The 55,236-nt window shown below is 45.8% G+C and carries 68 protein-coding genes (1 of these 68 only partly in view); 25 read left to right on the top strand and 43 right to left on the bottom strand.

Annotated features, from left to right (window positions below; genetic code table 11):
* Nucleotides 1-277: 277 nt before the first annotated feature.
* Together fbp and ppa are read left to right on the top strand one after the other, a co-directional pair.
* Nucleotides 278-1,294 carry a class 1 fructose-bisphosphatase gene (gene fbp, locus LIX84_RS13525; RefSeq protein WP_005392321.1) on the top strand — a complete coding sequence of 339 codons (1,017 nt, stop codon included), beginning with the start codon at nt 278-280 and terminating at the stop codon, nt 1,292-1,294.
* Nucleotides 1,295-1,421: 127 nt separating this feature from the next.
* A complete protein-coding gene (gene ppa, locus LIX84_RS13520) occupies nt 1,422-1,952 on the top strand; it encodes an inorganic diphosphatase (protein WP_012841160.1) in 531 nt (176 codons plus the stop codon).
* A 77-nt stretch (nt 1,953-2,029) separates the two neighbouring features.
* Here the strand turns inward: ppa and LIX84_RS13515 are convergent, their stop codons facing one another.
* The 4 genes from LIX84_RS13515 to tamA are packed head-to-tail and all read right to left on the bottom strand — an operon-like array spanning nt 2,030 to nt 8,308.
* The gene (locus LIX84_RS13515) at nt 2,030-2,392 is read right to left on the bottom strand and encodes a DUF2799 domain-containing protein (protein WP_048626593.1); all 363 of its coding nucleotides are present in this window, start codon (nt 2,390-2,392) and stop codon (nt 2,030-2,032) included.
* 49 nt (nt 2,393-2,441) lie between these two features.
* Nucleotides 2,442-2,789, bottom strand: coding sequence for a gamma-glutamylcyclotransferase family protein (locus LIX84_RS13510; RefSeq protein ID WP_012841162.1), 348 nt, complete (start codon nt 2,787-2,789; stop codon nt 2,442-2,444).
* Nucleotides 2,790-2,834: 45 nt separating this feature from the next.
* The gene (tamB, locus tag LIX84_RS13505) at nt 2,835-6,599 is read right to left on the bottom strand and encodes an autotransporter assembly complex protein TamB (RefSeq protein WP_226421516.1); all 3,765 of its coding nucleotides are present in this window, start codon (nt 6,597-6,599) and stop codon (nt 2,835-2,837) included.
* On the bottom strand, nt 6,596-8,308 hold the full coding sequence (gene tamA / locus LIX84_RS13500) for an autotransporter assembly complex protein TamA (protein WP_226421515.1): 1,713 nt from the start codon (nt 8,306-8,308) through the stop codon (nt 6,596-6,598). Before tamA ends, tamB begins: the two co-directional genes overlap by 4 nt.
* A gap of 167 nt (nt 8,309-8,475) precedes the next feature.
* Here tamA and msrA point away from each other — a divergent pair, with 167 nt between their 5' ends.
* Nucleotides 8,476-9,114 carry a peptide-methionine (S)-S-oxide reductase MsrA gene (gene msrA, locus LIX84_RS13495; RefSeq protein WP_005392333.1) on the top strand — a complete coding sequence of 213 codons (639 nt, stop codon included), beginning with the start codon at nt 8,476-8,478 and terminating at the stop codon, nt 9,112-9,114.
* Between the two features lie 86 nt (nt 9,115-9,200).
* Here the strand turns inward: msrA and LIX84_RS13490 are convergent, their stop codons facing one another.
* Nucleotides 9,201-9,401 carry a DUF1107 domain-containing protein gene (locus LIX84_RS13490; protein ID WP_012841164.1) on the bottom strand — a complete coding sequence of 67 codons (201 nt, stop codon included), beginning with the start codon at nt 9,399-9,401 and terminating at the stop codon, nt 9,201-9,203.
* Between the two features lie 214 nt (nt 9,402-9,615).
* On the opposite strand from LIX84_RS13490, the gene LIX84_RS13485 reads away from it, so the two are divergent.
* The 7 genes from LIX84_RS13485 to LIX84_RS13455 all read left to right on the top strand — a co-directional run bounded on the left by LIX84_RS13485 (nt 9,616) and on the right by LIX84_RS13455 (nt 15,267).
* On the top strand, nt 9,616-10,167 hold the full coding sequence (locus LIX84_RS13485; RefSeq protein WP_005392336.1) for a YtfJ family protein: 552 nt from the start codon (nt 9,616-9,618) through the stop codon (nt 10,165-10,167).
* 236 nt (nt 10,168-10,403) lie between these two features.
* On the top strand, nt 10,404-10,703 hold the full coding sequence (locus tag LIX84_RS13480; protein WP_226421514.1) for a DUF2607 family protein: 300 nt from the start codon (nt 10,404-10,406) through the stop codon (nt 10,701-10,703).
* A 134-nt stretch (nt 10,704-10,837) separates the two neighbouring features.
* Nucleotides 10,838-11,503 (top strand): zinc uptake protein ZrgA, encoded by a 666-nt coding sequence (gene zrgA / locus LIX84_RS13475; protein ID WP_226421513.1) that lies wholly within the window; start codon nt 10,838-10,840, stop codon nt 11,501-11,503.
* Nucleotides 11,504-11,555: 52 nt separating this feature from the next.
* Nucleotides 11,556-12,284: an ABC transporter ATP-binding protein gene (locus tag LIX84_RS13470; protein ID WP_226421512.1), complete on the top strand. Its 729-nt coding sequence runs from the start codon at nt 11,556-11,558 to the stop codon at nt 12,282-12,284.
* A complete protein-coding gene (locus tag LIX84_RS13465) occupies nt 12,281-13,540 on the top strand; it encodes an ABC transporter permease (RefSeq protein ID WP_046874051.1) in 1,260 nt (419 codons plus the stop codon). Before LIX84_RS13470 ends, LIX84_RS13465 begins: the two co-directional genes overlap by 4 nt.
* Before the next feature lie 4 nt (nt 13,541-13,544).
* Nucleotides 13,545-14,039 (top strand): DUF3299 domain-containing protein, encoded by a 495-nt coding sequence (locus LIX84_RS13460; RefSeq protein WP_012841166.1) that lies wholly within the window; start codon nt 13,545-13,547, stop codon nt 14,037-14,039.
* A gap of 322 nt (nt 14,040-14,361) precedes the next feature.
* Nucleotides 14,362-15,267, top strand: coding sequence for a TIGR03899 family protein (locus tag LIX84_RS13455; RefSeq protein WP_114323091.1), 906 nt, complete (start codon nt 14,362-14,364; stop codon nt 15,265-15,267).
* An 89-nt stretch (nt 15,268-15,356) separates the two neighbouring features.
* On the opposite strand, the gene cysC is transcribed toward LIX84_RS13455, so the two are convergent.
* From cysC to cobA, 5 genes are all read right to left on the bottom strand, one after another.
* Nucleotides 15,357-15,974: an adenylyl-sulfate kinase gene (gene cysC / locus LIX84_RS13450; RefSeq protein WP_226421511.1), complete on the bottom strand. Its 618-nt coding sequence runs from the start codon at nt 15,972-15,974 to the stop codon at nt 15,357-15,359.
* 24 nt (nt 15,975-15,998) lie between these two features.
* On the bottom strand, nt 15,999-17,723 hold the full coding sequence (locus tag LIX84_RS13445) for an SLC13 family permease (RefSeq protein WP_005392351.1): 1,725 nt from the start codon (nt 17,721-17,723) through the stop codon (nt 15,999-16,001).
* Between the two features lie 252 nt (nt 17,724-17,975).
* Nucleotides 17,976-19,406 carry a sulfate adenylyltransferase subunit CysN gene (gene cysN, locus LIX84_RS13440; protein WP_226421510.1) on the bottom strand — a complete coding sequence of 477 codons (1,431 nt, stop codon included), beginning with the start codon at nt 19,404-19,406 and terminating at the stop codon, nt 17,976-17,978.
* Between the two features lie 18 nt (nt 19,407-19,424).
* On the bottom strand, nt 19,425-20,333 hold the full coding sequence (cysD, locus tag LIX84_RS13435; RefSeq protein ID WP_005379592.1) for a sulfate adenylyltransferase subunit CysD: 909 nt from the start codon (nt 20,331-20,333) through the stop codon (nt 19,425-19,427).
* 59 nt (nt 20,334-20,392) lie between these two features.
* Nucleotides 20,393-21,268, bottom strand: a complete 876-nt coding sequence (gene cobA / locus LIX84_RS13430; protein WP_226421509.1) for a uroporphyrinogen-III C-methyltransferase — start codon at nt 21,266-21,268, stop codon at nt 20,393-20,395.
* 275 nt (nt 21,269-21,543) lie between these two features.
* On the opposite strand from cobA, the gene cpdB reads away from it, so the two are divergent.
* Both cpdB and LIX84_RS13420 read left to right on the top strand, forming a co-directional pair.
* Complete coding sequence (cpdB, locus tag LIX84_RS13425) at nt 21,544-23,505, top strand: 2',3'-cyclic-nucleotide 2'-phosphodiesterase (protein WP_226421508.1); 1,962 nt, start codon at nt 21,544-21,546, stop codon at nt 23,503-23,505.
* A 97-nt stretch (nt 23,506-23,602) separates the two neighbouring features.
* Nucleotides 23,603-24,181: a Crp/Fnr family transcriptional regulator gene (locus LIX84_RS13420; protein ID WP_213883848.1), complete on the top strand. Its 579-nt coding sequence runs from the start codon at nt 23,603-23,605 to the stop codon at nt 24,179-24,181.
* A 54-nt stretch (nt 24,182-24,235) separates the two neighbouring features.
* Here the strand turns inward: LIX84_RS13420 and dbpA are convergent, their stop codons facing one another.
* Complete coding sequence (dbpA, locus tag LIX84_RS13415; protein ID WP_226421507.1) at nt 24,236-25,615, bottom strand: ATP-dependent RNA helicase DbpA; 1,380 nt, start codon at nt 25,613-25,615, stop codon at nt 24,236-24,238.
* A 142-nt stretch (nt 25,616-25,757) separates the two neighbouring features.
* On the opposite strand from dbpA, the gene LIX84_RS13410 reads away from it, so the two are divergent.
* Nucleotides 25,758-26,219 carry a GNAT family N-acetyltransferase gene (locus tag LIX84_RS13410; protein WP_031780248.1) on the top strand — a complete coding sequence of 154 codons (462 nt, stop codon included), beginning with the start codon at nt 25,758-25,760 and terminating at the stop codon, nt 26,217-26,219.
* Nucleotides 26,220-26,299: 80 nt separating this feature from the next.
* Here LIX84_RS13410 and LIX84_RS13405 read toward each other — a convergent pair whose 3' ends face one another.
* On the bottom strand, nt 26,300-26,896 hold the full coding sequence (locus LIX84_RS13405) for a LysM-like peptidoglycan-binding domain-containing protein (protein ID WP_046874056.1): 597 nt from the start codon (nt 26,894-26,896) through the stop codon (nt 26,300-26,302).
* 232 nt (nt 26,897-27,128) lie between these two features.
* Between LIX84_RS13405 and LIX84_RS13400 the strand changes: the two genes are divergently transcribed.
* Together LIX84_RS13400 and LIX84_RS13395 are read left to right on the top strand one after the other, a co-directional pair.
* Nucleotides 27,129-27,749: an FKBP-type peptidyl-prolyl cis-trans isomerase gene (locus tag LIX84_RS13400; protein WP_005392370.1), complete on the top strand. Its 621-nt coding sequence runs from the start codon at nt 27,129-27,131 to the stop codon at nt 27,747-27,749.
* A 153-nt stretch (nt 27,750-27,902) separates the two neighbouring features.
* On the top strand, nt 27,903-28,382 hold the full coding sequence (locus LIX84_RS13395) for a DUF2780 domain-containing protein (protein ID WP_226421506.1): 480 nt from the start codon (nt 27,903-27,905) through the stop codon (nt 28,380-28,382).
* 135 nt (nt 28,383-28,517) lie between these two features.
* On the opposite strand, the gene rplQ is transcribed toward LIX84_RS13395, so the two are convergent.
* The 29 genes from rplQ to rpmE all read right to left on the bottom strand — a co-directional run bounded on the left by rplQ (nt 28,518) and on the right by rpmE (nt 42,854).
* Entirely contained in the window at nt 28,518-28,898 is a 381-nt protein-coding gene (gene rplQ, locus LIX84_RS13390) for a 50S ribosomal protein L17 (protein WP_005383141.1), read from the bottom strand.
* Nucleotides 28,899-28,924: 26 nt separating this feature from the next.
* Complete coding sequence (locus LIX84_RS13385; protein ID WP_005383143.1) at nt 28,925-29,917, bottom strand: DNA-directed RNA polymerase subunit alpha; 993 nt, start codon at nt 29,915-29,917, stop codon at nt 28,925-28,927.
* Between the two features lie 24 nt (nt 29,918-29,941).
* A complete protein-coding gene (gene rpsD, locus LIX84_RS13380; protein ID WP_005383146.1) occupies nt 29,942-30,562 on the bottom strand; it encodes a 30S ribosomal protein S4 in 621 nt (206 codons plus the stop codon).
* Nucleotides 30,563-30,589: 27 nt separating this feature from the next.
* Nucleotides 30,590-30,979 (bottom strand): 30S ribosomal protein S11, encoded by a 390-nt coding sequence (rpsK, locus tag LIX84_RS13375; RefSeq protein WP_001118870.1) that lies wholly within the window; start codon nt 30,977-30,979, stop codon nt 30,590-30,592.
* An 18-nt stretch (nt 30,980-30,997) separates the two neighbouring features.
* Nucleotides 30,998-31,354 (bottom strand): 30S ribosomal protein S13, encoded by a 357-nt coding sequence (rpsM, locus tag LIX84_RS13370; RefSeq protein WP_005383154.1) that lies wholly within the window; start codon nt 31,352-31,354, stop codon nt 30,998-31,000.
* 149 nt (nt 31,355-31,503) lie between these two features.
* Nucleotides 31,504-31,617, bottom strand: coding sequence for a 50S ribosomal protein L36 (gene rpmJ, locus LIX84_RS13365; protein ID WP_000868186.1), 114 nt, complete (start codon nt 31,615-31,617; stop codon nt 31,504-31,506).
* Nucleotides 31,618-31,655: 38 nt separating this feature from the next.
* Nucleotides 31,656-32,990 (bottom strand): preprotein translocase subunit SecY, encoded by a 1,335-nt coding sequence (gene secY / locus LIX84_RS13360; protein WP_005379562.1) that lies wholly within the window; start codon nt 32,988-32,990, stop codon nt 31,656-31,658.
* A gap of 20 nt (nt 32,991-33,010) precedes the next feature.
* The gene (gene rplO, locus LIX84_RS13355) at nt 33,011-33,445 is read right to left on the bottom strand and encodes a 50S ribosomal protein L15 (protein ID WP_005383155.1); all 435 of its coding nucleotides are present in this window, start codon (nt 33,443-33,445) and stop codon (nt 33,011-33,013) included.
* A gap of 5 nt (nt 33,446-33,450) precedes the next feature.
* Nucleotides 33,451-33,627: a 50S ribosomal protein L30 gene (rpmD, locus tag LIX84_RS13350; RefSeq protein WP_005379565.1), complete on the bottom strand. Its 177-nt coding sequence runs from the start codon at nt 33,625-33,627 to the stop codon at nt 33,451-33,453.
* A 7-nt stretch (nt 33,628-33,634) separates the two neighbouring features.
* Nucleotides 33,635-34,138 (bottom strand): 30S ribosomal protein S5, encoded by a 504-nt coding sequence (gene rpsE / locus LIX84_RS13345; RefSeq protein ID WP_004745894.1) that lies wholly within the window; start codon nt 34,136-34,138, stop codon nt 33,635-33,637.
* Between the two features lie 14 nt (nt 34,139-34,152).
* Nucleotides 34,153-34,506: a 50S ribosomal protein L18 gene (gene rplR, locus LIX84_RS13340; protein ID WP_005379568.1), complete on the bottom strand. Its 354-nt coding sequence runs from the start codon at nt 34,504-34,506 to the stop codon at nt 34,153-34,155.
* 9 nt (nt 34,507-34,515) lie between these two features.
* Nucleotides 34,516-35,049 carry a 50S ribosomal protein L6 gene (gene rplF / locus LIX84_RS13335; protein WP_005392377.1) on the bottom strand — a complete coding sequence of 178 codons (534 nt, stop codon included), beginning with the start codon at nt 35,047-35,049 and terminating at the stop codon, nt 34,516-34,518.
* 13 nt (nt 35,050-35,062) lie between these two features.
* Entirely contained in the window at nt 35,063-35,455 is a 393-nt protein-coding gene (rpsH, locus tag LIX84_RS13330) for a 30S ribosomal protein S8 (RefSeq protein WP_005379572.1), read from the bottom strand.
* A gap of 29 nt (nt 35,456-35,484) precedes the next feature.
* Nucleotides 35,485-35,790, bottom strand: a complete 306-nt coding sequence (gene rpsN / locus LIX84_RS13325; RefSeq protein ID WP_012841173.1) for a 30S ribosomal protein S14 — start codon at nt 35,788-35,790, stop codon at nt 35,485-35,487.
* 17 nt (nt 35,791-35,807) lie between these two features.
* The gene (gene rplE / locus LIX84_RS13320; RefSeq protein ID WP_005379573.1) at nt 35,808-36,347 is read right to left on the bottom strand and encodes a 50S ribosomal protein L5; all 540 of its coding nucleotides are present in this window, start codon (nt 36,345-36,347) and stop codon (nt 35,808-35,810) included.
* 23 nt (nt 36,348-36,370) lie between these two features.
* Nucleotides 36,371-36,688: a 50S ribosomal protein L24 gene (rplX, locus tag LIX84_RS13315; protein ID WP_005379574.1), complete on the bottom strand. Its 318-nt coding sequence runs from the start codon at nt 36,686-36,688 to the stop codon at nt 36,371-36,373.
* Between the two features lie 13 nt (nt 36,689-36,701).
* A complete protein-coding gene (rplN, locus tag LIX84_RS13310; protein ID WP_004410450.1) occupies nt 36,702-37,073 on the bottom strand; it encodes a 50S ribosomal protein L14 in 372 nt (123 codons plus the stop codon).
* A gap of 162 nt (nt 37,074-37,235) precedes the next feature.
* A complete protein-coding gene (gene rpsQ / locus LIX84_RS13305; protein WP_005379575.1) occupies nt 37,236-37,490 on the bottom strand; it encodes a 30S ribosomal protein S17 in 255 nt (84 codons plus the stop codon).
* Complete coding sequence (rpmC, locus tag LIX84_RS13300; protein WP_005379576.1) at nt 37,490-37,681, bottom strand: 50S ribosomal protein L29; 192 nt, start codon at nt 37,679-37,681, stop codon at nt 37,490-37,492. Before rpmC ends, rpsQ begins: the two co-directional genes overlap by 1 nt.
* A complete protein-coding gene (gene rplP, locus LIX84_RS13295) occupies nt 37,681-38,091 on the bottom strand; it encodes a 50S ribosomal protein L16 (RefSeq protein ID WP_005379577.1) in 411 nt (136 codons plus the stop codon). Before rplP ends, rpmC begins: the two co-directional genes overlap by 1 nt.
* Before the next feature lie 11 nt (nt 38,092-38,102).
* Nucleotides 38,103-38,801: a 30S ribosomal protein S3 gene (gene rpsC, locus LIX84_RS13290; protein ID WP_005383161.1), complete on the bottom strand. Its 699-nt coding sequence runs from the start codon at nt 38,799-38,801 to the stop codon at nt 38,103-38,105.
* Between the two features lie 18 nt (nt 38,802-38,819).
* The gene (rplV, locus tag LIX84_RS13285; RefSeq protein ID WP_005383164.1) at nt 38,820-39,152 is read right to left on the bottom strand and encodes a 50S ribosomal protein L22; all 333 of its coding nucleotides are present in this window, start codon (nt 39,150-39,152) and stop codon (nt 38,820-38,822) included.
* 10 nt (nt 39,153-39,162) lie between these two features.
* A complete protein-coding gene (gene rpsS / locus LIX84_RS13280; protein ID WP_004394525.1) occupies nt 39,163-39,441 on the bottom strand; it encodes a 30S ribosomal protein S19 in 279 nt (92 codons plus the stop codon).
* 21 nt (nt 39,442-39,462) lie between these two features.
* Complete coding sequence (gene rplB, locus LIX84_RS13275) at nt 39,463-40,287, bottom strand: 50S ribosomal protein L2 (protein WP_005383168.1); 825 nt, start codon at nt 40,285-40,287, stop codon at nt 39,463-39,465.
* A gap of 15 nt (nt 40,288-40,302) precedes the next feature.
* Nucleotides 40,303-40,605, bottom strand: a complete 303-nt coding sequence (gene rplW / locus LIX84_RS13270; protein ID WP_004398471.1) for a 50S ribosomal protein L23 — start codon at nt 40,603-40,605, stop codon at nt 40,303-40,305.
* On the bottom strand, nt 40,602-41,204 hold the full coding sequence (gene rplD, locus LIX84_RS13265) for a 50S ribosomal protein L4 (RefSeq protein WP_005379556.1): 603 nt from the start codon (nt 41,202-41,204) through the stop codon (nt 40,602-40,604). The genes rplW and rplD overlap by 4 nt, the downstream gene beginning before the upstream one ends.
* Nucleotides 41,205-41,221: 17 nt before the next feature.
* Complete coding sequence (gene rplC / locus LIX84_RS13260) at nt 41,222-41,851, bottom strand: 50S ribosomal protein L3 (RefSeq protein WP_005379555.1); 630 nt, start codon at nt 41,849-41,851, stop codon at nt 41,222-41,224.
* 14 nt (nt 41,852-41,865) lie between these two features.
* A complete protein-coding gene (gene rpsJ / locus LIX84_RS13255; protein ID WP_004410492.1) occupies nt 41,866-42,177 on the bottom strand; it encodes a 30S ribosomal protein S10 in 312 nt (103 codons plus the stop codon).
* A 455-nt stretch (nt 42,178-42,632) separates the two neighbouring features.
* Complete coding sequence (gene rpmE, locus LIX84_RS13250) at nt 42,633-42,854, bottom strand: 50S ribosomal protein L31 (protein WP_005379546.1); 222 nt, start codon at nt 42,852-42,854, stop codon at nt 42,633-42,635.
* A 295-nt stretch (nt 42,855-43,149) separates the two neighbouring features.
* Here rpmE and priA point away from each other — a divergent pair, with 295 nt between their 5' ends.
* The 7 genes from priA to rraA all read left to right on the top strand — a co-directional run bounded on the left by priA (nt 43,150) and on the right by rraA (nt 51,629).
* Nucleotides 43,150-45,351 carry a primosomal protein N' gene (priA, locus tag LIX84_RS13245; protein ID WP_226421505.1) on the top strand — a complete coding sequence of 734 codons (2,202 nt, stop codon included), beginning with the start codon at nt 43,150-43,152 and terminating at the stop codon, nt 45,349-45,351.
* Nucleotides 45,352-45,654: 303 nt separating this feature from the next.
* Nucleotides 45,655-46,683 carry a DNA-binding transcriptional regulator CytR gene (gene cytR, locus LIX84_RS13240; protein WP_254901949.1) on the top strand — a complete coding sequence of 343 codons (1,029 nt, stop codon included), beginning with the start codon at nt 45,655-45,657 and terminating at the stop codon, nt 46,681-46,683.
* 224 nt (nt 46,684-46,907) lie between these two features.
* Entirely contained in the window at nt 46,908-47,456 is a 549-nt protein-coding gene (ftsN, locus tag LIX84_RS13235; protein WP_053809480.1) for a cell division protein FtsN, read from the top strand.
* A gap of 115 nt (nt 47,457-47,571) precedes the next feature.
* Nucleotides 47,572-48,123 carry an ATP-dependent protease subunit HslV gene (hslV, locus tag LIX84_RS13230; protein ID WP_226421504.1) on the top strand — a complete coding sequence of 184 codons (552 nt, stop codon included), beginning with the start codon at nt 47,572-47,574 and terminating at the stop codon, nt 48,121-48,123.
* A 23-nt stretch (nt 48,124-48,146) separates the two neighbouring features.
* Entirely contained in the window at nt 48,147-49,478 is a 1,332-nt protein-coding gene (gene hslU / locus LIX84_RS13225) for an HslU--HslV peptidase ATPase subunit (protein ID WP_006742475.1), read from the top strand.
* Nucleotides 49,479-50,125: 647 nt separating this feature from the next.
* The gene (locus tag LIX84_RS13220) at nt 50,126-51,043 is read left to right on the top strand and encodes a 1,4-dihydroxy-2-naphthoate polyprenyltransferase (protein ID WP_005397953.1); all 918 of its coding nucleotides are present in this window, start codon (nt 50,126-50,128) and stop codon (nt 51,041-51,043) included.
* Between the two features lie 76 nt (nt 51,044-51,119).
* Nucleotides 51,120-51,629, top strand: a complete 510-nt coding sequence (gene rraA / locus LIX84_RS13215; protein WP_170902420.1) for a ribonuclease E activity regulator RraA — start codon at nt 51,120-51,122, stop codon at nt 51,627-51,629.
* Nucleotides 51,630-51,764: 135 nt separating this feature from the next.
* Here rraA and zapB read toward each other — a convergent pair whose 3' ends face one another.
* On the bottom strand, nt 51,765-52,007 hold the full coding sequence (gene zapB / locus LIX84_RS13210) for a cell division protein ZapB (RefSeq protein ID WP_005379536.1): 243 nt from the start codon (nt 52,005-52,007) through the stop codon (nt 51,765-51,767).
* Nucleotides 52,008-52,354: 347 nt separating this feature from the next.
* On the opposite strand from zapB, the gene glpX reads away from it, so the two are divergent.
* The 3 genes from glpX to LIX84_RS13195 all read left to right on the top strand — a co-directional run bounded on the left by glpX (nt 52,355) and on the right by LIX84_RS13195 (nt 55,037).
* On the top strand, nt 52,355-53,362 hold the full coding sequence (gene glpX / locus LIX84_RS13205) for a class II fructose-bisphosphatase (RefSeq protein ID WP_005383180.1): 1,008 nt from the start codon (nt 52,355-52,357) through the stop codon (nt 53,360-53,362).
* Between the two features lie 543 nt (nt 53,363-53,905).
* On the top strand, nt 53,906-54,526 hold the full coding sequence (locus LIX84_RS13200) for a helix-turn-helix transcriptional regulator (RefSeq protein ID WP_048626579.1): 621 nt from the start codon (nt 53,906-53,908) through the stop codon (nt 54,524-54,526).
* A 160-nt stretch (nt 54,527-54,686) separates the two neighbouring features.
* On the top strand, nt 54,687-55,037 hold the full coding sequence (locus LIX84_RS13195; protein WP_226421503.1) for a DUF3135 domain-containing protein: 351 nt from the start codon (nt 54,687-54,689) through the stop codon (nt 55,035-55,037).
* On the opposite strand, the gene LIX84_RS13190 is transcribed toward LIX84_RS13195, so the two are convergent.
* A protein-coding gene (locus LIX84_RS13190) for a GIY-YIG nuclease family protein (RefSeq protein WP_371131107.1) crosses the window boundary here: on the bottom strand, nt 55,031-55,236 show its 3' portion. 61 nt of this gene lie beyond the right edge of the window; only the last 206 of its 267 coding nucleotides appear in the window; the start codon falls outside the window, past its right edge; it ends in the stop codon at nt 55,031-55,033. The genes LIX84_RS13195 and LIX84_RS13190 overlap by 7 nt on opposite strands.

Here is a 55,236-nt window from a genome sequence, read left to right as displayed (position 1 = left end):
ATTATCGCGATCACAACCAGAAAAGCGAGAGACTTTAGCCTTCTTCTTGCAGTCCCTTTCACAAATATGACAAGGTTGAACACAGACTGTACAACCTCTTGCTTACTGATGAATCCCTCAAACAAGTCTACAAATAAATTGAGATCTCAAACAGTTACTTCATTACCATTAAAAAGATCTGCGACTTAAACTTACATCCAGCGCAATCGTTTAACATCCATAAAGAGATGCTCACTTGCGCACTACCCCCAATGAAATGAAAATGTAAGGATTAACCATGTCAGGACTGCGCACCCTAGGCGAGTTCATTGTCGAAAAACAAGCGGATTTCCCCCACGCTAGCGGTGATCTATCATCCCTTTTAGCCTCCATTCGTTTAGCTGCAAAAATCGTTAACCGCGAAATCAACGCAGCGGGTCTCGGTGATATCACTGGTGCTGTAGGCACGGAAAATGTCCAAGGTGAAGACCAGCAAAAGCTCGATGTTTACGCAAACGATAAGTTCAAAGCCGCGCTTGAAGCTCGTGACCAAGTGTGTGGCGTTGCCAGTGAGGAAGAAGACGAAGCGGTTGCTTTCAACAAAGAGCTCAACCAAAACGCCAAATATGTGGTACTGATGGACCCACTTGATGGTTCTTCTAACATCGATGTGAACGTCTCTGTCGGTACTATCTTCTCTATTTATCGCCGTGTTTCACCTATTGGCACACCAGCGACAGAAGAAGATTTCCTTCAGCCTGGTCATAAGCAAGTTGCCGCTGGTTACGTGATTTACGGTTCATCAACCATGTTGGTTTACACCACGGGTAACGGCGTAAACGGCTTTACTTACGACCCATCTATCGGCAGCTTCTGCCTTTCTCATGAAAACATGATGATTCCAGAAGAAGGCAAGATTTATTCGATCAACGAAGGTAACTACATTCGCTTCCCTCAAGGGGTGAAGAAGTACATCAAGTACTGCCAAGAGAATGTGCCAGAAGACGGTCGTCCATACACTTCTCGCTACATTGGCTCATTGGTTGCTGATTTCCACCGCAACTTACTGAAAGGTGGTATCTACCTTTACCCTAGTACGCAAAGCCATCCACAGGGCAAACTGCGTCTGCTTTATGAATGTAACCCAATGGCGTTCTTAATTGAGCAAGCGGGCGGTATTGCATCAGACGGCGTCAATCGCATCATGGATATCAAACCAACCGAATTGCACCAACGTGTGCCTTTCTTTGTTGGTTCTAAGAACATGGTTCGCAAAGTTGAAGAGTTCCTTGAACTGCACCGCGACGAAGAATAATTTCAGACCTTTGTCCAACGCGGCAGGTGTTTACCTGCCGCGTTTTTGTCGCTAAAGTGAAACGCGAATTTATCATCAGATGAAGCCGCTTCTGTGTGACTCATCGTTAATGAAAAGGAATATTCTAATGAGCTTAAACCATGTGCCAGCAGGCAAGTCGCTGCCTGAAGATATCTATGTCGTGATCGAAATTCCTGCAAATGCAGATCCAATCAAGTACGAAGTAGATAAAGACTCTGGTGCGGTATTTGTCGACCGTTTCATGTCTGCACCGATGTTCTACCCATGTAACTATGGCTACGTGAACAATACGCTGTCTCTTGATGGCGACCCAGTCGACGTACTGGTACCAACACCATACCCACTTATGCCAGGTTCAGTGATTCGCTGCCGTCCTGTTGGCGTTTTGAAGATGACGGATGAGTCAGGTGAAGACGCAAAAGTGTTTGCGGTTCCACACACCAAAATCTCGAAAGAGTACGATCACATCCAAGATGTGGACGATATCCCAGAACTACTGAAAGCGCAGATCACGCAATTCTTTGAGCGTTACAAAGAGCTTGAAGCAGGTAAATGGGTGAAAGTGGATGGTTGGGCAGATGTTGCTGCCGCTAAAGCTGAAATCCTAGAATCTTACGAGCGCGCTCAGAAAAAATAAGCATCACTGCTGCTGATACAAAATTAAAAAGAGCAGCTTTAGGGCTGCTCTTTTGCTTTTCATCTTGTGTAAGTCAACTAGATAGGTGCGCCTGCAGATGACATTCGGCCGGCGTCATAGTCATGCTGAAAGAAAGGGTCTAGGTCATCACAAATACCAAAATACGGACGCCCGATAACACCAAGCATATACGCGCTTTGTTCACAATACTCTTGCTTCCCTTGCTGATAACCCGTTTGATAGGCCATGATCAGTTCAGGCGTAGCATGATTAGTACCATCCAGTGCAGCGATGCGATCTTCAGATAAAACTCTTAATCCATCTAAGGCAGACTGCTTACCAAACGCTTGCCAGTCGGTAGCATTACTCGAGGTCGGCAGGGTTGTTTGCGCGCATGCAGCAAGAATCAACGCCATTGCTCCAATTACGAATACCTTCATCATGACTCCTTAGTGACCAGCTCGTCGCTGTTGATAATGTCAGTATAGCTCACACCTTTTGACACCAATCTCCGGAAGCGATTTCTTCGGTCAGTTGTTCAGTATCTTGATACAAGTAGATCCAAGCTTGGCCAAACGGCGTGACGATGCTCTCTCGACGATACTCTACTGGCACATCTTCCAACTTATCTAGCTCGGATAAGGTTTCATCATCAATCAGATACACTTCACCTTGTATCGAACGCTGCCCAACAGACAACGCGGGATAAGGACCTAAGTCATACAGTGCGAACTGAGCATCCGTTTCATGCTGACCAAGAAACTGGGCCGAGCTCAGAAAGTGATGATTACACTCTCCTTTACGCAAGGTCCCATATACAAAAACTAAATGCTGCATAACCACTCCTTAGTCATGAACTTTATGTACGCAGGCGAACAAGCTCTAATCGAACTCAAATTGATAGAGTAGGTCAACCGCACTATCTACACCAGAAACCGCCTCTAAATACAGATCTTGCATCAATCGATAACGCACTGTGAACTCGCCTAGTGAGTTAAAGATGCCGACGCCGTATTTCACCTGTAATCCCGGCAGAATGTAACCACTGACGGTCACTTGAGAATCATCGCCCGAACCCGCCGTATCCAATTGTAAATCTTGAACCCCAAAGGCTTCGCCGATTTCACCAACCACGCGTCCACTCTTTGCCAAACTTAGGCCGATCAACGTGGTGGTCATAGCATTGCCTCCCGCTTCGCCATCAATGTCTTGACCGCGAAGTAGGTAAGAGAGCGCATTCGCTTGAGGCATCGCTGGCTCAGAGAATATCTCCACATTTGGATCCGATGCTGGTCCTGTTACACGCACACCAGCAATCACGTCATCTTGGGTATTATCTGGATTTCGAATCGCCTTAATAGAAACGTACGGCTGATCTGCCGGGCCATTCATTAAGATCTTACCTTCTTCAATCACCAAATCCTGACCAAAAGAACGGTAAGAACCGTCGACGATATTAACCTCACCAACGATGAACGGACCTTTATCTTTCTGTGTAACATTGAGGTTACCTTTCAGACCACCTTTCAAGCCAAAGGCGGCCAGTTGGAAGTCATCACCGATCTTAATGTTGATATCCGTTTCAACATCAAATGGCATTGGCTCGATATCACTCACAGGCTGTAAGTTCTGGTCCAAAATCACGGTGTCGCTTGAAACACCAACCGCACTTGGTGGCAGCTCTTCAACCACAACTCGTCCCCAAGGCAGATTAATATTACCTTCGACCTTAGCAAGCTGTGGTGTGACATCAATGGTCATGTCCGGCTCAACTTTGATTTTTACCATTGGTGGAAGATCCACCTGAAGCTCTTTCGCAAATACGCGCGCTTTGATATGCCAATTTTGTAGATCCTGCCAATCGGCCTCACCGGTCACTTCCAACTCACCATCTGGCGTAATGATACCCGCATCAAGATCCGCTTGGTGACCTTTAAAGTTGATCGCGACCTGACCGGAGTTAATGTCTATCGGCGTGACTTCACCTTGTAGCTTCATTTGATCAATCAAGAACTGACCGTTGACTTTAGGGTGCATAACATCACCAGATATCGCCAAATCAGTATTCATGTTCGCTTTGAATAGGCTGTACTCACCTATCAACGGCGCTAAGAAATCCAGATGGAATGTCGATAGCGAGACCTTACCGTCAATCTCAGGCTGCTCAGACGTTACATCGACCAAAGAAACCTGACCAGATAAGTCACCGTTGTCTCTCACATCAAATAACCACTCAGCATCTAACTTGTCTTTTGCCAGCGCCGCTTTAAAGCTAAAGCTTTCCCAACCAAGAGTTATCGGCTGCTCTAATGCTTGCTCTACTTGACCTTTAGGCATATCAACGTTCACCGTGACTTCCGGTTTCATCTCTGGTGCCCATTTTGCTGTCGCTTGCGCGTTGACCGACCCTTGTAATTTCGTCTCTGGCGGCAGGAACTGCTTGATTTGTTCAAAGTCAAAGTCGTTCACAGCTAACTTGGCTTCGCCACTTTGACCAACACTAATATCTTCGGTCAAACAAACACTCGAATTGGCTTGCAGCCAACAATGTGCTTGAACATCAGCGATTTGTTTATCAATGTTGACTTTAACCGCCGTCGATTTCTGCAACGTCCAAGGTCCCTGCGGCGTGCTCAAAGTAAGACGACGCAATGCACCATCCCAGATCATTTGCGGCTTCTGTATGAATGAGCCTTCAATTTCTAAGCTGGTTGATACAATGTCAGACACCACATCTAGCGTCAGTTGGTGCAGTTTTTCATCCCCAGAAACTTCAAGGTCTGCACTATCAACTTTAATGTCGTCGTAGGTAATGTTGTTAGCAATGAGGCTTAAGTTCGCTTTCGGTGCTGGCAGAGGCGTCACATCCCCCTTCAAAGTTATGTTTTCGACGTTCGCTTGCTGCTGCCAGTTCACTTGATTTAGCGCTAGGTCTAATTTGATGTCAGGCTCTTTCAAGCTACCACGCAGCGCCACGTTGCCTTGCATCTTACCCGCTAGATCCGGAACACTTTTAGCAAAATCGGGGAAGTTAACCTCAACATCCATTAATATCTGCTTATCAATCTTACCCTTGGCACTCAATTGGTTAGGGCCATGAGAAAGCGCTAAACCTTGCGTGGTAAGCTGAATGTCTTCACCTTTGCCATTCTTATCAGACGCTTCCAGTTGGCCTTCAACATTCAGCGGATAACCGCGCAAAATGCCATCGATATCTAACTTAGGTAAACTGACTTGCCAACCGCCTTGTTCTGTTAAAGAACCTGAAGTCGAGAGGCTGCCACTTATATCGCCTTCCGCTTCTTCCCATTGAAGCCCTGGTTGAATATGTTGCAAATTAAGGTCAGCTTGCCAGTTGATTGGCGCAGCCCAATTCGCCATCACCTGACCGGATAGCTCACCGCCCAATGTTTTGACTACCAGGCTTTCAAGATCGATTTGCTCTAATGTGCCTTTGCCGTTTAGTGCAACATCTACAGCAGGAATATCTTTACCCGAAGCTTGTGTTTCTAGTGCCACGGAGTATCCGTCCAGGGAACCTTTTGCAGATAAACTTGGTACCGATACTTGATAATCACTTTGACCGATTAACGGCCATTGCGCTTGCACATTTTTGATTGCAACATCAAAGGGTAACTGCGCTTTCAGGGGCTGAAGTTCACCTTTGATCTCCGCTTCGACTAGTTCAGATAAGATCGCAGTGAGAGAAAGATCTCCCACCGAACCAACAACTGACAGCGACAGCTTTTGCCCTTTCGCATCCGCTTGCTTCACCAGCGCATCGAGCTTAACTTTGAGAGGATAGTCAGCAGAAAGCGTTACTTGCGTGCTTAACTTACCTTCCACTTCAGGCATATCGAGTTCTAATGTTTTCACATCCACACGGTCGCCCCCCGCTTTCGCTACAACACCAAGGTGGTGAACGATCACCGGCTTCTCACCTGCAAGCTTGAAGTTATGAATATCGAGGCGTCTTGCTTCCACAGTGAGTGGAATCCACACCTCGGGTAACACAATATCTTGCGGCGGAGCGTCAGCGTCTTTCGGCTCGTCTGTGGCCGCTTCAGGATCATCTTCACTTGGAGCCAGTGCAACATTGATGTCTTTTAATGCCGTCGGCGCAATCACTAAACGGTCGCCTTGCATAGAAAGCCCGGTAGAGAAATCTTGCCAGTCAATTTGGTTGCCTAAAATGTTTAAGTTAATGTCATCAAAACTGACCTTATTAACAAAAATAGGGACTGGTGTACTGACTGTACGTAATGGTGGTGTCTCCTCTGGCTCTTCGCCTGCCGGAGGGAGCTCTGGCATCTGAAAGTTAACACCTTGCAGGGTTAGCTCATCGACACAGACTTTAGGATCAAAGAAACAACGGAAGTTAACCGCTAACGCTAAACGATCGACTTTTGCGTCGATGTTCAAAGATTCGTCGACAAAACTGACGTTCTGTAGCTCAAAACGAGGAAATAATGAACCCTGAACTTTCTCTATCTGTAGTTGCGGTAAAGCCTTTTCTGCTCCCCACAACGCGAGCTTAAGACCAGGGTGAGTAAATAGCACTGTCGCAACAAAAATGATGAGCAACAGCAATAGACCAATCAAACTTAGCGACAGCCATTTGGTCCACTTAAACATCATTTTGATCATAACTCAGGCCCCAATGAGAAGTGGATGCGGAACTCTCTTTCTGGTTTTTCATCCAGTCCCCACGCAAAATCAAAGCTAACCGGTCCAACCGGAGACGCCCAACGGATACCCACACCAGCACCCGATTTCCATTCAGGTGTTTCGTTAAATGCATCACCAATATCGTAGAAGGTGGCTGCCCACCAGTTTCCATACACGCGATATTGATATTCTAATGTGCTGCTAACGATGTATTTACCACCCGTCAAGGCGCCACTTTCATCCACAGGTGAAATAGACTCATATCCATAACCACGAATGTTGTTATCACCACCAGCGAAGAAACGCAGAGAAGGCGAAAGCTTTTCAAATTCGTCAGTGATGTTCGCACCACCTTCTAAACGGAACAAACCACGATGATTATCACCGATCCCGCGGATCCAAGATGATCGCCCTAATAGGCGCAATACTCGCGTTTCTGACAGCAAAGCAGGATCACCATATTCGATCGTTACACTTTGCTTATCCCCCCACATTGGCATGTTGCCACCACGGACACGAGTTCGTGAAAAAGTAACTCCGGGTAAAACAAATTGCACCCCATCATCTTGCAGACCTTGAGAGAAGTTTTCGTACAAGTGACGAACATAAATGGTTTTATGCCAGCCGCCATCGGTTAGCCAATGTCGCTCAACTGCCAGGTTGGATTCCAAACTCTCCGTATCTCGGTTATCAAGGTGCTTTAAACCAAATTGCAGTTGGTAGTATTCACGCAATACATCATCAAGCGGGATTTTGTAGCCTGCCGTGATCGTCTGTTCTGGCTTTGATAGTGATAACGCCGTATTAAAGCTGTGGCCACGTGAACTAACCCATGGTTTTTTCCATTTTAACGTGCCACGCACACCAGTATCGGTCGAGTAACCAAGACCGGTTTCTATTTGGTTTTTTGACGCTGGCGCGAGCGAGACCTTAATTGGCAATTCGCGTCCCTCATCCAATTTACTTAAATCAGGCTCCACAAAAACCGATGAAAACCAATCGGTATTAGACAGATTTTGGTTGTACTCCCCCACTTGCGAAACCAAGTAAGGTTCACCAATTTCAAAAGGTTGCATTGATTCAACACGGTTTTCCCAAATCTGACTGCCAGTAATGTTAATCGGACCAAAGTGATAACGAATACCACTGTCATAATGCAAACGCACATTCGCTTCATTGAAGTCAGGAATCACTTCAAGTTTGCTGAGCTTGTAATCACCATTGAAATAACCACGCTGCAACGCCAAGTTACGAATACCCGATTTCAGGCTATCGTATTCACCTTGATTCAATACTTTGCCGACTTTAAGCGGTGAACGTTCAATAAGTTTGGCGAACTCTTCATCGTCTTTTGCTTCACCTGTGATCACCACATCCATGACTTTCACTTTCACAGGTAAACCCGGCTTGATGCTGACGATCAACTCATCATTCCCTTCCGGAATAGAGTATGAAATTTTTGCATGATAATACCCAAGCGCATTAAGAGCTTCAGTGATACTTTGATCTAATCTCGCTTGAAAACGCAGAGAAGTGGAGTAGTCCTTCGCTGGAATGGACGACAGGTACGCACTGACATTCTCTTCTAAAGCGCCATCGATGCCTTTTAAAGTCAAAGAAACATCGGCGTAGGCACCATGAGAAAAGGCAAACAGGCCAACAATGGTGAGGAGAGCTTTTTTTATCATGCGTTTTTGGCTGAATGAGGTTAAGTAAACGTAAATAATGATAACGCCAATTAAAGTCTAAGTCTGTAATATTAATAGGTTTAACGCGGTCTATGTCATCACAGCATCAGATACAGACGAAATGAAAAAGTTCGCAAATTTAAGACACGTATTGAAGGACAAATACCATGCTCAACAAACAAACATTGATCAGTATAGAAGATGCCTTGCCAGGTAGAGATCAACCGATGCAGGTTGAAGATCATCATTTTGTAAATAAATCTAACTTAAAGGCACCATTGGAGCCGCATCAACAACAAATTCTGCTGGGAATGGGCTGCTTTTGGGGCGCTGAGCGCGTATTTTGGCAACTGGATGGGGTTATCTCCACTTCGGTTGGCTACGCCGGTGGATATACACCCAATCCTACTTATGAAGAGGTGTGTACGGGTAAAACAGGCCATACAGAGGTAGTACGAGTCGTCTTCGATGAACGCGTGATTTCCTTAGAAAAACTACTGGCCGTTTTTTGGGAGAAACATGACCCAACCCAGGGGATGCGTCAAGGTAACGATTTGGGCACACAATACCGTTCGGCTATTTACACTTATTCCGCGAAGCAGCAAGAGAGCGCAGAAAAATCGAAGCTCTTGTATCAACAAGCACTGCAAGAGGAACTACGCGCGAACATCACCACTGAGATACAGCCAGCGGGCCCGTATTATTTTGCCGAAACTTACCACCAGCAATACCTGGCTAAAAACCCTGACGGTTACTGCGGTATCGGTGGCACAGGTGTTTGCTTTCCACCCAGCTTACAAAGTTAGTTCCTAGGACTAACTCAAACCAAAAAGAGCGACCGAATAGGTCGCTCTTTTTTGAAATCGAAAACTAAATTCAAGCCAACGGGCTCTTAAACAGACAGCGAAGCAATCACTTGGTTGACTTCTTTAAAGATGGTGAGTCTTTTCTGATCGTTGACGTCAGGGAGCAAAACTTTGCCATTGTCGAACTGAAAACATCCAACCCCAGCAATAAAGAATTGACCTTTGAACAACGTTTTAACGAAACGTGCCACTTGTAATGGTCGGTATACAGCAAACTCACGTAGCATAACTCACCTCAATTCCTTTGAGAAAACACGGATTGCTTATTTATCCTCTGCAATCTTGATGCGCAATCTGCGACGAAGTTCATTTTAGCAAATTCTAAATATAACGCAATATTACACCACCCCATACGTTAAATAAATGTTATCAACAGTTCTACAAATTTCCTAGATCTGGATATATACTGGAAAACTTCCAACTCGTACGGAATATAACAATATGAAAACTAAGACTCTCCTACCTCTACTATTGGCTATAACGCCAAGCTTTGCGTTTGCACACAACCTATCTGTCGGTGAGACCGTTCCTTCTGCCAAGGTCGCGGCTTATGGCGAGATTGTTTTGCAAGGTGAGGGCGTGGCATACCAACCATGGGCAACCCAGCATATGCAGGGTAAGGTTCGTGTTATTCAAGCAATCGCAGGTCGTAGCAGTTCAAAAGAAATGAACGCCCCTTTGATGTCAGCAATAACCGCCGCGCAATTCCCGCAAGAAAGCTACCAAACAACTACGATCATTAACCAAGATGATGCAATCTGGGGGACAGGTTCGTTCGTGAAATCTTCAGCCCAAGACAGCAAAAAAGAGTTTCCTTGGTCATCTATGGTTCTGGATGAAAATGGCGTAGTCGCCAACACTTGGGATCTTAAAGAAGAAAGCTCTGCCATTATTGTTCAAGACAAAACAGGTAAAGTGCTGTTTGTAAAAGAAGGCGCACTTGAGCAAGATGAAATTGCAAAGGTGATCGAGCTAATTAAACAGAACATCTAGTCTCGTTGCTTGGCTCCTTAATATCCGTAGTACGCAGTATAAGGAGCCATGCGACCAAACTTAAAGCTTGAGGTTTCTGTTGCCCCTAGTTGAACGCTCAGTGATTCCACCAAGGAGACTGTCTCAGATTCGGCGACATCGCATGTGTTGACGTAAATTTTCCCACTAGCCAACAAAAGAGTGAACTTTTACTCATTATGGGTGTTATATTATAACAGTCGGTAAGAGGAGCTCAGATGTACCACCACCAGCAAAAGATACGGAAGCATTGGCATCGCTCTGTTTTATTTTTCAGTGTCGCGTTGCTGATCGCTTGGAACTTTGCGGTAATCCTTCATCAAGTTGATCTGACTCCCGAACACCACACACACCATCATTGCCAGCTATTTTCTGGGGTTCAGCACGGCATAGCCAAAGCTCAACCGACCCTATCGACGCCAACATTTACGCGCATCCAATACCATGATGTCTTTCAGCGCCTTGTTAATAGTGAAGACATTCGTGGTGCAGCTCGTGCCCCGCCTTATTTTGCTTAATTTCCAAACTATTCCACACTCAACATAATTTGTGCGTATTCCTGCACCTAACGTGTCAGCGAATCGCACCTTAGTAAATACAAATCTGATCCGGTATTGCTCGGGTTAGTGCCAGCAAAATTAGGAAACACAAAATGTCATCGAAACATGTTTTAGCGCTTGTCATTGGTCTCTCTTTATCGACAGCAGCAAATGCGGACGAATACCGCCAGCACGGTGCTCATGTGCATGGTCACGTCGAATTTAATATCGCCCAAGATGGAAAGGATCTGTTAGTGGAGATTACTGCTCCCGGAGCCGATGTGGTCGGTTTCGAGCATGCTCCAGAAAATGAACAACAAGAGCAAGCACTTAAACAAGCCACTGCCACCCTAGAAGACAGCAACACACTGTTTGCGATTAACGCGCAAGCCAATTGTGATATTGAAGAAGCTTACGTAAACCATAACCTCAGCACCCCTCATGAAGACCATGATCATAGCGAGCACGACCATGATGACCATGCAAATCACGATCATGAAGGGCACGAACACCATAATCACCACAATGAACATCATGATGAACATGAGCACCATGACGGTCACGATGCTCACCATGAGGAGCATGAAAATGGCGGACATGGTGAGTTTTCAGTGCAATATCGCTTCAGCTGCGCCCAAGTTAACCAACTCAGTCACATTCAAACCGACTGGTTTAATCAATTTCCAACGACTGAGTCAATCAACGTCAATATATTCACTGACACCATGCAATCAGCCATCAAACTGAGCAAAGATAACTCCCAAATCGTAATCAAATAACACGAGTGGCGTGTAAGTACACACTTACACGCCAATGCTTTGGTGATTTAGTATGACTGAAATCATGTCAAACGTTGTTGAGCTAAATAATGCCCAGTTTGTCTGGCCCGGTTCAACAAACGCAACCATTCATATTCCACAGTTACATATTGCCCAAGGTGAGCACGTATTTATCAAAGGTCCCAGTGGCTGCGGTAAATCTACGCTGCTTGCCCTACTAACTGGCATCAACACGTTAACATCAGGCTCTCTATCCGTACTGAACACTGACCTTGTTAGTTTAAGTGCAAGTCAAAGAGACAAATTTCGCGCCGATCACATTGGCTATATCTTTCAGCAGTTCAATTTATTGCCTTATTTAAACGTACTTGAAAACGTACTACTGCCTTGCCAATTCAGTCAAACACGACGTGGCCGCGCTCATTCAAGAGCGCCATCTCAAACGTTAGGAGAGCAAGCTCAAGCTCTGCTTGAAAGACTCCACCTACCCAGCGAGCTTCATGCACGTCCTGTATCGGAACTGAGCATTGGCCAACAACAACGTGTTGCGGCTGCACGAGCACTCATTGGGTATCCGGGGTTAGTGATTGCTGACGAGCCAACCTCCGCTTTAGACCATGATAACCGTAAAGCGTTTATTGAACTCCTGATGGAGCAAACGAATCAAGCCAACGCTACGCTGATCTTCGTCAGTCACGATCCAACGCTTGAGCCCTTATTTGACCGCACACTTAACCTACCAGATATTAACCAAGCATCTGACCTAGGAGCCGCATCATGAGCGCTGTTGCAAAGCTCGCGTGGAAGAGCTTAATCAATCGTAAGGCGACGGCAATATTAACCATCATGACTGTCGCGATTTCTGTCATACTCCTTTTAGGAGTAGAACGCATTCGTACTCAGGCAAAAGATAGCTTCGCCAATACAATTTCAGGCACCGACCTCATCATTGGTGGCCGTTCTGGACAAGTGAACTTGCTGCTCTACTCTGTATTTCGCATTGGCAATGCCACCAACAACATTGACTGGAAGAGCTACCAAGAGTTTGCCAATCATCGAGCAGTAGATTGGGCGATTCCAATCTCACTTGGCGACTCACACAAAGGATTCCGAGTAATGGGAACCAACCACAGCTATTTTGAACACTATAAATTCGGAAGTAAGCAACCACTAACCTTTTCAGAAGGCCGAGAATTCAATGGTTTATTTGAAACCGTGCTCGGTTCTGATGTCGCAAAACAGCTGGGGTATCACGTCGGTAGTGAAATCATCATTGCCCACGGCATTAGTGATGTAGGCTTTAGCCGACATGACAACCTGCCATTCAAAGTTGTCGGTATTCTTGCGCCCACTGGCACGCCAGTCGACAAAACCGTCCATGTATCGCTAGAAGCCATCGAAGCCATCCACGTCGGATGGGAAAGCGGTGCACGTTTAGGCCCAACACCCAAGGCACAAGACCTCAAAAACAGAGACTTTCAGCCCAAGCAAATTACCGCGATGCTGGTCGGTTTGAAATCTCGTATTCAGACTTTCGCCCTACAAAGGCAAATCAACACTTATCCCAAAGAACCGCTTAGCGCGATTATGCCCGGAGTTGCGTTGCATGAACTGTGGGGAATGATGTCTGTTGCCGAGCAAGCCTTAATGGCAGTGTCTGGCTTTGTGGTGATTGCAGGATTACTCGGCATGCTAAGCAGCTTATTAACCAGCTTGCAGGAGCGCCGCCGTGAAATGGCGATTTTGCGCGCTATGGGAGCAAGACCTCGTCATGTTTTCTCATTGTTGATCAGCGAAGCCAGTCTACTTACTGCTGCCGGAATTGTGACCGGAGTGGCAGGGCTGTATGCCATTCTCGCCATCGTGCAACCCATCATTCAACAGCATTATGGAATACATCTGACTTTAAGCCTCTTATCGCCCTATGAATGGATGCTATTAGGTTTCGTACAATGCGCTGGAATTGTAATTGGTTTCATCCCGGCTTTTCGCGCCTACCGACAGTCACTAAGTGACGGAATGACAATAAGGATTTAATAAAATGTGGAGAAAAATACTCGCAAGTTGCTTGCTGATCGTCTCATTTATAGCACCAGTACTCGCAAGCGAGGAGCCATTAACGCTCGACTGGATTGATCTAGTACCTGAGAAAGAACGCAAACTGTTCGACAGCGTGGGCATGCCAGCTTCTGATCACAGTGGCGGCGCAGCGCAACAGTCTAAAATTGGTAACGTTCGACCAGAGCTAAATGGAAGCCAAGTTAAAATCCCGGGCTTTGTCATCCCGCTTGAAGGTGACGCGAATACCGTCACCGAGTTTTTGTTGGTGCCATACTTTGGAGCTTGTATCCACGTACCACCACCGCCACCAAACCAAATCATTTACGTGAAGTTTCCCAAAGGCGCACCCGTTCAAGAACTGTGGGATGTCATATATGTGGTTGGGGAGCTGAAAACCGAGACGATAAGCCACGAGCTGGCTGAAACGGCTTACGTTATTGAGGGATCGAAAATAGAAGCCTACGACGATATGTAGTTTAAGTCGTTGACATGCATCGGTACACCTAAGGCGTCACATCGGCGCCTTTTTTAGTTCTGTGTTACACGATATAACGAGACAAATACGCTAATACGCCAACATAAATAACCAAAAGAAACGCTATCGACAGGTGCTTTTTTAATTTACCTGCTTCTGAGAACTTCATTGTCCCTCCAAAATAACGATAACAATTTTAACAACTCATTATCATTTTGGATAGCCCTATTCGTTCAAAAACTGAGAACTCCTATCTGGTCGCCTGGTTAGATAAGGTGTAAATTTAAACAAGCGAACAGCGCAGTTCTTGGTAGGAAAATTAATGGCAGAACCGACAAAGCAACCTGTTGTCATCGAACATCAGTCAAACGCACAAAAAAATACGCAACAAGAAAAGAAGCAGGGCTACATCAAAGACAGTGCCAGCAAGGTAAAAACCATTGCCCAAATACACGGTCTTGATGCCTTACTGCAAACCGATCCACCGGCCAAATCCGCGCTTGAAAGAGCCCAACTGCGTGAACAGAGACGCCAAGAACAGCGACAAAAAAACCTAGAGCAGATTTTAAAGCTAGCACACAGTTCATGCCGAGATGAAACTGCCGGAGAGCCTGACCAAGACTGGTTGTATCGTTTTTTTGAAATGGCTCAAGACATCCATAACAGCGCGATGCAAAAGTTATGGGCTCAAGTGATGAAGCGTGAAGTGACAAACCCAGGCTCAACGTCTATGAAAGCGCTCAAAGTCCTCAAAGATATGTCACCAAAAGAAGCGCAAACTCTGCAAAGAGCCGCCTCTCTGGCGTGTAGTTTTGGAGGGGATCACAGTCGCAAGCTGTTGATTGGTTATAAAGCGCAAGGAGGAATATTTAGCTTCGGCAAACGAGACATCGCCAACAGCTTAAACATGGGAAGTTTTCAGCTGCCCTATTCAAGTTTGTTGCTGTTGATTGAACTAGGGTTACTGCATAGTACCGAGCTTGAATCTGGCGAAATTGGTATCGAGACGCCATTGGTCCTCACCTACCAAGGTAAAAACTTGTCGCTGAACGTGAACAGCAAAGGCGTCCGCCTTTTATATTACCGCTTCACGCCAACAGGCAATGAGCTCTGTACCTTGCTCGGTAACAAACCACATGCCGACTACTACGACCAAATGCTTGCGCTTTTAAATCATAGGTTTAGTGTCCATAGTGACGCTAAAAGTACGGTTCATCATACCGTGTAGGCAGTTTGAGAAGCATTTGACCACCCATGATCCAAATGCTTCTTAAGCCGTTCAAAGAGCTTGAGGTCACCAATGATCCAAATGCTTATTTATCGGATCACTGCACGCGACTTAAGCGCTTCCAAGCACAAGTCCACCAGCTCATCGACGCTTTTTTCGCCCGCTGGTAAATCGACTTCCGGATTCTTCGGTGCTTGATATTCAGAATCAATACCAGTGAAGTTAGGAATTTCTCCCGCACGTGCTTTGCGGTACAAACCTTTAGGATCGCGACCTTCGCAGACTTCTAGAGATGCATTGACGAACACTTCGATAAACTCACCTTCTGGCAATAAGTCGCGCACTAGCTGTCGCTCTGCACGATGCGGTGAAATGAACGCCGACAACACAATTAAGCCTGCATCCGCTATCAGTTTAGCCAGTTCACCAATACGACGAATGTTCTCGCGACGATCCTGTTCAGAAAAGCCCAAATCACTACACAGGCCATGTCGCACATTGTCACCATCCAATAAATAGGTGTGGTAACCCAATGCTGCAAGGCGATTTTCCAACGCCCCCGCTACGGTTGATTTACCCGCTCCAGATAAGCCAGTAAACCACAATACGGCAGGTTTTTGCTTCTTTAATTCAGCACGAAACTGTTTATCGACCGAATGCTGGTGCCAAACAATGTTTTCATCTTTTACCGTCGTTTCGGCAGTCATAACGTATCCTTGTAAATATCGGAATTAAAACGGGAAGAAGACCGGAATCAAAGTAAGCACTAATACAGAGTACACAATCGAAATCGGCACACCAATTCTCACATAGTCGGTCAATTTGTAATTTCCTACGCTGTACACCAGCAAGTTGGTTTGATAACCGTAGGGAGAAATAAAGCTCGCACTGGCGCCAAACAAGACCGCCATAATGAATGGCATCGGATCAACGCCATAACCGACCGCCATGCTATAGCCAATAGGAAAAGAAAGCGCAGCCGCGGCATTATTCGTCACCAGTTCAGTAAGAACTAATGTCATGATGTAAGTTGCGACCAAGGCTCCAAACACGCCCCAGCCATTGAACGCTTCAATAAACATCGCTCCCATTCTCTCTGACAAGCCGGAAGAGATCATCAATTGAGCGATGGACAAAGCAGAGCCGACAATCACGACGATATCGATCGGAAAACGGCGGCGCAGTTCTGATATCTGTACAATGCCAAACGCGATAAGTGCAATAAGATACGCGGCAAGGCCTTTAATAATCGGTACTAGTTCTAATAGCGCACACCCAATTACGGCAGCAAAACCCAGTAGCACGATGGAGGATTTATTCGTATCAAGCCGAGCGCTAGAGTCCAAATCATGCACTAAAACAAACTCTTTACGATGAGCTCGGCGTTCAGACTCAAAACGCTTGCCCGGAACCAGAACTAACGTGTCACCTGGCGCTAAGGTAATGCTACCCAAACCGCCCTCTAGGCGCTCATGGCCACGACGAATAGCGACAACAACGGCATCAAAGCGGTCACGGAATCGGCTCTCTTTAAGTGTTTTATAGCAAAACGTCGCGGATGAGCTCACCACAACTTCAATAAAATTTTGCCCATTCAAGTGCTGCTGACCAAAAAGCTTGAGGCCCGGAATTTCTTGCAGGGTCGCGACGCTCTCAACATCACCGCAAAACAACAAACGGTCTTTCGCATTGAGTACGAAATCCGGTCCTACAGAGGAAACCGTCACGCCATCTCGTACAACCTCCGCAAGAAACAGTTTGCGCAGCGCACGTAAATTATTCTCGCTGACCGTGCGCCCAACTAACGGTGAACCAGGCTCTACGCGAGACTCAAGAAAGTACGGTAAATCTTCTTGACTTTGATCATCGTAGTTCGGCAGTAAGTAACTGAGCGGGATAAGAATCAGCATTCCTCCCACCAACACCGCCAAGCCAATCATCGTGGGTGTAAAAAAGCTCAGGCTCGGCAAACCGGCATCTTCAACAAAGCTGTTGATGATTAAGTTAGTCGACGTACCTATCAAAGTTAATGTCCCACCAAAAATAGCCGCGTAAGACAGCGGGATGAGTAATTTCGAAGGCGCATGCTGCTGATTACGCTTAATCGCCCCAATCAATGAGACAACCACGGCGGTATTATTCGTGAATGAAGAGAGCAAGGCCGTTGATACACCGAGCTTAGCGATCACACTGCCTAACTGGCCTTCAGAAATACTACGGCTCACCCAACTGATCAGTAACGTTTTTTCTAAAGCACACGATGCAAGAATCAACAGAACCAGAGTCAATAACGAAGAGTTGGTAAAGTTGGATGCGATCGTGGCTGAATCCATCATTCCCGCCATAAATGCAATAAAAGCGGCACCCGCAAAGACATAACTAGGCTTAATTTTCGTGACAAGCAAACAAGTGATAATGCCAAGCAAAATCGCTAATACAAACCCTTGTTCCCACATAGCCTTTCCTTACCAAATCGCCCAAAGGGCACAACAACGGCTCATTTATCCGTGAGACACCAGACAAACGAGTAAACAGACCAAAATCAGCGTAAGCGAAAAGAACATCAGAATGCTCGGTTTTCTTGGGCTTCACCGAAGCATTCTGGTATTAGGAGAATAACCTAACTGCATTTCGCAACTCAGTTAGGCAACGACGCCCCAAGCACAACAACAGACAGAATCAGAGCTTATCGTGCTCGGGCGCGCCAATTACTTTTTCAGCAATTGGCTAACGTCTTTTGCTTCCCAGTGTGGGAAGTGTTTACGCACAAGTGCATTCAGCTCAACTTCAAACGCAGAGATGTCCGTCAAGTCGCGCTCAACCACCGCGAGGCTTTCTTTGACCATGCCTGCACCAACCGTCACGTTCGTCAGACGATCGATAATGATGAAGCCGCCGGTATCAGCACAATCTTGGTAATTGTCCAGCGCAACTGACTCATTGAGAGACCATTCACACAAGCCAATACCATTCAATGGCAGCTCTGCCGCACTATGAGTTGATAGGTTGTTGATATCATATTGGTGACGAATCGCTTCAACATGGCCCACAGTTTTCTTACCCGCGATTTTGATGTCGTAGTCACGGCCCGGTTGCAGAGGTTGCTCTGTCATCCATACCACATCGGCAAGCAAGTGGTTTGTGGTTTCCACTTGAGCATTGTCTAGGACAATCAAATCGCCACGGCTAATATCGATCTCATCGCTTAGCGTCAGAGTGACCGCCAACCCAGCACGAGCTTCCTCAATATCACCATCAAACGTAACAATGCGTGCCACGGTTGACGTTTTCCCCGATGGCAATGCTTTGATGGCATCACCGACTTTGATCGAACCTGAAGAAATCGTCCCCGCAAAACCACGGAAATCGAGGTTAGGACGGTTAACGTATTGCACAGGGAAGCGGAACTCACCCGCACCTTTTTCTTGATCCACATCGACCGTTTCAAGAAGTTCAAGCAATGACGGGCCTTTAAACCAGCTTAGGTTTTGCCCTTTATCTACCACATTGTCACCTTCAAGCGCCGAAATCGGGATGATTTGAATATCAATATCCCCGGTCAGGTTCTCAGAAAACTTAAGATACTCATCGCGGATTTCTTCAAAGCGCTCTTGAGAGTAATCCACTAAATCCATCTTGTTGATCGCCACAATAAAGTGCTTCAAACCCAATAGGTTGGAAATAAAAGAGTGACGACGAGTTTGATCAAGAATGCCTTTGCGTGCATCAACTAAGATCACCGTTAAGTCACAGGTCGATGCGCCTGTTGCCATATTACGCGTGTACTGCTCGTGCCCAGGTGTATCGGCGATGATGAACTTACGTTTCTGCGTCGAGAAATAGCGGTAAGCCACATCAATCGTGATCCCCTGCTCGCGCTCAGCTTGTAAGCCATCGACCAACAACGCAAGGTCAGGCTTTTCACCCGTGGTGCCCACACGTTGGCTGTCTGAGTGTACTGCCGCTAGCTGATCTTCATAAATTTGTTTTGAGTCATGGAGTAAGCGACCGATTAGTGTACTTTTACCGTCATCTACCGAGCCACAAGTCAAGAATCTAAGTAACGACTTGTACTGGTGTTGTGTTAAATAGCCTTCGATACCAAGCTCGGCTAATTGAGCTTCAACTGCACTGTTCATTATCTTTCCTTAGATCCTTTAGAAGTAACCTTGACGTTTCTTAAGCTCCATCGATCCTGACTGATCGTGGTCGATCGCTCGACCTTGGCGCTCACTCGACGTTGCCACCAGCATCTCTTCGATAATGCCGGTCAAAGTGTTCGCTTCAGACTCGATAGCCCCAGTTAATGGATAACAACCAAGAGTACGGAAACGCACACTCTTCTCTTCGATCACTTCACCCGGTTGAAGCTCCATACGATCATCATCAACCATGATTAGCATGCCGTCGCGTTCAACAACTGGACGTTTGTCAGCGAGATAAAGCGGTACGATCTCAATGTTTTCTAAATAGATATATTGCCAGATATCAAGCTCCGTCCAGTTCGAAAGTGGGAATACACGAATGCTCTCCCCTTTATTGACCTGACCGTTGTACGTTTTCCACAGCTCTGGACGTTGATTTTTAGGGTCCCAGGTATGGTTCTTGTCACGGAACGAATACACTCGTTCTTTTGCGCGTGATTTTTCTTCATCACGACGAGCGCCACCAAAAGCAGCATCGAAGCCATATTTGTTTAGCGCCTGCTTAAGACCTTGCGTTTTCATGATGTCCGTATGCTTTGACGAGCCATGAACAAACGGACTGCAGCCCATTGCTAGACCTTCTGGGTTCTTATGTACCAAAAGCTCAAAGCCGTATTTGGCTGCGGTGCGATCGCGAAACTCAATCATCTCGCGGAATTTCCAGTCGGTATCGACATGCAAAAGTGGGAATGGAATTTTGCCCGGGTAAAACGCTTTACGCGCTAGGTGCAGCATCACTGATGAGTCTTTACCAATCGAATACATCATGACTGGGTTATCAAACTCAGCCGCAACTTCGCGGATAATATGGATACTCTCCGCTTCGAGTTGTTTAAGGTGAGTTAAACGTTGTTGGTCCATGTTTTGTATTTCCTTTTTAAGCTTGAAGGCGCATTACGTCTCTAATCTTTGGTCTGAAATTATATGGAGTTGGCAATAGCACTTTTGTTGAATTCAGTACTAGACAAAAACCAGTCTAACTTTTGAGACAGTCGCACTACCTCTCCGACAACAATCAAAGATGGCGATTGTGCTTCCTTCGATAAATCAGAGAGTTGGGAGAGTTCTCCCGTAAATACTTTTTGTTGAATCTGCGTGCCACGCTCAATAATGGCAATCGGAGTCGACGCTGAACGACCATGCTTAATGAGTTGATTCTGAATATAGTGTGATTTCATCAGCCCCATGTAGATCACTAAAGTCTGATTCCCACGCGCCAACGTGGACCAATCCATCTCATCACTTTCTTCTTTCAAGTGGCCAGTCACAAAGATGGCCGATTGCGCATAATCACGATGAGTCAGTGGAATACCAGCATAAGCGGTTGCGCCAGCTGCTGCGGTAATGCCAGGGACAACCTGAAAACGCACGCCAGCATCAGCAAGCACTTCTAACTCTTCACCACCACGACCGAATACAAACGGATCCCCACCTTTAATGCGCACTACTTTGTAGCCCTGCTTGGCAAAATCCACCAAAAGCTGGTTCGTCTTCTCCTGCGGCACACTGTGATGCCCAGCTCGTTTCCCAACGCACACTAAAATCGTATCGCTAGGGATCAAGGCCATGATTTCTTCAGACACCAAGTAGTCGTACAAAACCACATCGGCTTGCTGCAAACAGTTCAGTGCTTTCACTGTCAAAAGTTCAGGATCACCCGGCCCCGCCCCCACTAAGGCGACTTCACCAGGCTGTAGCGATTGCTTTGCAAAACGAGTAACACTAGCTACTGGGTTGTCAGAAACTAACCGGGGCTTTGGTTTAGGAAAAGAAGTGACTGAATCGTTCGTTGCCATGTGCTTGCTCATCGTCCATTGATATCGTTATGCAAGCATTATGGCGGGGCGTTTATATTACCTGAAATTCTAAAATTTCATTTTTTATTCAAAAATCTGCTAAGAAGTTTTTGTTTGGTCTCATTCAAAAGCGTGAAAAAGTCGGCGGTTAATATGAATAAGGTTCAGTAAACTGATTTTTGTTCACAGTTTTCTGTATCTTTATCATTAAGTTGCACCAGCGTTTGATACATTACGCGGTACGATTCCCCCTTCCCATTGAATTGGAGCACCAAATGAAAGTGGCAGTTCACCCTATTTCCCTCGCAGTGTTAAGTAGCATGCTAACGCTTGCTGGTCCTGCGATGGCCGATACCATCAAGCTTCGTATCATCGAAACCACCGACATTCATACCAACGTGATGGATTACGATTACTACAAAGACCAACCATCACAGCAAATTGGTTTAAGTCGCGCTGCGACCATAGTGAAACAGGCTAAGTCCGAGGCAGAAAACACGGTATTAGTAGATAACGGCGATTTAATTCAGGGCAGCCCAATGGGCGATTACATGGCGGCGAAAGGGATTAACGCTGGCGATGTCCACCCAGTCTACAAGGCGATGAACCAACTAGACTACGATGTGGGCAACATTGGCAATCATGAGTTCAACTATGGCTTAGATTTTCTACAAAAGACGTTGGCGGGCGCTAACTTCCCTTACATCAACGCAAACGTATTTGATAAAAAAACCGGTGAGCATTACTTCAAGCCTTACCTGATCAAAACCCACACCTTTAAAGACACAAACGGCGAAGCGCATCAAATAAAAGTGGGTTATATCGGCTTTGTACCACCACAAATTATGGTGTGGGATAAGAAGAACTTAGAAGGCAAAGTCTTTGCTAAAGACATTAAGGAAACAGCAGAGAAACTGATTCCTCAAATGAAGAAAGAAGGCGCAGACGTGATTGTGGCGATTCCACACTCGGGCATTTCTACTGATCCATACAAACTAGGCGCTGAAAACTCAGTTTACTACCTCACAGAAGTTGAAGGTATTGATGCCATTGCTTTTGGCCACTCTCACGCGGTCTTCCCAGAGAAAAACTTCGCAAACCTACCTGGTGTTGATACCGAGAAAGGGACCATCAATGGTGTGACGTCAGTGATGCCGGGCCGCTGGGGAAGTCATGTAGGTGTGATGGACTTGATGCTGAAAGAGGAAGACGGCAGATGGCAAGTAGTTGAAGGCCAAGCAGAAGCACGCCCTATCTTCGATAAAGTAAATAAGAAGTCATTAGCTAAAGCCGATGAAGATATTGTGAAAGCGTTAGAAGAAGATCACAAAGGCACTCGTGAATTTGTAAACCAACCAATCGGCAAAGCAAATGATGTCATGTACAGCTTCTTGGCATTAGTGCAGGACGACCCAACCATTCAAATCGTTAACCTTGCTCAGAAAGACTACGTAGAACGCTTTATTCAAGGCGACCCAGACCTTTCTGACATTCCAGTACTGAGTGCGGCAGCACCATTTAAAGTCGGCGGTCGTAAGAACGATCCGAATAACTTTACAGAAGTAGAGTCCGGTCAGCTCACCTTCCGTAATGCGGCCGATCTTTACTTATACCCAAACACCTTGGTTGCGATGAAAGTGAAAGGTAAAGAAGTTCGCGAATGGCTAGAGTGCAGTGCGGGTCAATTCAACCACATCGACATCAACAATCCTAAACCGCAATCTTTGATTGATTGGGATAATTTCCGTACTTACAACTTCGATGTTATTGATGGGGTTAACTACCAAATCGACGTTACCCAACCGCCGAAGTACGATGCGGATTGTAAAGTGATTAATCCAGATTCTCAGCGCATTGTGAATCTGACGTTTAATGGTAAGCCTGTCAATCCGAAGCAAGATTTCATCATCGCAACCAATAACTACCGTGCTTATAGCAATACTTTCCCTGGTACAGGCCCAGATTTCATTGCATTTGACGCACCAGATGAAAACCGCTCTGTCGTCGCCACTTATATTTCTCGCGTGAGTGAAGAAAAAGGAGAAGTGACACCAAGCGCTGACAACAACTGGTCTTTCGCACCGATTAAGTCCGATAACAAGCTAGATATTCGTTTCGAAACCTCCCCTAGCGATAAAGCGGCGCAGTTCATCAAAGAGAAAGGACAATACCCAATGAAACGCGTGTCAACAGACGACATTGGTTTCGCAATTTATCAAATCGATCTGAATAAATAAGGTTGATTTGACAACAACACTAAGCGGCTCTCATGAGCCGCTTTTTTGTTATCAATAAAACCCGTTAAAATAAAGAAAACCGTTTCTGAGTTATCACATGCACAGCGATCTTTTTTCAGACTTAGTCAAACATGGCTTTTTAGAGACAGAAGCAAACCAACTTATTGAAAATGGTGAGTTGCTCGAACTGCCTACACGCCACATTCTTAATCACCAAGGGGAGTTTAGCTCACATCTGTACTTCATTATTGAGGGGTTATGCCACGCAAGCTATCTCACGGAGCACGGCAAAGAATTCAGTAAAGAATTTTATTGGGAGAAGGACTGGGTTATCGGGTTTGAGAGCATAATAAAGGACCAACCTTCGCCTTACTTATTGGAAACGCTGAGCGCTTGTCAGCTATTTTGCTTGCCAATTGAAACGTTGCATCACTGGCGAGCAGAAAAGCACGCCATTTACTTAAAGCTACTCGAAAACCAACTGGTTAATAAAGAGAATAAAGAACGCTTTATGTTGCTCTACTCTCCAGAGGAACGATATCAATTATTTTGCGCTCATTACCCAGATTTAGAGCAACGTATTACCGATAGTCAAATTGCGGCCTACCTGGGCATTACGCCAATCAGTTTGAGTCGAATCAAAGCACGCTTAACCAAAGATCACACTCTCAAATAAACTCAAAAAAGAAAAAAGCTCTTCAAACGAAGAGCTTTTTCTCTGCTATTTGAGCTATTTAAGAATTCGCGCCCGGAACTGGCGCCCTTTCATCTTGCCGTTACTAATGGTCTGTAAAGCCTTTTTAGCCACAGACTTTTCGACGGCAACATAAGCGCGCACAGGGAATAGGTGAATCTTGCCAACTTGAGAGCCTGGGATACCATTTTTCCCCGTCAGACACCCTAAGATATCACCCGGTCGTACTTTCTGTTTCTTACCGCCATCAATGTTAATCGTCACCATCTTCGCTTGGTATGGCTGCTGATTTGATTTGGCAGGCAATGTTGCTGGTACCACGTCCATATCCAGGTATTCTTCAATACGAGCTACACGCAAACCGTCTTTCTCTCCAAAGAAGCTGAACGCCAAACCTTTACTACCCGCACGGCCTGTACGACCGATACGGTGTACATGAACCTCAGGATCGCGCGATAGCTCAAAGTTAAAGACTGCATCAAGGTTATCTACGTCCAAACCACGCGCCGCGACGTCTGTTGCGACAAGGATAGAAACACTCTTGTTAGCAAACTGCACCAATGCTTGATCGCGTTCACGCTGTTCTAAGTCCCCATGGATATCGATAACGCTGAACCCTTTGCGATGCAACTCATCTGCGACACTTTGCACTTCTTTTTTGGTATTGCAAAAAACCACAGCGGACTCTGGTTGGTGAGTCAGTAGCAAGTTCGCCAACGCTTCATCACGCGCTTCCGAACCTTCAACTTTGTAGAAATGCTGAGCAATGCTTGAGGTATCGTGCGTCGATTCCACCTTAATGACTTCAGGCGTCTGCATAATACGCTGCGCAATTTGCTCAATTTTCTCCGGGAAAGTAGCACTGAAAAGTAGAGTTTGACGCTGCTTTGGCGCTGCATCAATAATCGCATCTAATGCGTCTTGGAAACCCATGTCCAACATGCGATCAGCTTCATCCAACACCAAGGTATTCAGCTCGCTAAGGTTAATGCGGCCTTTCTCAAGGTGATCCAAAATACGGCCAGGTGTGCCGACTAGGATATGCGCTCCATGCTCCAGCGAACCAATTTGTGGCCCCATTGGCATCCCACCGCAGAGAGTAAGCACTTTAATATTATGAATGCCACGACCTAAAGTACGAATTTCCTTCGCGACTTGATCCGCAAGCTCACGAGTTGGACACAATACTAATGACTGGACACGAAAGCGTTTGACGTTAAGGTTCGATAAAACACCCAAACCAAATGCAGCGGTTTTACCTGAGCCCGTTTTACCCTGCCCGATGACATCACGATGTTTTAGGATTGCAGGCAAACTCAAAGCTTGAATTGGCGTCATGTGGGTGTAGTTCAGGGAATCAAGTGTGGCGAGTAACGCTGGGTTTAGCCCGACTTGATCAAAAGTTTGTTTGCTCACGGGAATATCCTCAGGTGAGATGAAAAGAGGGCACATTATCACCAGATTTGGTGGGAAAACCAGTGATAATTAACCTTTGTTAATGAGTATGAGTACAAAACAAAGTAAAGTCAGTCACTCTACTCTCATGACGGATGACAACATGCTCACTTGGATTACTTTGCCCTTTGCTCAACTGACAACCACACAATTGTATACAATGATGAAATTACGTGTGGATGTATTCGTCGTTGAACAAACCTGCCCTTATCCTGAACTGGATGGCAAAGACACACTGGAAGGTGTTTATCATCTAATAGGTTACCACGGTGATGAACTTGTTGCTTGCGCACGATTACTACCCGCTGGCACTACGTATGACAATGTGAGCATTGGTCGAGTCGTCACCAAACAAACTGCGCGTGGTGATGGTCTGGGACATAAGTTGCTGGAAGAGGCATTAACACAGTGTGAAATATTGTGGCCAGGACAGACGATTGATATAGGAGCTCAAGAGCATCTCATCCAGTTTTATGCGAGTCATGGATTCAAAGTTATTTCTGATCGCTACCTAGAGGATGGTATTCCTCATGTGGATATGCGAAAAGAAGCCGTAGCGATATAACGCGTTCATTGCTAGGTTACTAATTTATAGATAAACTAAAAAGACGCGATACCTTCGCGTCTTTAGTTCATTTGAAGCATCTACTTGTTGCGCCCAAAGGTCCCATCCGATAAGCGGAAAAACATGACGGACCGCCCGCTTTTTTCTAGTTGCAGCATATCCAACTCGCCTTCATCGCTAAGCTTAAAGCGAATCAATTGTCCTTGTTTAATTTGGCTCAGCGGCTTATCACTGCCTTCGATTTTTACTAGAGCGCTAAGATCCGCCATCGAGAGCTGATTACTTCTGAAAACCTGCGCTAACGTGTCGCCATTTTTAACCGTGTACTCTTTCCAGTCTTCGGATTTCGGCCCAGAATTCTGAGAGGTTCTTTGCTGGCTTAAACTCTGTGCATTCAGCTGAATCGCTACGCGCTGATGATCGACCTCAGCTTGCTCAACTGATTGTTCTGTTTTATTCGGCAAAGGAATAACAAGGAGTACCAGAATCAATGGAACTAAAACCATCAAAGCTCGTTGATGGAATTTCGGTAGGCGCAGCCAAAACTGCTTAACAGGCTGTATACGCTCCAACCATTGCTCTTTGTTGAACGGCTGCTTCCAGTCGATAGCAGCGAATTTTTGTTTAACCAATTCGACATAGTCGACTTGCTGCTTTTTCTTTCTGCGACGATTCATTTTAATGAGTCCCTTAATACTTCTACTGCCAGTATAAAAATACCGACGCGGAGAGTATATGTTTTTCACTAAACTAAAATGGAATTTGGATTAAATTAGCAGAAATTTCACTTGGAGTAAGAGATAAGTCACACCCTGGCCGCCTCAATTAAGCATTCAGTCGCAATCATTTAAACCTAAGCTCGAAACTGATATCCTGTTGCCTTTATCACTCCTAACAAGAGCGACATTCATGTCTGAAATTAAATTTGAAACTGCAGAACAAAAAGCAAGCTACGGCATTGGTCTGCAAATGGGTCAGCAACTTGCAGGTTCTGGTCTTGAAGGTCTTAGCGTTGATGCTATCGCAGCGGGTATTGCAACAGCACTAACTGGTGACATGCCATCAATCGAAATTGATGAAATCAACAAAGCACTACAAGAGCTTCACACTCGTGCAGAAACCGCTCGCCAAGAAGCAGCGAAAATTGCAGCAGCAGAAGGCGAAGCGTTCCTAAAAGACAACGCACTACGCCCTGAAGTTAACGTTCTAGACTCTGGCCTTCAGTACGAAATCATTTCTGAAGGTACTGGTGCAGTTCCAACAGCAGAAAGCTCAGTTCGCGTTCACTACCACGGTGAGCTAACTGACGGTACTGTATTCGATAGCTCTGTATCTCGCGGTCAACCAGCTGAATTCCCTGTTACAGGCGTAATCAAAGGCTGGGTAGAAGCACTACAACTAATGCCTGTTGGTTCTAAGTGGAAACTATACGTACCACAAGACCTTGCGTACGGTGAGCGTGGCGCTGGTGCAGCTATCCCTCCATTCGCAGCACTAGTTTTCGAAGTAGAACTACTAGATATTCTTTAATTGAAACCATTTTCAATTATGATTTAGTAAAACGGCGCATTAGCGCCGTTTTTTTGTCTAAACTGAATAGACTTTCTCACCTCTAAACCTTTCACTCTGATAGCCTTTAAAACAATAAAATCACGTTAAAAACGCTCAACCTTCGGAGGTACTATGCGTAAAACACTCCTGACTCTGGCACTCTTATCAATGAACATTGGTAGTGCGCACGCATTCTTAGATTCCGTCACGCAAAAAAGTAAAGAAAGTGGCCTAATGGATATGGTAGGTAGTAGCCTGAACACTGAATCATCTCCATTAACAGACATGCTAACTAGCCAATTACCTGTATCTACAGAACAAGCGGCTGGAGGTAGTGGCGCACTACTCGCTTTGGCTCAAAGCCAGCTTTCACAAGAAAATAGCAGTGAATTACAGTCTTTGATTCCTGGGCTTTCAAACTTGCAAGGAGCACAAAGCTTACTGGGGAATATTGAGAATATCAGTGCAGTAAAAAGTGCATTCGATACGTTGGGTTTAGATCCCTCTATGATCAGTCAGTTTGCTCCAGTAATCTTGGATTACTTGAACAAGCAAGGCGTTAGCGAGGGACTTCTAAGTTCGTTAGGCGGGTTGTGGAATACTAGTAAATAAGCGCAAGTGATAATCACTTTTTAAATTGCCAGTCTGCATGGAGTAAAATAAATGCAGGCTGGATATAAAGATTTACTGAATCGCAGATACAAAAAAGCCGAGCTAACGCTCGGCTTTCTCGTTCTTACGAACTGATTACTCAGCAGCTTCTTCAGCAGCTGGGCGATCTACAAGCTCAATGTAAGCCATTGGAGCTTTATCACCAGCACGGAAGCCAGCTTTTAGGATACGAGTGTAACCGCCCTGACGAGCAGCAAAACGTGGACCTAGTTCGTTAAATAGTTTTGCAACTACTTCGTTGTCACGAGTACGTGCAAATGCTAGACGACGGTTAGCAACACTGTCAGTCTTAGCTAGTGTAATCAAAGGCTCAACTACGCGACGTAGCTCTTTTGCTTTTGGCAAAGTAGTCTTGATAACTTCATGACGTACTAGAGAGCTAGCCATGTTGCTGAACATCGCTTTGCGATGTGAGCTGTTGCGGTTGAGTTGACGACCACTCTTACGATGGCGCATGACCTAATCCTTCTAACTAGTATCGATTAATCTTCAGCGATTGATGCAGGTGGCCAGTTTTCTAGGCGCATGCCCAGAGACAGACCACGTGACGCAAGTACGTCTTTAATCTCAGTAAGAGATTTTTTACCAAGGTTAGGCGTTTTAAGTAGCTCAACCTCAGTACGTTGTACTAGATCACCGATGTAGTGAATCGCTTCTGCTTTCAGACAGTTAGCAGAGCGAACTGTTAGTTCAAGATCGTCTACAGGACGCAGTAGGATCGGATCGAATTCTGGCTTCTCTTCTTTCTCCTCAGGAACTCGTACATCACGAAGATCTACGAATGCATCCAATTGTTCAGCTAGGATTGTAGCTGCACGACGGATTGCTTCCTCAGGTTCTAGAGTACCGTTTGTTTCCATATCGATAACAAGCTTGTCTAGATCAGTGCGCTGTTCTACACGAGCTGCTTCTACAGCGTAGGCAATTTTGTCTACTGGGCTGTAAGTAGCATCTACTAGTAGGCGACCGATTGGACGCTCGTCTTCTTCGTTATGGATACGCGCAGAAGCTGGAACATAACCACGACCACGTTCGACTTTAATACGCATTGCGATTTCAGCGTTGTCATCCGTTAGGTGACAAATAACGTGTTCAGGGTTAGCGATCTCTACATCACCATCATGGGTGATGTCACCTGCAACCACAGGGCCCGAGCCTGATTTGTTCAAAGTAATGAACACTTCATCTTTGCCTTCAGCAACACGCACTGCCAAACCTTTAAGGTTTAGAAGGATTTCAAGAATATCTTCTTGTACACCTTCTTTAGTGCTGTACTCGTGAAGTACGCCTTCGATTTCTACTTCTGTCACTGCACAACCAGGCATAGAAGATAGAAGAATGCGGCGAAGTGCATTACCCAGAGTATGACCAAAGCCACGCTCTAATGGCTCAAGAGTTACTTTTGCGTGAGTCGAGCTGATTTGTTCGATGTCAACTAGACGTGGCTTAAGAAATTCTGTTACAGAACCCTGCATTGTGTCCTCTCTTTAGTTTAAACCTTACTTAGAGTAAAGCTCGACGATCAATTGTTCGTTGATGTCAGCTGATAGATCAGAACGCTCAGGCATACGCTTGAATGTACCTTCCATCTTGCCACCATCTACTTCAATCCAAGTTGGTTTTTCACGTTGTTCAGCAACTTCTAGAGCCGCTTTAATACGAGCTTGCTGTTTAGCTTTCTCGCGAATAGAAACAACGTCATTAGCCGCTACTTTGAAAGAAGGAACGTTTACAACTTTACCGTTTACTAGGATAGCTTTGTGGCTAACTAGCTGACGTGCTTCTGCGCGAGTTGCACCAAAGCCCATGCGGTAAACTACGTTATCAAGACGACCTTCAAGAAGCTGAAGTAGGTTTTCACCAGTGTTGCCTTTTAGGCGAGCAGCTTCTTTGTAGTAGTTACGGAATTGTTTTTCTAGAACGCCGTACATACGACGTACTTTTTGCTTCTCACGAAGCTGAACGCCATACTCAGATAGACGACCGCGACGAGCGCCGTGTACACCTGGTGCGTTATCAATTTTACACTTGGTATCGATCGCGCGAACACCAGACTTAAGGAATAAGTCAGTGCCTTCACGACGGCTAAGCTTCAGCTTAGGACCCAAATATCTTGCCATGATTCTTCTCCAATTGTCCTAGAAACGTTATACGCGACGTTTCTTAGGTGGACGACAACCGTTATGAGGGATTGGTGTAGCATCAACGATGTTTGTGATGCGGAAACCAGCGGCGTTTAGTGCACGAACAGTTGATTCGCGACCTGGACCAGGACCCTTAACCATAACTTCCAAGTTCTTTAGGCCGTATTCTTTAGCCATTTCAGCACAACGCTCAGCAGCAACCTGTGCAGCGAACGGAGTAGACTTACGAGAACCACGGAAACCAGAACCACCTGCAGTAGCCCATGCAAGAGCGTTACCTTGACGGTCAGTAATGGTTACGATTGTGTTATTGAAAGAAGCATGGATGTGCGCAACGCCATCTGCAACTTGCTTGCGTACGCGCTTACGAGCGCGAGTTGGTTGTTTAGCCATTGTACTCTACCTTCCCGATTATTTCTTGATCGGCTTACGCGGACCCTTACGGGTGCGAGCGTTGGTTTTAGTACGCTGTCCACGTAGTGGTAGACTGCGACGATGACGAAGACCACGGTAACAGCCAAGGTCCATAAGACGCTTGATGTTCATAGATACTTCACGACGTAGATCACCTTCTACAGTGTACTTAGCTACACCATCACGCAGTTGATCGATCTGCTCTTCAGTTAGTTCACTGATCTTAACATTTTCAGCAATACCCACTTCAGCTAGGATAGCTTGAGAGCGAGTTTTACCGATGCCGTAGATCGCTGTTAGAGCGATTACTGCATGTTTCTGATCAGGAATGTTAATGCCTGCTATACGGGCCATTATTCACTCCTAAGTGTTTCTATAAAAGAATTAGCCGCAGCAAAGCCCGTGATGGATACGCTGCGGAATACTACTTCTTTTGCACGCAAAAGGTAGGCCGAGGAATATACTCGACCCAACCTTCATTTTCAAGTAAAAATTTCTGCTAATTAGCCTTGGCGCTGTTTGTGCTTTGGCTCACTGCAAATCACGCGAACGACACCGTTACGCTTGATTACTTTACAGTTACGGCAGATTTTTTTAACGGAAGCACGAACTTTCATTGCTAAACTCCGTAAATGAAACTGAGTCTACCGCCGGATTAACGGCCGTAGCCTTTCAGATTCGCTTTCTTCAACACAGAATCATACTGTTGAGACATCAGATGAGTCTGTACCTGTGCCATAAAGTCCATAATTACAACAACTACGATTAGTAGCGATGTACCGCCGAAGTAGAAACGTACGTTCCACGCGACCATCATGAACTCGGGAATCAGACAGATAAAGGTAATGTACAGTGCACCAGCAAGGGTTAAACGTGTCATTACTTTATCAATGTACTTCGCTGTCTGCTCACCTGGGCGGATACCGGGTACGAATGCACCAGACTTCTTCAAGTTATCTGCTGTTTCACGCGGGTTGAAAACCAACGCCGTGTAGAAAAAACAGAAGAAGATAATTGCTGCTGCATAAAGCATTACATACAACGGTTGACCTGGGCTAAGAGCCAAAGACACGTCAGTTAACCAACCGAACGCGCTGCTCTCGCCGTTTTGACCAAACCACTGAGCCAATGTTCCTGGGAACAAGATAATGCTTGATGCAAAAATCGCTGGAATAACACCTGCCATGTTAATTTTAAGAGGCAGATGCGAGCTTTGTGCAGCAAATACTTTACGACCTTGTTGACGCTTCGCGTAGTTAACGACGATTCGGCGTTGACCACGTTCCATGAAAACAACGAAGTAAATGACTGCAAAAGCTAATACCGCGATTAGCAACAGAAGAAGTACATGCAATTCACCTTGACGCGCTTGCTCGATTGTTTGACCGATTGCAGAAGGCAATCCAGCAACAATACCTGCAAAAATCAGTATCGAAATACCGTTACCAATTCCTCGCTCTGTAATTTGTTCACCTAACCACATTAAGAACATGGTACCGGTTACTAAACTTACGGTAGCAATTAGCGTAAACATGGTTTGGTTGATAACAACCAGATTGTCGACCATGTTTGGTAGGCCAGTTGCAATACCTATAGCTTGGAAGGTTGCAAGTACAAGCGTGCCGTAGCGTGTGTATTGGCTGATCTTACGACGGCCTGCTTCACCCTCTTTTTTGAGTTCAGCTAACGCTGGATGAACTACAGTTAGCAATTGGACAACAATAGATGCCGAAATATACGGCATGATGCCCAATGCTAATATAGATGCACGCTCAAGAGCACCACCGGAGAACATGTTAAACATTTCAACGATGGTACCTTTTTGCTGTTCGAACAAATCGGCAAGTACAGCAGCGTCAATACCAGGAATCGGCACAAAGGAGCCGGCTCGGAATACTAAAAGTGCACCAATTACGAATAACAAGCGCGACTTTAGTTCACTTAAGCCGCTCTGAGCACTACGAAAATCTTGTCCTGGTTTCTTAGCCATCTGTACCTCGTTCCTCGAGATTATTCCTCGATTTTACCGCCTGCAGCTTCGATTGCAGCTTTAGCGCCTTTAGTCACACGTAGACCTTTCACAGTCACTGCTTTGTTGATTTCACCAGAAAGAACAACTTTTACAAATTCGATGTTCTTAGTGATGATGTTAGCAGCTTTAAGACTGTTTAGATCAACTACGTCACCAGAAACTTTCGCTAGCTCAGCTAGACGAACTTCAGCAGACACTAGGCTCTTACGAGAAGTGAAACCGAATTTTGGTAGACGTTGTTTCAGAGGCATCTGACCGCCTTCGAAACCTGGACGAACACTGCCGCCAGAACGTGATTTTTGACCTTTGTGACCACGGCCACCAGTTTTACCTAGGCCTGAACCGATACCACGACCTACTCGCTTCGCAGAAGTTTTCGCGCCAGCAGCCGGTGCTAGAGTATTCAAACGCATTCTGATTACTCCTCAACTTTAACCATGTAGTAAACCTTGTTGATCATACCGCGAATACACGGAGTATCTTCAAGTTCTACTGTGTGGTTGATTTTACGAAGACCTAGACCGCGCAAAGTAGCTTTGTGCTTTGGCAGACGACCAATTGAGCTTTTAGTTTGAGTTACTTTAATAGTTGCCATGGTGTTCTTACTCCGAAATAGATTCAACAGTTAGACCACGTTTAGCAGCAACCATTTCTGGTGACTTCATGCTACCTAGTGCATCGATCGTTGCACGAACGATGTTGATAGGGTTCGTAGAACCGTACGCTTTAGATAGTACGTTGTGTACACCAGCAACTTCTAGTACTGCACGCATCGCACCACCTGCGATAACACCAGTACCTTCTGCAGCAGGCTGCATGTAAACTTTAGAGCCCGAATGGCGACCTTTCACTGGGTGGTGAAGAGTGCCTTCGTTTAGAGCGATCGTAGTCATGTTACGACGCGCTTTTTCCATTGCTTTTTGAATCGCTGCAGGTACTTCACGAGCTTTGCCGTAACCGAAACCTACACGACCATTACCGTCACCAACTACTGTTAGTGCAGTGAAGCTCATGATTCGACCGCCTTTAACCGTCTTAGATACGCGGTTAACTGCGATTAGCTTTTCTTGCAAATCATTCGCTTGAACTTGTTGTTCTTTAGCCATCTTCCAACCCTACCTTAGAATTTCAGACCAGCTTCGCGAGCAGATTCTGCTAGCGCCGCTACTCGACCGTGGTATTGGAAACCAGAACGATCAAATGCAACTGCAGTTACGCCCTTCTCAAGAGCGCGCTCAGCAATAGCTTTACCCACTGCTTTAGCTGCATCAACGTTACCAGTGTATTTCACTTGCTCACGGATCGCTTTTTCTACAGTAGAAGCTGCTGCGATAACCTCAGAGCCGTTAGCCGCGATAACCTGTGCGTACACGTGACGAGGAGTACGGTGTACAACTAGGCGAGTCGCACCCAGTTCTGCAATCTTACGACGTGCACGTGTAGCACGACGGATGCGAGATGCTTTCTTATCCATAGTGTTACCTTACTTCTTCTTAGCTTCTTTAGTACGCACATTTTCATCTGCGTAACGAACACCTTTGCCTTTGTATGGCTCAGGCTCACGGTAAGAACGAATGTCAGCCGCAACTTGACCAACTAGTTGCTTGTCAGCACCAGTGATCACGATTTCAGTTTGGCTTGGACATTCAGCTTTAATACCCGCTGGCAACTCGTGCTCAACTGGGTGTGAGAAGCCTAGTGTTAGACCTACAGCGTTGCCTTTGATAGCAGCACGGTAACCTACACCTTTAAGAGTTAGCTTCTTAGTAAAGCCTTCAGTAACACCAACAACCATGTTGTTAACTAGAGCGCGAGCAGTACCTGCTTGAGCCCATGCGTTAGCAACACCTTCTTTAGGACCGAAAGTCAGGTTATTTTCTTCCTGAGCGATTACAACTGCATCGTTAAGAACGCGAGTTAGTTCGCCTTTCGCACCTTTTACAGTGATTTCTTGGCCGTTTAGTTTCACCTCTACGCCAGCTGGAATAGCGACAGGTGCTTTTGCAACACGAGACATAGTCTACTCCTTATTAAGCTACGTAAGCGATGATTTCACCACCAAGACCTGCTTTACGTGCAGCGCGGTCTGACATAAGACCCTTGGAAGTTGAAACGATAGCAATACCAAGACCACCCATTACAGAAGGAAGTTCATCTTTCTTCTTGTAAACACGTAGACCTGGACGAGAAACACGTTTAAGTTGCTCGATTACTGGTTTAGCTTGGAAGTACTTAAGTGTAACTTCTAGCTCAGGTTTTGCTTCGCCTTCAACAGCGAAGTCAACGATGTAACCTTCAGCTTTTAGTAGTGCAGCAATTGCAACTTTAAGCTTTGAAGAAGGCATTTTTACAGCAACTTTGTTTGCTGCCTGACCGTTACGAACGCGGGTCAGCATATCCGAAATCGGATCTTGCATGCTCATATGATTTACTCCAAATGATTAAGTGGCAATTACCAGCTAGCCTTACGAAGACCCGGAATCTCGCCTTTCATGCAAGCTTCACGAACCTTAATACGGCTTAGACCGAACTTACGTAGGTAACCGTGTGGACGACCAGTTTGGTTGCAACGGTTGCGCTGACGTGATGCACTTGAATCACGTGGAAGAGATTGCAGTGTAAGAACCGCGTTCCAACGATCTTCTTCAGATGCGTTTACATCGCTGATGATAGCTTTTAGCGCTGCACGCTTTTCAGCGAACTTAGCTACTAGCTGTGCACGTTTAGCTTCACGTGCTTTCATTGATTGTTTAGCCATAACAGTAACCCTTCACCTTACTTACGGAATGGGAAGTTAAAGGCAGCCAGCAGAGCACGGCCTTCCTCATCAGTACCAGCAGACGTCGTAATAGTGATGTCTAAACCGCGTACACGATCAACTTTATCAAAGTCGATTTCCGGGAAGATGATTTGCTCGCGAACGCCCATGCTGTAGTTACCGCGACCGTCAAAAGACTTAGCGCTAACACCACGGAAGTCACGTACACGTGGAAGAGCGATGTTAATTAAACGCTCAAGAAAATCCCACATACGTTCGCCACGCAAGGTTACTTTACAACCGATAGGGTAGCCTTCACGGATTTTGAAACCTGCAACAGATTTGCGCGCTTTTGTGATAAGTGGCTTTTGACCAGAGATCGTTGCCATATCAGACGCTGCATTTTCTAGCAGTTTCTTATCGTTGATTGCTTCACCAACACCCATGTTTAGGGTGATTTTCTCGATTCTAGGGACTTGCATGACGCTTGTGTAACCGAACTGTTTGGTCAGTTCAGCGACTACAGACGACTTGTAGTAATCATGCAGTTTCGCCATAGTAGAACTCCAAATTACTTCTATTAGTTAGAAACGGTTTCGCCGTTAGACTTGAAGAAACGAACTTTTTTGCCGTCTTCAAAACGGAAACCGATACGGTCAGCTTTACCAGTAGCTGCGTTGAAAATCGCCACGTTAGAAACGTCGATTGCTGCTTCTTGCTCTACGATACCGCCTTGGATACCCATAGCTGGAACAGGTTTCTGATGCTTCTTAACTAGGTTGATACCTTCAACGATAACTTTACCAGTTGCTAGAACCTTAGTTACTTTACCTTTCTTGCCTTTGTCTTTACCAGCAAGAACGATTACTTCGTCATTACGACGGATTTTAGCTGCCATTTCTACGTGCTCCTTACAGAACTTCTGGAGCCAGTGAAACGATCTTCATGAACTTATCGCCACGAAGTTCGCGTGTCACAGGACCAAAGATACGTGTACCGATTGGTTGCTCAGTATTGTCGTTTAGCAATACGCAAGCATTTCGGTCGAAGCGAATGACAGAACCGTCAGGACGACGTACGCCTTTACGGGTGCGCACTACCACCGCCTTCAGAACATCACCTTTTTTAACTTTACCGCGAGGGATTGCTTCCTTCACAGTAACTTTGATGACGTCACCGATATGTGCATAACGGCGGTGAGAGCCACCCAGAACCTTAATACACATTACGCTGCGTGCGCCTGAGTTATCAGCTGCGTCCAGCATACTTTGCATTTGGATCATGTTAGTGCTCCGCTAAATATTAATAACTAGACCCATCACGGGTCGGGCTGCCTCTTTAAAAGGGACGCGAATTGTACCACCCTTTTTTGTGATTGGGTAGTCAAAAAATAAACGGCTCCAAAAATATTTTGGAGCCGCTTTAGTTTCATAGAATTAACGAGATTAAATCTTCGCCTTTTCTAGAACTTTTACCAAAGTCCAAGACTTAGTCTTAGACAGTGGACGACACTCTGCGATTTCAACTGTGTCGCCTAGGCCACACTCGTTGTTCTCGTCATGTGCGTGTACTTTAGTCGTACGTTTTACGTATTTACCGTAGATTGGGTGTTTTACGAAACGCTCGATAGCAACAGTGATAGACTTGTCCATCTTATCGCTAACAACACGACCTTGTTGAGTACGTTTTACTTCGCTCATTATGCGCCTGCCTTCTCAGTCAAAACAGTTTTCACACGTGCGATATCACGGCGTACAGCTTTCAGAGTATGAGTTTGCTGTAGTTGACCAGTCGCAGCTTGCATGCGCAAGTTGAACTGTTCACGTAGCAAATTCATTAGCTCAGCGTTAAGCTCTTCAACGCTTTTCTCGCGTAGATCTTGTGCTTTCATCACATCACCTGCTTAGTTACAAATGTAGTTTTGAAAGGCAGTTTACGTGCCGCAAGACGGAACGCTTCACGTGCCAATTCTTCAGGTACACCACCCATTTCGTACATAACCTTACCAGGTTGGATTTGGGCTACCCAGTACTCAACGTTACCTTTACCCTTACCTTGACGAACTTCAAGTGGTTTTTCTGTGATTGGTTTGTCTGGGAACACACGGATCCAGATTTTACCTTGACGCTTAACGTGACGTGTCATTGCACGACGTGCCGCTTCGATTTGACGAGCAGTTAGACGACCACGGCCAACAGCTTTAAGACCGAATTCGCCGAAGCTTACATCAGTACCTTTAGCTAGACCACGGTTACGACCAGTCTGAACCTTACGGAACTTAGTACGTTTAGGTTGTAGCATCTGTCGACTCCTTACTTACGGCCTTTACGCTGCTTCTTAGGCTTGTCGCCTTTAGGCTCTACAGCGTTAGCTGCTGGCATACCACCTAGGATTTCACCTTTGAAGATCCAAGTTTTAATGCCGATCACACCGTATTGAGTGTGAGCCGAAGAAGTTGCGTAATCAATGTCAGCACGTAGAGTGTGTAGAGGCACACGGCCTTCACGGTACCACTCTGAACGTGCGATTTCAGCGCCGCCTAGACGACCGCTTACTTCCACTTTGATACCTTTAGCGCCTAGGCGCATAGCGTTTTGTACTGCGCGCTTCATAGCACGACGGAACATAACACGACGCTCTAGCTGAGACGCGATGCTGTCACCAACAAGTTGCGCATCTAGTTCAGGCTTACGTACTTCAGCGATGTTAATTTGCGCTGGTACACCTGCAATTTTAGCTACAGCTGCGCGTAGCTTCTCAACGTCTTCACCTTTCTTACCGATAACAACGCCTGGACGAGCAGTGTGAATAGTCACACGGATGCTCTTAGCAGGACGCTCGATAACGATACGTGATAGAGACGCTTTTTTCAGTTCACTTGTAAGGAACTGACGTACCTTGAAGTCGCCGTCTAGGTTGTCAGCGAAATCTTTGGTGTTAGCAAACCATGTAGCATTCCAAGGCTTAACGATGCCTAGACGAATACCATTTGGATGTACTTTTTGACCCATTGCTTACTCTCCTAGTCTCTAGCGATCTGCTACAACAACAGTGATGTGGCTTGAACGCTTCAAGATACGATCCGCACGACCTTTAGCACGAGGCATAATACGCTTCATGGTTGGGCCTTCATCTACAAAGATTTTTGCGACATTCAGATCGTCAATATCTGCACCTTCGTTGTGCTCCGCGTTAGCGATAGCAGACTCTAGAACTTTCTTAACTAGTGCAGCAGCTTTTTTGTTGCTGAACGTTAGGATTTCTAGAGCTTGGTCAACAGATTTACCACGGATTAGATCCGCAACTAAGCGAGCTTTCTGAGGCGAAATGCGAGCAAAGTTATGTTTAGCAATTGCTTCCATTATTTACTCCTTAGCGCTTCTTAGCTTTCTTATCCGCAGCGTGACCGCGGTAAGTACGTGTTGGTGCGAATTCACCCAGTTTGTGACCGATCATTTCATCAGTTACAAATACTGGTACGTGCTGACGACCATTATGGACAGCGATGGTCAAACCGATCATCGTAGGGATGATCATTGAACGACGGGACCAAGTCTTAATAGGCTTTTTGTCTCCGCTTTCCACCGCTTTCTCTACCTTCTTCAGCAAGTGTAGGTCAATAAAAGGACCTTTCTTGAGAGAACGTGGCATGGCGATTCCTCTTTATATAGATTACTTGTTACGACGACGTACGATGTACTTGTCAGTGCGTTTGTTCTTACGAGTCTTGAAGCCTTTAGTAGGCATACCCCAAGGAGATACTGGGTGACGACCACCAGAAGTACGGCCTTCACCACCACCGTGTGGGTGGTCAATCGGGTTCATTACAACACCACGAACCGTTGGACGGATACCGCGATGACGTGATGCACCTGCTTTACCAAGTTCACGTAGCATGTGCTCAGAGTTACCAACTTCACCGATTGTTGCACGGCCTTCAGAAAGAACTTTGCGCATCTCGCCAGAACGTAGACGGATAGTTACGTACGCACCGTCGCGAGCAACGATTTGAGCGTAAGCACCAGCCGAACGAGCTAGCTGACCACCTTTACCAGGCTTAAGTTCAACGTTATGTACTGTTGAACCTACTGGGATATTACGCATTGGTAGAGTGTTACCAGCTTTGATTGGTGCATCAACACCAGACTGAATAACATCACCAGCTACAACACCTTTAGGTGCTAGGATGTAGCGACGCTCACCGTCTTTGTAAAGAACTAGAGCAATGTTTGCGCTACGGTTTGGATCGTATTCAAGACGCTCAACTGTCGCTGGAATACCATCTTTAGTACGTTTGAAGTCAACTACACGGTAGTGGTGCTTGTGACCACCGCCGATGTGACGTACTGTGATACGACCCTTGTTGTTACGACCACCGTTCTTAGAGTTTTTCTCTAGAAGAGGTGCGTATGGCTTGCCCTTGTGTAGGTCAGCGTTAACAACTTTAACAACGTGACGACGACCAGGGGAAGTCGGCTTACATTTAACAATAGCCATTTTTAACTACTCCTGTTATTCCGCGCCGCCAACGAAGTCAAGATCTTGACCTTCTTTCAAAGTAACGTACGCTTTCTTAACGTCGCTGCGGCGACCTTGGCGTAGACCTTGACGTTTGGTCTTACCCTTAGTGATAAGAGTATTTACAGACTTAACTTCAACTTCAAATAGCTTTTCTACAGCTGCTTTGATCTCTTTTTTAGTCGCATCTTTAGCTACTTTGAAAACGATAGTGTTCGCTTTCTCAGCTGCCATAGTTGCTTTTTCAGAGATGTGCGGTGCACGTAGAACTTTTAGGATACGCTCTTCAGTGATCATGCTAGCATTTCCTCTACTTGCTTAACTGCTTCTGCAGTCATTACAACTTTGTCAAACGCGATTAGAGATACTGGATCGATACCAGCAACATCACGTGCGTCAACTTTGTATAGGTTACGAGCAGCTAGGAATAGATTCTCATCTACTTCGCTAGTCACGATTAGAGCGTCAGTTAGCTCAAGCTCTTTAAGCTTAGCAACTAGCTCTTTAGTCTTTGGTGCTTCAACTGAGAAGTTATCAACAACGATTAGACGCTCTTGACGAACAAGCTCAGAAAGAATGCTCTTCATAGCACCACGGTACATTTTTTTGTTTACTTTTTGGCTGTGATCTTGTGGTTTCGCAGCAAAAGTAACACCACCTGTACGCCAGATTGGGCTACGGATTGTACCAGCACGCGCACGGCCAGTACCTTTTTGACGCCATGGCTTAGCGCCACCGCCAGAAACTTCTGAACGTGTTTTTTGAGCACGAGTACCTTGACGAGCACCTGCTGCGTACGCAACAACTACTTGGTGTACAAGAGCTTCGTTAAACTCACGTCCGAAAGTAGTTTCGGAAACAGTTAGTGCATCGGCACCTTTAACCATTAGTTCCATTACTTACTCCTGAGACGTTATGCTTTAACAGCTGGTTTAACGATCACGTTGCCGCCAGTTGCGCCTGGGACTGCACCTTTAATAAGAAGCAGGTTGCGCTCAGCGTCAACACGTACGATCTCTAGGTTTTGAGTCGTTACACGCTCAGCACCCATGTGACCTGCCATTTTCTTGCCTTTAAATACGCGACCTGGAGTCTGACATTGACCGATAGAACCAGGAGCACGGTGAGACAATGAGTTACCGTGAGTCATATCTTGAGTACGGAAGTTCCAACGCTTAACAGCGCCTTGGAAACCTTTACCCTTAGATGTACCAGTAACGTCTACTTTCTTAGTTTCGTTGAATAGTTCAACAGTTAGTTCTGAACCAACTTCGAACTCTTCGCCGTTTTCTAAACGGAATTCCCAAAGACCGCGACCAGCTTCAACGCCAGCTTTAGCAAAGTGACCTGCTTCAGCTTTGTTTACGCGGTTAGCTTTCTTAGAACCAGCTGTAACCTGGATTGCTGCGTAGCCGTCAGTTTCAAGAGTTTTCACTTGAGAAACACGGTTAGCTTCAACCTCAACAACAGTTACTGGGATAGAAACGCCTTCTTCAGTAAATACGCGGGTCATGCCCACTTTACGACCGATTAGACCAATCATACTTCTAATCTCCCTTAACCTAGGCTAATTTGAACGTCAACGCCCGCAGCAAGGTCTAGACGCATTAGAGCATCAACAGTCTTGTCTGTTGGCTCAACGATGTCGATTAGACGCTTGTGAGTACGGATTTCGTACTGGTCACGTGCTTTCTTGTTAACGTGTGGAGAGATAAGAACTGTGAAACGCTCTTTACGAGTTGGCAGTGGGATTGGACCACGAACCTGTGCGCCAGTGCGCTTAGCTGTTTCAACGATTTCCGCTGTAGAAGCATCGATTAGTTTGTAATCGAAAGCTTTTAGGCGGATACGGATACGTTGGTTCTGCATGAGACAGAGCTCCAAATTTAATAAATTACACAAACAATATCGCCACTCAAACTCGTCAAGACGAGAGAATGCCGATTGATTTATGTGAAACCGTAGCATCCAAGATTAGGACGCATTGTCAGTTAATTTTCGATTAACTATCCCTATATGCCAAAGTCACCTTTGAGGATAGTTTTTCCGAAGAAAAGATAGCTAATTGTATTAACCGCGAACATAAGCTGAGTATACATTACCTCGCAAATCCTTAGATGTGCTCGCTCCTCACTGCTCATTGGTTCACAACTGGCTTAACCAGTGCGCTGCATTATACAGATCACACTTTAGGTTGCAAGCGCTGAGTGAAAAATAATCGGGAATATTCCAAACCCTATACATCCCTCTTCGCTTGGTAGCCATTAAACAAAAAGGACGCCGAAGCGTCCTTTTCTAAACTGTAATCGTAATAGCGGCTGCTATTATTTCTTACCGCTTGATAGTGCACCGAAACGCTTGTTGAAGCGATCAACACGGCCGCCTGTATCAACGATACGTTGCTTACCAGTGTAGAATGGGTGACACTTGTCACATACGTCTAGGTGGATAGACTCTTTACCTAGAGTAGAGTTGAACTCAAAAGAGTTGCCGCAAGAACAAGTCGCTTTTACTGCTTTGTATTCTGGGTGGATACCAGCTTTCATGGGATAACCTCAATAGTAGGCCGTGTCGCTATACGAATCTAAGCCGCACACCACACGCAATTAATAATAAAATGGGATACCGCATCAACTGATTGCCGAAGCCATATCTCAAGGCGCGATATAGTAAAGAATCACATTGCTCGGATCAACACATTTGGCAACTTTTTCGCCACTTTTTTAGCCAGACTAATCATAGAGGCACGATTCACGCTGAATCACATAGCTTTACTCGAATTTCCATACCGATTTTAATAGACTCTCATTTCCTTTCCCTCTTTTTAATAGCTAAGAATTTATGCGTCCAACCATTGCTAGAGTGGCATTACCCGTTCCGCTCGACAAACAATTTGATTACGCCATTCCGGGGCACCTGTTTCCGATCATTGGTGGACGCGTTTCCGTACCTTTTGGACGCCAAACCTTAGTGGGCATCGTCACCGCCATGGTGAACCACTCCGACTTTCCTAAAGATCAGCTTAAGCCAATCAAAGCGGTATTAGACTCCCAACCGATATGGTCAGAGACGCTTTATTCTCTGCTAAATTGGTGCAGCCAGTTCTATCAGTACCCTCTAGGTGACACTCTACACAATGCAATGCCTGCCGCGTTGAGGAAAGGCAAACCGGCCGACTTTGCAACGCTACAAGAATGGCAACTGACAGAAGCAGGAAGAAATAAGCTCATGCAAGGGCTTGGACGTGCGATAAAACAACAGCGTGCACTCCAAATGATGATCAACGGCCCAATCTCGCATCAAGAGCTCTTGGATCAAGAAGTAAACTCGACCATCTTAAAAAATCTCGAAGAAAAAGGTTGGGTCGAGCGCATCGAGAAAAAGCCGACCATTACGAAATGGAGTCAAAATGTAGAGTGTGCGGTAGAGAAACCAAAGCTTAACCATGAACAAGCACTCGCGATTGCCAGCGTAAATAGCCAAACGGGCTTTGCTTGCTATTTATTAGAAGGGGTCACGGGATCCGGTAAAACCGAAGTTTACTTAAACCTTATCAAGCCAGTTCTAGAGCAAGGGAAACAGGCACTAGTTTTAGTACCTGAGATCGGTCTAACGCCCCAAACCATCAACCGCTTTAAACATCGATTTAATGTCCCGGTAGATGTGATTCATTCCGGTTTGAATGAAACAGAGCGTTTGAACGCCTGGTTATCGGCTCGCGATAAAGCCGCGGGGATCATCATTGGTACGCGCTCAGCCCTACTGACACCTTTTGCTGACTTGGGGATTATTATCGTTGATGAAGAGCATGACGCCTCGTATAAGCAACAAGACAGCTTGCGTTACCATGCCCGTGATGTTGCCGTCATGCGTGCCCATAAAGAGCAAGTACCGATTGTCCTTGGCTCAGCGACGCCAGCGTTAGAAACCCTACATAATGCACTGTCTGGTAAATATCACCATTTAACACTCACCCAACGAGCTGGCTCTGCCGTGCCAACCACCAATAAAGTGTTAGATGTAAAAGGTCAGTATTTAGAAAGTGGCTTATCCGCCCAACTGATTGCCGAAATGCGCAAACACTTAAAAATGGGCAATCAGGTTATGTTGTTTCTTAACCGCCGAGGTTTCTCGCCCGCTTTGATGTGCCATGAATGTGGTTGGATTGCAGAATGTAAACGCTGTGATGCGTACTATACGTTCCACCATTACAGCAACGAAATACGCTGCCATCACTGTGGTTCACAACAACCTGTCATTCATCAGTGTCAGGGGTGTGGTTCAACTCAACTGGTTACCGTCGGCGTAGGAACGGAACAGCTCGAACAACAATTGGCTCAGTTGTTTCCAGAATACAAAGCCATTCGCATCGACAGAGACAGCACACGTCGCAAAGGTAGCTTGGAAGATGCCCTTGAGTCGATTCGTAAAGGTGAATACCAAATACTGATAGGCACTCAAATGCTGGCTAAGGGGCACCACTTTCCAAATGTAACGCTCGTTGCTCTTTTGGATGTTGATGGCTCTCTATATAGTAGTGACTTCCGCGCTTCGGAGCGATTAGCTCAGCTGTTTATTCAGGTCGCAGGTCGTGCTGGCCGAGCAAGTAAACCTGGCGAAGTGATCCTGCAAACTCACCATCCTGAGCACAGCTTGCTGCAAGCCCTACTTCAAAAAGACTATCGTCACTTTGCTATGACAGCTCTGGAAGAACGCAAACTGGCTCAGCTTCCGCCTTATAGTTTCTTGACTCTGTTTAAAGCAGAAGCAAACCAAAGTGAGGTAGTTGAAGGCTTCCTGCGTCAGGTTCGCTTTACGTTAGAATCACACCCTCTGTTCGATGATTCCTGCATGGTTTTAGGCCCCACTCCTTCACCTTTGGCCAAGCGGGCTGGTAAATACCGCTGGCAGCTGTTACTTCAAACCCAGCATCGTTCATTGATGCAAAAGTTATTAACCAGTGCCAAACCTGCTATTGAGTTGTTGCCAAATGCCAAGAAAGTTCGCTGGAATTTAGACATAGAGCCACAAGATCTCAGCTAGCAAACGTTTAACTATGTAATGAATTACCATTTAATGTGACGAGCATCACGACGGGATTGCAATTTTTGTTAAACAGACCGTAACTTTCACTTTAGAAATGAATAGACTATCCAAATTAGAAAAGTCTAAAGTGACTTGTTCGCACAGGCTTAGATTAAAACAATGACTATTCCCACAAATTGATGTCGCAGTGAAGAATCCATTTTTCCACTTGTTAACACGAACTGAGCGAAGAGCAAACGCTGCTCTAACTCAGCGTGATTACTATGATTTCAAACCGGAATAACGTCATCTTGGCAAAAAATAAACGAGAGGTTAAAAACTATGGCGACAATGAAGGATGTTGCCCAGCTTGCGGGAGTGTCTACGGCTACGGTATCTCGAGCATTAATGAACCCAGAGAAGGTCTCTTCTTCAACGAGAAAAAGAGTAGAAGATGCCGTACTTGAAGCGGGTTATTCTCCAAACTCATTAGCGCGTAACTTACGTAGAAACGAATCAAAAACCATTGTCACTATCGTTCCCGACATCTGTGATCCTTATTTTTCTGAAATTATTCGCGGTATTGAAGATGCTGCCATGGAACATGGCTATCTAGTCCTGCTGGGCGATAGCGGACAACAGAAGAAACGCGAAAGTTCTTTCGTTAACCTCGTATTTACTAAGCAGGCGGATGGAATGCTACTGCTTGGCACAGATCTACCGTTCGATGTCAGTAAGCCAGAACAAAAGAACTTACCTCCGATGGTAATGGCGTGTGAATTTGCGCCAGAGTTAGAACTTCCGACAGTACATATTGACAACCTGACCTCAGCATTTGAAGCGGTGAATTACCTAACCCAACTAGGTCATAAACGCATCGCGCAAATCTCGGGGCCAGATACGGCAATATTGTGTCAGTTCCGCCAGCAAGGCTACCAACAAGCCCTGCGCCGTGCCGGCATCAATAAAGATCCACAATATAGTGTCATTACTGAGTTCTCTTTTGATGGCGGAGCAAAAGCCGTTCGCAAACTGCTCGAATTACCTGAGCCACCAACGGCTATTTTCTGTCACTGTGACACAATGGCCATCGGCGCAATTCAAGAAGCGAAAAAGCTTGGCTTACGAGTACCGCAAGATCTCTCCGTTGTGGGCTTTGATGACATTAACTTCGCTCAGTACTGCGATCCACCGTTGACCACCATCTCTCAGCCTCGCTATGAGATTGGTCGACAAGCAATGCTAATGATGCTCGAGATGTTAAAAGGCCACGACGTGCATTCAGGCTCGCGCCTACTTGAAACTAACCTCGTCATTCGCGGAAGTGCAGCGCCACCACAGCGCCCTTAACCTAAAGATTAGGTATTCATACCCAAAGCGGTGCTAAGGCGCCGCTTTTTATTTGCCCCTCCTGCTTTTTGTGTATCCCCGAATAAATATAAGCAAGAACGGAAACACACTCCTACACTCGGGCGTTGTCGCGCTTTAGCTATCAAGATTCTATCAATAGGGTGTTTTCTCAACTCGTTCTGGATTAACATATTTGCAAGAATCCTTGATGACCAGAAATAACCGTGGCAAATAGAGATTATGTAAGACGGGGGCGAGGCGCCCCAAAAAAGTCGACAAAAAAACAGCCGCCGAGAAGAAAAAAACCTTGGCGTAGTGGCCTGCTCGCTATCTTGCTCGTGGGCGGTTTTGGCTATGGTCTTTACCTTTTGAGTAGCGACCCAGAACCAAAACCACCTGTCGTGAAGCAGCCAACAACCACTGTAAGCAAACCAAAGCCGAAAAAAGACTTGCCGCCACCACCAGAAGAAAAGTGGGAATATGTTGAGTCACTACCGAAACGTGAAGTTGAAGTTGTGGCCAAAGAAATTGAAGTTTCTAAAATTCCTTACATCATGCAGTGTGGCGCGTACAAAACCCAGGCACAAGCGGAAGAGCGCAAGCTTGCAATCGCGTTCCAAGGGATGTCGAGCAAGATTCGTAAGAAAGAAGGCAGTTCATGGTATCGCGTGGTGCTAGGTCCGTATAAGTTCAAACGTGATGCAGAACGTGACCGTCATAAACTGCAACGCGCGAAAATCGAGCCATGTGCGATTTGGAAAGAAAATCTTTAAACTCAGGCCCTAGGAGCTAAGATCCTAGGGCCTTTCTTTTTGCCCCCTTGAATCCCTATTTCCCCTCCCCCATATACTGAATTAAATCCAAAGAGAAATAATCAAGAGGTCGACTGTGACTACCATTGTATCTGTACGTCGAAATAATAAAGTCGTCATCGCGGGTGATGGCCAAGTATCTCTAGGCAATACCGTAATGAAAGGTAATGCGCGCAAAGTTCGCCGCCTATACAACAACCAAGTACTAGCGGGCTTTGCTGGCGGCACTGCGGATGCCTTCACCCTTTTTGAGCGCTTCGAAAGCAAGCTGCAAATGCACCAAGGCCACCTAACTAAAGCGGCAGTTGAGCTAGCCAAAGACTGGCGTAGCGATCGTGCTCTGCGCAAGCTCGAAGCCTTGCTTGCCGTTGCCGACGAAACCGCATCGTTAATCATTACCGGTAATGGTGATGTCGTACAGCCAGAACACGACCTGATTGCGATTGGCTCTGGTGGTGCTTACGCACAAGCTGCCGCAACCGCCCTACTAGAAAACACAGATCTAGATGCTCGTGAGATCGCGGAAAAATCTCTCAATATCGCGGGTGATATTTGTGTCTTCACTAACCATCACCACACGGTAGAAGAGCTAGACTCAACAGTAGAGCCTGAAAAACCAACCGCGTAATCGTAACGAAGTAAGGAAAGAATATGTCTGAAATGACGCCTCGCGAAATCGTTCATGAATTGAACCGCCACATTATCGGTCAAGAAAAAGCCAAGCGTTCGGTTGCGATTGCACTTCGTAACCGCTGGCGCCGTATGCAGCTTGAAGAAAGCTTGCGTGCCGAAGTGACGCCAAAAAACATTTTGATGATTGGTCCTACTGGTGTTGGTAAGACTGAAATCGCACGCCGCCTAGCAAAACTGGCAAATGCACCATTCATCAAAGTTGAAGCAACAAAATTCACAGAAGTGGGTTACGTTGGTAAAGAAGTTGAAACTATCATCCGTGATCTGACTGATGTCGCGGTAAAAATGACGCATCAACAAGCGATGGAAAAAGTAAAATTCCGCGCTGAAGAGCAAGCGGAAGAACGCATTCTTGATGCGCTACTGCCACCAGCACGTGATAGCTGGGGTCAAGCAGAGCAAACGGAAGAGTCTTCTCACACTCGCCAGATTTTCCGTAAAAAATTGCGTGAAGGCCAGCTAGACGATAAAGAAATTGAAATCGACGTAGCCGCACCGCAAATGGGCGTAGAGATCATGGCGCCCCCAGGTATGGAAGAGATGACAAATCAGCTGCAAGGCATGTTCCAAAACCTAGCTGGCGATACTAAGAAAAAGCGTAAGCTGAAAATCAAAGACGCGATGAAAGCGCTAGCGGAAGAAGAAGCGGCGAAATTGGTTAACCAAGAAGAGCTAAAAGAAGCAGCGATTTTCAACGTTGAAAACAACGGCATCGTATTTATCGATGAGATTGACAAGATCTGTAAACGCGGTGAGAGCTCAGGCCCAGACGTTTCACGCGAAGGTGTTCAGCGCGATCTACTTCCATTGATTGAAGGCAGCACGGTATCAACCAAGCACGGCATGGTAAAAACAGACCACATTCTGTTTGTTGCATCTGGTGCATTCCAAGTGGCAAAACCATCTGACTTGATCCCAGAATTGCAAGGTCGTCTACCAATTCGCGTTGAGCTAGAAGCACTAAGCAGCAACGACTTCAAACGCATTCTGACAGAGCCAAAAGCCTCTCTAACAGAGCAGTACGTTGCGTTGATGAAAACGGAAGATGTGGACATCGAGTTCACAGAAGATGGCATCACGCAAATCGCGGAAGCGGCATGGACGGTCAACGAAAGTACAGAAAACATCGGTGCTCGTCGCTTGCATACCGTTATGGAGCGCTTAATGGATGAAATCTCTTACGATGCAGCAGAGCAATCTGGCGCGAAGTTTGTTATCGATGCCGCTTATGTGAAAGAGCGCCTAGGCGACACGATTGAAGATGAAGATCTAAGCCGCTTTATTCTTTAATCGCAATCTATTTTACCAAAGCCCAGAACCTTGTTTCTGGGCTTTTTTGTTTAGAATGACGGTTACTGTGACAACACCTAGATCAAAAGATCTGGTCATTCTAGCGAGCTCAAGCGAGACTAAGAATCTAGTAACAGCACACCCTATTCTTTCCAGCTCACCTTAACCACCGCACAATCGGATGATAGATTCTGAATCACCTCGCTCCTCGCTCCTCGCTGTTCAGAATGACAGTGACTTTAATAAGCTCTAAATCGAAAGAACTCGTCATTCTAGCGAGCTCCAGCGAGACGAAGAATCTAGTAACAGCACACCCTATTCTTTCCCACCCACCTTAACCACCACACAATCGGATGATAGATTCTGAATCACACTCGTTCCTCGTTGTTCAGAATGGCGGTGACTTTGACAACAGCTAAATCAAAAGATCTCGTCATTCTAGCGAGCTCAAGCGAGACTAAGAATCTAATAGCAGCGTTCTCCGTACCCTTCACTTTCCAAAAAGAGGGCTATTTTATTGCCTCAAATATCGAAACTGTTTTCCTTCTCCGTCACCCTTTGACTTCTAGTTGAGTTGTTTTAGGTCAATAGCGTATCTGCCTCTTTGTGCTTATACTGGGCACATTGGTTACTAGCACGAAATTTCCATGAAACAATCTTTACAGATCTGGCTTGAAGCCGCTCGCCCAAAAACACTACCTCTGGCGTTAGTCTCTATCTTAACGGGTAGCGTACTCGCCTACTCGGCGGGTCATTTTTCACTGACAATTGCCATCATGGCTTTCGTAACCGCGACGTTACTGCAAATTCTGTCCAACCTTGCGAACGACTATGGCGATGCCGTTCAAGGTACAGATAACGACAAACGCCTTGGCCCATTACGAGCGATGCAGTCTGGCGCGGTAAGTGCGAAACAAATGAAACAGGCGATTATCTTTAACATCGTTCTGACCGCCATTTCTGGCTTGGTGTTAGTTTTCTATTCACTAAGCTCACTAGAAAGCATTGTGACGTTTATCGGGCTGGGAATTTTGGCCATTCTCGCAGCCATTGCTTATACCATGGGTAGCAAACCATACGGTTACGTGGGGCTTGGCGATATTTCAGTTTTCTTGTTTTTTGGTCTACTCGGCGTATCCGGTACCTATTTCTTGCATACTGGTCACGTAGATACCACGCTATTCTTACCTGCTCTAGGCTGCGGTTTACTCGCCGTTGCAGTACTCAACATCAACAATATGCGTGATATCGAGAACGACCGAGAGTGTGGTAAACGCACAGTCGCAGTGCGTTTGGGTCAACGCAAAGCCAAGCAGTATCACTTTGTTTTACTTGGCGGTGCTATTCTTGCCTTTGCGGCTTACTTGTTAATTCAAGACAAACCCGTTTGGATTAGCTTGCCATTTTTACTTAGTATTTATTTCGTGGCCGATCATGGTAAAGCGGTTTGGCATACACAAAAGCCCGCTCAGATAGCACCAATGATGCCAGTCATCGTGAAATGCTCTTTAGTCACCAACGTTTTGTTTGCAACAATTGTGGTAGCTCAAACTCTAGTAAGTTAAAAAAGGATTGTCATTGCATTGACTTAATGCCTAGATATACTCAAAGACAACCAATTTCTGTTTAGAAAGGTACGCTATGGAATACAATACCTCAGCACTCTGTGATATCTACCTCGATCAGGTAGATGTGGTTGAACCAATGTTCAGTAATTTTGGCGGTCGCGCTTCATTTGCCGGGCAAATCACCACCATCAAGTGTTTTGAAGATAATTCGTTGATCCGCGAGACATTAGAGCAAGATGGACTTGGTCGCGTTTTGTTAATTGACGGTGGCGGTTCCCTACGTAAAGCCCTTATCGATGCAGAAATCGCAACTATTGCGGAAGAAAACGAGTGGGAAGGCATTGTCGTTTACGGCTGTGTTCGTGAAGTAGATGAACTTGAAGATATGAACTTAGGCATTCAAGCCCTCGCTTCTATTCCTGTTGGAGCGACCAGCCAGGGTATCGGCGAATTAGATGTACCAGTCAACTTTGGCGGCGTCAGCTTCTTACCTGAAGATTATATTTATGCTGATAGCACTGGGATCATCCTGTCGCCTGAGCCATTGAATATTGATTTAGAGTTGGATGAAGAAGAAGAATAACGAGTCTTAGGAACCTAAGTTATAGGACCTTCTCTTGGCTATAAGAATCGAGCTTGTCCCAACGATTTTCAACTTGCCCAAAACACAAACACCCGCTTAACGCGGGTGTTTTTAATTTGGAATGAAGAAGCCGGATTATTCCACTTCGTCCATTTTGCCAAGTAGTGCACGAATGCGCTCTTGCCATTGTGCGTGCTCTTGCTGTGCTTGTTGTGCTTTTTGCTCTAGCTCTTCACGTTGAGAGCGAAGCTCGTTCGCTTCTTCCGCAAGTTTAGCTTTATCTTCTTTCAGCTCTTCGACTTCCATCTGAAGAAGAGTGATTGTGTCAACTGCAGTTTGAATTTTAGATTCTAGTTGTTCTAGTACTTCAAAAGACATCTTGGCCTACCTATGTTATTCCGTTGGGACGATGTGCGAGATTGATGCACACCTAACCTATATAAGGTTCATTCTACTCAGCGTCGCGATGAGAAACACTCACTATATTCGATATTTTGCATCATTCGGTCAAAAAATCAGCGCAATCTCACTAAACGCTGACTTTTCTTATCGCCGAAGCATTTTTGAGCAAGGATTTTGCCTCCCGCCACGCTGAAGATCGCCCTAAGTATTGATCAAATTCAAGTTAGATAAAGTAAAAGCTCCGCAAAAGGCAAACGTTTACCCTACGTTGTGATAGAATCGCCGCGCAAATTCTTCTTCCCTCTTGCTTACTTGGAGACATCATGAAACGCGATTTAGCAATGGCATTTTCCCGTGTGACTGAAGGTGCAGCTTTGGCTGGTTACAAATGGCTTGGCCGTGGCGATAAAAATGCAGCCGATGGCGCAGCTGTTGAAGTTATGCGCACCCTACTGAACAAAACAGATATCAGTGGTGAAATTGTCATTGGTGAGGGTGAAATCGATGATGCGCCAATGCTATACATTGGTGAGCAAGTGGGTATTGGTGGTGATGAAGTAGATATTGCAGTCGACCCGATTGAAGGGACGCGTATGACGGCAATGGGACAATCAAACGCACTAGCCGTACTTGCCGCAGGTGAGAAAGGCAGCTTTCTTAAAGCGCCAGATATGTACATGGAAAAACTGGTTGTTGGCCCTGGTGCAAAAGGCGTGATTGACTTAGAAAAGCCGTTAAAAGAGAACCTAGAGAACGTAGCAAAAGCCCTGAACAAACCACTTGATACCTTAGTCGTTATTACCCTTGCGAAACCTCGCCACGATGACGTTATTGCAGAAATGCAAGCAATGGGCGTACGTGTCTTTGCGGTGCCTGATGGTGACGTGGCTGCCTCTATTCTGACTTGTATGCCAGACAGTGAAGTGGACATGATGTACTGTATTGGCGGCGCGCCAGAAGGGGTCGTCTCAGCCGCGGTGATTCGAGCGCTAGACGGTGACATGCACGGTCGTCTACTTCCGCGTCACGAAGTAAAAGGCGATACTGAAGAAAACCGCATTTACGGCGCAGACGAACTAAAACGCTGCGATGAAATGGGCGTAAAAGCGAATGTTGTCCTCAAAATGGAAGACATGGCACGCAGCGACAACGTGGTATTCTCAGCAACAGGCATTACTAAAGGTGACTTGCTAGAAGGCATCTCTCGCCAAGGCAATATCGCAACCACAGAAACGCTGCTCGTGCGTGGTCGATGCCGTACTATTCGTCGCATTAAGTCGACTCACTACCTAGATCGTAAAGATCCAGAAGTGCGTGATATTATTCTTTAAGCATTGTGTGAGGCTCTCGCTCAATCTGAGTGTGAGCCTTTCTTTCCGCACAACCAAGCAATAGATTCTGAATCACACTCGTTCCTCGTTGTTCAGAATGACGGTGACTTTAATAAGCTCTAAATCAAAAGAACTCGTCATTCTAGCGAGACTCAGAAATCTAGTAACAGCAAACTCCTATTCTTTCCTGCTCGCCTTAACCACTGCACAATCGGACGATAGATTCTGAATCACACTCGTTCCTCGCTGTTCAGAATGACGGTCACCACAGCAAGCTCAAAATCAAAAGAGCTCGTCATTCTAGCGAGCTCCAGCGAGACTAAGAATCTAGTAGTAACAAGCTCCTATTCTTTCCTGCTCGCCTTAACCGCAGCACAATCGGACGATAGATTCTGAATCACCTCGTTTCTCGCTGTTCAGAGTGGCGATATATATTGGTTCGCATGAACATAGACCCAACAGATCCCCACTCAAACTAAGTCAACACTTTTCTTTACTAACCCTATCGCGCATAATATGTACTGACGTATAAATGGTGGGTATATGAAGACCGTAGATAGGATATTGCAAATCGTTAAGCGTGATGGTTCCGTCACTGCAAAACAACTCTCTTCTGAGCTAGGTATGACAACCATGGGGGCGCGTCAGCACCTGCAGAGTTTAGAAGATGATGGCATCCTGTCTATTCATGACGTCAAAGTCAAAGTAGGTCGCCCTGCTCGTCATTGGTCTCTCACTCAAAAAGGTCATGAGCAATTTGCTGACCGTCACGGTGAGTTGACCATTCAGTTTATAGAGGCTGTCGAACACATTTTTGGCAAAGATGGACTGGACAAAGTCACATCGGAAAGAGAAAAACTCACGTTACAAAGTTATCGTCAGCATCTTGAGCAATGTAACTCTCTGCAAAGCAAACTAGAAACTCTTGTGACACTAAGAGAACAAGAAGGCTATATGGCCGAGCTTGAGCAAGATGAGAACGGATTTATCTTGATCGAAAATCACTGCCCGATTTGTAAAGCCGCAACTCGCTGCCCAAGCTTGTGCCAATCGGAATTGAGCGTCTTTCAGTCTTTGCTTGGACGTGACACCAAAATAGAGCGCACCGAGCATATCATCAGCGGTCAAAGACGCTGTGTGTACCGCATCCAACAACTGCAGTAACCACCACAAACAAACATCGACATGCCGCACTTATTCAATCTCAAGCTTGAAAGCTTCTCTTATAAGTGAGACGGCTGAAGAATTCATCCTCTCACCTCTTTCTAGTGGTATAGGCTTTTAGTAACTAAAGGCAATTTCCATAAGGATTTGGAGAACATTGATGTCTACTCTACGTCACTCCCCTTCTCAAACGCTTCCGCCATTCGATGAAATGGTTCGAATGGCTGAGCAAGACCCAGAAGCTTTTGAGCAATTTCGTCATGAAATGGCAAAAGAGATGATCGAAAGCGCATCAGAAAACATGCAAGAAAGACTGTGGGCTCAGCAAAGCCACATCGATAGGGTCATCAGCACGTGTAAAAACCCTCATCACACCAATGTGGTATTGATGAACGAATTACAAAAACAGGTCGTGAAGTTCAGAGCGGCGCTACAAGGGGAAACGGCACCGACTCAAAAAGCGGATGTGGTTAGCTTAGAGGCATTTAAAGGTAGGGATGATTTTTACTGATACTCTGTAGATAGATCGAGAAAGTTAGGGTTCGTTTCTCTTACCAAGGCTAACTTCCACTCACGCTTCCACTGCTTGAGCTGCTTTTCTCGGTTTATGGCAGTTGCCATATCTTCGAATAACTCAAAGTAAACGAGCTTATGAACGTTGTATTTCTTGGTAAATCCCTCAACTACTCCGTTTTTATGCTGCCATATTC

The organism is Vibrio sp. E14 (assembly GCF_020515785.1).
GTDB classification, from domain to species: domain Bacteria; phylum Pseudomonadota; class Gammaproteobacteria; order Enterobacterales; family Vibrionaceae; genus Vibrio; species Vibrio diabolicus.
Note: the sequence above shows the minus strand (reverse complement) of the source record. Positions and strands in the feature narration are given on the sequence as shown.

Bases quoted from the DNA above. Each gene is read 5' to 3' on its own strand.
- LIX84_RS13220 (WP_005397953.1), top strand. From the start codon at position 50,126: ATGAAACAATCTTTACAGATCTGGCTTGAAGCCGCTCGCCCAAAAACA.
- glpX (WP_005383180.1), top strand. From the start codon at position 52,355: ATGAAACGCGATTTAGCAATGGCATTTTCCCGTGTGACTGAAGGTGCA.
- cysC (WP_226421511.1), bottom strand. From the start codon at position 15,974: ATGACTGCCGAAACGACGGTAAAAGATGAAAACATTGTTTGGCACCAG.
- LIX84_RS13200 (WP_048626579.1), top strand. From the start codon at position 53,906: ATGAAGACCGTAGATAGGATATTGCAAATCGTTAAGCGTGATGGTTCC.
- rplV (WP_005383164.1), bottom strand. From the start codon at position 39,152: ATGGAAGCAATTGCTAAACATAACTTTGCTCGCATTTCGCCTCAGAAA.
- rpsH (WP_005379572.1), bottom strand. From the start codon at position 35,455: ATGAGCATGCAAGATCCGATTTCGGATATGCTGACCCGCGTTCGTAAC.
- LIX84_RS13470 (WP_226421512.1), top strand. From the start codon at position 11,556: ATGACTGAAATCATGTCAAACGTTGTTGAGCTAAATAATGCCCAGTTT.
- rplF (WP_005392377.1), bottom strand. From the start codon at position 35,049: ATGTCTCGTGTTGCAAAAGCACCTGTCGCTATTCCAGCTGGCGTAGAG.
- rpsD (WP_005383146.1), bottom strand. From the start codon at position 30,562: ATGGCAAGATATTTGGGTCCTAAGCTGAAGCTTAGCCGTCGTGAAGGC.
- LIX84_RS13395 (WP_226421506.1), top strand. From the start codon at position 27,903: ATGCGTAAAACACTCCTGACTCTGGCACTCTTATCAATGAACATTGGT.
- rpsN (WP_012841173.1), bottom strand. From the start codon at position 35,790: ATGGCTAAACAATCAATGAAAGCACGTGAAGCTAAACGTGCACAGCTA.
- LIX84_RS13515 (WP_048626593.1), bottom strand. From the start codon at position 2,392: ATGAAGGTATTCGTAATTGGAGCAATGGCGTTGATTCTTGCTGCATGC.
- LIX84_RS13510 (WP_012841162.1), bottom strand. From the start codon at position 2,789: ATGCAGCATTTAGTTTTTGTATATGGGACCTTGCGTAAAGGAGAGTGT.
- LIX84_RS13405 (WP_046874056.1), bottom strand. From the start codon at position 26,896: ATGAATCGTCGCAGAAAGAAAAAGCAGCAAGTCGACTATGTCGAATTG.
- rpsE (WP_004745894.1), bottom strand. From the start codon at position 34,138: ATGGCTAAAGAACAACAAGTTCAAGCGAATGATTTGCAAGAAAAGCTA.
- cysN (WP_226421510.1), bottom strand. From the start codon at position 19,406: ATGAACAGTGCAGTTGAAGCTCAATTAGCCGAGCTTGGTATCGAAGGC.
- LIX84_RS13410 (WP_031780248.1), top strand. From the start codon at position 25,758: ATGCTCACTTGGATTACTTTGCCCTTTGCTCAACTGACAACCACACAA.
- rpmE (WP_005379546.1), bottom strand. From the start codon at position 42,854: ATGAAAGCTGGTATCCACCCAGAATACAAAGCAGTAAAAGCGACTTGT.
- rpsQ (WP_005379575.1), bottom strand. From the start codon at position 37,490: ATGAGCGAAGTAAAACGTACTCAACAAGGTCGTGTTGTTAGCGATAAG.
- rpmC (WP_005379576.1), bottom strand. From the start codon at position 37,681: ATGAAAGCACAAGATCTACGCGAGAAAAGCGTTGAAGAGCTTAACGCT.
- LIX84_RS13385 (WP_005383143.1), bottom strand. From the start codon at position 29,917: ATGCAGGGTTCTGTAACAGAATTTCTTAAGCCACGTCTAGTTGACATC.
- LIX84_RS13455 (WP_114323091.1), top strand. From the start codon at position 14,362: ATGGCAGAACCGACAAAGCAACCTGTTGTCATCGAACATCAGTCAAAC.
- cpdB (WP_226421508.1), top strand. From the start codon at position 21,544: ATGAAAGTGGCAGTTCACCCTATTTCCCTCGCAGTGTTAAGTAGCATG.
- secY (WP_005379562.1), bottom strand. From the start codon at position 32,990: ATGGCTAAGAAACCAGGACAAGATTTTCGTAGTGCTCAGAGCGGCTTA.
- tamA (WP_226421515.1), bottom strand. From the start codon at position 8,308: ATGATAAAAAAAGCTCTCCTCACCATTGTTGGCCTGTTTGCCTTTTCT.
- LIX84_RS13400 (WP_005392370.1), top strand. From the start codon at position 27,129: ATGTCTGAAATTAAATTTGAAACTGCAGAACAAAAAGCAAGCTACGGC.
- LIX84_RS13465 (WP_046874051.1), top strand. From the start codon at position 12,281: ATGAGCGCTGTTGCAAAGCTCGCGTGGAAGAGCTTAATCAATCGTAAG.
- rplN (WP_004410450.1), bottom strand. From the start codon at position 37,073: ATGATCCAAATGCAAAGTATGCTGGACGCAGCTGATAACTCAGGCGCA.
- LIX84_RS13460 (WP_012841166.1), top strand. From the start codon at position 13,545: ATGTGGAGAAAAATACTCGCAAGTTGCTTGCTGATCGTCTCATTTATA.
- LIX84_RS13480 (WP_226421514.1), top strand. From the start codon at position 10,404: ATGTACCACCACCAGCAAAAGATACGGAAGCATTGGCATCGCTCTGTT.
- LIX84_RS13445 (WP_005392351.1), bottom strand. From the start codon at position 17,723: ATGTGGGAACAAGGGTTTGTATTAGCGATTTTGCTTGGCATTATCACT.
- rplX (WP_005379574.1), bottom strand. From the start codon at position 36,688: ATGGCAGCTAAAATCCGTCGTAATGACGAAGTAATCGTTCTTGCTGGT.
- zrgA (WP_226421513.1), top strand. From the start codon at position 10,838: ATGTCATCGAAACATGTTTTAGCGCTTGTCATTGGTCTCTCTTTATCG.
- LIX84_RS13485 (WP_005392336.1), top strand. From the start codon at position 9,616: ATGAAAACTAAGACTCTCCTACCTCTACTATTGGCTATAACGCCAAGC.
- rplO (WP_005383155.1), bottom strand. From the start codon at position 33,445: ATGCGTTTGAATACTCTAGCACCGGCTGCTGGCGCGAAAACTTCTGCG.
- fbp (WP_005392321.1), top strand. From the start codon at position 278: ATGTCAGGACTGCGCACCCTAGGCGAGTTCATTGTCGAAAAACAAGCG.
- LIX84_RS13420 (WP_213883848.1), top strand. From the start codon at position 23,603: ATGCACAGCGATCTTTTTTCAGACTTAGTCAAACATGGCTTTTTAGAG.
- cobA (WP_226421509.1), bottom strand. From the start codon at position 21,268: ATGGCAACGAACGATTCAGTCACTTCTTTTCCTAAACCAAAGCCCCGG.
- msrA (WP_005392333.1), top strand. From the start codon at position 8,476: ATGCTCAACAAACAAACATTGATCAGTATAGAAGATGCCTTGCCAGGT.
- rplB (WP_005383168.1), bottom strand. From the start codon at position 40,287: ATGGCTATTGTTAAATGTAAGCCGACTTCCCCTGGTCGTCGTCACGTT.
- rplR (WP_005379568.1), bottom strand. From the start codon at position 34,506: ATGGATAAGAAAGCATCTCGCATCCGTCGTGCTACACGTGCACGTCGT.
- hslU (WP_006742475.1), top strand. From the start codon at position 48,147: ATGTCTGAAATGACGCCTCGCGAAATCGTTCATGAATTGAACCGCCAC.
- rplQ (WP_005383141.1), bottom strand. From the start codon at position 28,898: ATGCGCCATCGTAAGAGTGGTCGTCAACTCAACCGCAACAGCTCACAT.
- rplW (WP_004398471.1), bottom strand. From the start codon at position 40,605: ATGATCACTGAAGAGCGTATCCTAAAAGTTCTACGTGCACCGCACATC.
- rpmJ (WP_000868186.1), bottom strand. From the start codon at position 31,617: ATGAAAGTTCGTGCTTCCGTTAAAAAAATCTGCCGTAACTGTAAAGTA.
- rplP (WP_005379577.1), bottom strand. From the start codon at position 38,091: ATGCTACAACCTAAACGTACTAAGTTCCGTAAGGTTCAGACTGGTCGT.
- rpsK (WP_001118870.1), bottom strand. From the start codon at position 30,979: ATGGCTAAACAACCAACTCGCGCTCGTAAGCGCGTACGCAAGCAAGTT.
- rpmD (WP_005379565.1), bottom strand. From the start codon at position 33,627: ATGGCAACTATTAAAGTAACTCAAACTAAAAGCTCAATTGGTCGTCTG.
- rpsJ (WP_004410492.1), bottom strand. From the start codon at position 42,177: ATGCAGAACCAACGTATCCGTATCCGCCTAAAAGCTTTCGATTACAAA.
- LIX84_RS13490 (WP_012841164.1), bottom strand. From the start codon at position 9,401: ATGCTACGTGAGTTTGCTGTATACCGACCATTACAAGTGGCACGTTTC.
- zapB (WP_005379536.1), bottom strand. From the start codon at position 52,007: ATGTCTTTTGAAGTACTAGAACAACTAGAATCTAAAATTCAAACTGCA.
- rplE (WP_005379573.1), bottom strand. From the start codon at position 36,347: ATGGCGAAACTGCATGATTACTACAAGTCGTCTGTAGTCGCTGAACTG.
- LIX84_RS13195 (WP_226421503.1), top strand. From the start codon at position 54,687: ATGTCTACTCTACGTCACTCCCCTTCTCAAACGCTTCCGCCATTCGAT.
- priA (WP_226421505.1), top strand. From the start codon at position 43,150: ATGCGTCCAACCATTGCTAGAGTGGCATTACCCGTTCCGCTCGACAAA.
- rpsC (WP_005383161.1), bottom strand. From the start codon at position 38,801: ATGGGTCAAAAAGTACATCCAAATGGTATTCGTCTAGGCATCGTTAAG.
- ppa (WP_012841160.1), top strand. From the start codon at position 1,422: ATGAGCTTAAACCATGTGCCAGCAGGCAAGTCGCTGCCTGAAGATATC.
- rpsS (WP_004394525.1), bottom strand. From the start codon at position 39,441: ATGCCACGTTCTCTCAAGAAAGGTCCTTTTATTGACCTACACTTGCTG.
- rraA (WP_170902420.1), top strand. From the start codon at position 51,120: ATGGAATACAATACCTCAGCACTCTGTGATATCTACCTCGATCAGGTA.
- cysD (WP_005379592.1), bottom strand. From the start codon at position 20,333: ATGGACCAACAACGTTTAACTCACCTTAAACAACTCGAAGCGGAGAGT.
- rplD (WP_005379556.1), bottom strand. From the start codon at position 41,204: ATGGAACTAATGGTTAAAGGTGCCGATGCACTAACTGTTTCCGAAACT.
- rpsM (WP_005383154.1), bottom strand. From the start codon at position 31,354: ATGGCCCGTATAGCAGGCATTAACATTCCTGATCAGAAACATGCAGTA.
- rplC (WP_005379555.1), bottom strand. From the start codon at position 41,851: ATGATTGGTCTAATCGGTCGTAAAGTGGGCATGACCCGCGTATTTACT.
- tamB (WP_226421516.1), bottom strand. From the start codon at position 6,599: ATGATCAAAATGATGTTTAAGTGGACCAAATGGCTGTCGCTAAGTTTG.